This window comes from Thioalkalivibrio thiocyanodenitrificans ARhD 1, assembly GCF_000378965.1.
GTDB lineage: Bacteria > Pseudomonadota > Gammaproteobacteria > Ectothiorhodospirales > Ectothiorhodospiraceae > Thioalkalivibrio_A > Thioalkalivibrio_A thiocyanodenitrificans.
Genome location: NZ_KB900536.1, coordinates 2,226,367 through 2,283,339 on the forward strand (window position 1 = coordinate 2,226,367; position 56,973 = coordinate 2,283,339).

The following is a 56,973-nucleotide window of genomic DNA, read 5'->3' on the forward strand; positions in this document are numbered from 1 at the left end:
CGGCCCCGGATCCGGCGCGTTTCGGGGTGCTGCATGCCGATCCGGGCAATCCCCGCACCCCCGAACTGATCGAACAGGCGGGCGGATCCACCGGGATCTTCTGTGTGGGCGGGCTGACCTCCTCCCAGGCGGAAGATCTGCAGATCGCGGGCGAGGTGACCCGGGGCGGGGTATCCGGCGTGCTGTTCAGCGAAGCGGTGGAGGTGGTGACCGCCCACACCCAGGGATGCACGCCCATCGGTCCCGCCCACCGGATCACCCGGGCCACCCAGAACGTGCTGGTACAACTGGACGGCCGCCCGGCGCTGGACGTTTTCGAGGAGGACATCGGCGAGGTCCTCGCACGGGACCTGCAGCGTGCCGGCGGCTTCATCGTCGCCGCCTTCCCGGTGCCCGGCTCCGACACCCGGGACTACCTGGTGCGCAACCTGGTGGCCGTGGACACCGGCCAGCGGCTGGTGGCGGTGGGCGACCGGGTCACCGAGGGCGACCGGATCATGTTCTGCCGCCGGGACCCGAACGCTGCCATGGACGATCTGCGCCGCATGCTGGCGGATCTGCGCCACCGGGCCCCGGGCGGGGCCCGGGGTGCCCTGTACTTCTCATGCCTCGGCCGGGGGCGCCACCAGTTCGGGGAGGACTCCCGCGAGCTGCGCACCATCAGCGAGGAACTGGGTGACATCCCCCTGGTCGGATTCTTCGCCAACGGCGAGATCTTCCACAACCGGCTGTATGGCTACACGGGCGTGCTGACGCTGTTCCTGTAGAGGCGATCAGCCACAGAGATCACAGAGGTCACAGAGGTCACAGAGGTCACAGAGCAGAAAGACCTGCGGATGGGGTGCGGTCTCGCCGCGCCCATGCTGCTAAAGACCGATGATTCAGTACTCTTCAGGTTTTCTCTGTGTCCTCTGTGACCTCTGTGGCCTGAACCAGTCTTTTGCCTTTCATGCAGGGGGCGGCATAGGAATATAACACTATGGAAAAACGCAAGCTCGGCAACACCGGCATCGATGTGAGCGTCATCTGTCTCGGCACCATGACCTGGGGCGAGCAGAACACCGAGGCCGAGGCCCACAGCCAGCTCGACCATGCGCTGGAGCGGGGCGTGAACTTCATCGACACCGCGGAGCTCTATCCCGTACCGCCCATGGAGGAGACCCGGGGGCGCACCGAGTCCATCATCGGCACCTGGCTCAAGCGCACCGGCCGGCGCGACCGGGTGGTGCTCGCCTCGAAGGTCTCCGGCCCCGGTGAATGGGTCAATTACATCCGCGGCGGCCCGCGTCTGGACCGGACCCAAATGACCGATGCACTCGACGACAGTCTGCGCCGCCTCAACACCGATTACCTGGACCTCTACCAGGTGCACTGGCCCGCACGCCCCACCAACTTCTTCGGCAACCTGGGCTACACCCACGAGGAAGACCCGGACGCCACGCCCATCGAAGAGACGCTGGAGGCACTTGATGAATTCGTACGTCAGGGAAAGGTGCGTCACGTGGGTGTCTCCAACGAGACGCCCTGGGGCGTGATGGAGTATCTGCGCCTTGCGCGCGAGCGCGACTGGCCGCGCATGGTCTCCATACAGAACCCCTACAACCTGCTCAACCGCAGCTTCGAGGTAGGTCTGGCCGAGATGGCCATTCGTGAACACGTGGGCCTGATGGCCTATTCGCCCATGGGCTTCGGCGTGCTGAGCGGCAAGTACCTGGACAGCACGCCGGCGAACGCGCGCATCACCCTGTTCCCGCGCTTCGCCCGCTACAGCAACGCGCACGGCGTGGAAGCCACCCGCGCCTACGTGGAGCTGGCGCGTGCCCACGGACTGTCACCCGCACAGATGGCACTGGCCTTCGTCAACTCCCGTCCCTTCCTGACCAGCACCATCATCGGCGCCACCAGCATGGCGCAGCTCGAGGAGGACATCGAAAGCGCCGAACTGGTACTCGGCGACGAGGTGCTGGAAGCAATCGAGACCATCCACACCCGCCACCCCAATCCATGCCCTTAAGAACAGTGGCAAGTCTCAAGTCTCAAGTGGCAAGGGAAAGCCCTCACCCCGACCCGGCCCCCGAAGAACCTGGAGTATGTTTTGATTTCCCTTGCCACTTGAGACTTGAGACTTGCCACTGTTGTTAACAGATACACACTGCCATTTCGATGACCCGGCCTTCGACGGGGATCGCGACGACTGTCTCGGACGGGCGCGCTCGGCGGGCGTCGGGGCGCTGGTGTTGCCCGCGGTGAGCCGGTCCGGCTGGCCGAGGCTCAAGGCCGTGGCGGCAAGTCATGAGGGGCTCCATCCCGCCTACGGGCTTCACCCCGTGCTGCTTGCCGAACACGCGCCCGCGGATCTGGACGAACTGGCGCGCTGGATCGAACGTGAACGACCGGTGGCCGTGGGCGAGTGCGGCCTGGACTATTTCGTGGCAGGCCTGGATCCGGACACCCAGTGGGGCTACTTCACGGCACAACTGGCCCTGGCACGGGAACACGACATCCCGGCGATCATCCATGCCCGCCGCTCCGTGGACCAGGTGACCCGGGGGCTGCGCCAGTGTCCGGGGGTCCGTGCCGTGGTGCACAGCTTCAGCGGCAGCGAGCAGCAGGCCCGCAAACTGATCGACCTGGGTTGCCTGCTGGGCTTCGGCGGGCCGGTGACCTATCCTCGCGCCCGGCGGCTGCGCACGCTCGCGGCTACGCTCCCGCTGGAAGCCATCCTGCTGGAGACGGACGCGCCGGACCAGCCGGGCGCCATGCATCGGGGCCGGCGCAATGAACCCGCCTTTCTGCCGGAGATCGCCGCGGAGATCGCGGCGCTGCGCGGTATGGCGCCGGACGAACTTGCCGAGGCCACGACGGAGAACGCGCGTCAACTCTTCGGTTTGAGCTAGGTCAACATGCGGCCGGATAGGGCGGATGTCTGCCGGCCCCGTTGCGCTAGAATGCCCCGGCCATGAATCCCATCCATGAACGCACGGAACTGCTCATCGGCCCCGAGAGGCTGGAGCGGCTGTCCCGCCGACATGTACTCATCGCCGGCCTGGGCGGCGTGGGCAGCTATGCGGCCGAGGCCATTGCCCGCGCCGGCGTGGGCCGCATGACGCTGCTGGATCACGACGTGGTGGGACTGTCCAACATGAACCGGCAACTGGTGGCGCTGCATTCCACCGTCGGGAGGAAGAAATCCGAGGTGATGGCCGAGCGCATCCGGGACATCAACCCCGACATCCGGGTGGACGCGATCGGTGATTTCCTCTCGCCGGCCAATGTGGCGGACAGGGTGCCCGGCGACCTCGACTACGCCCTGGACTGCATCGATTCCATAGCCTGCAAGGCGGCACTGGTGCTGCACTGCCAGGAACGGCGCATCCCGGTGGCCTCCAGCATGGGCGCCGGCGGCCGCCTGGACCCCACGGCCCTGCGGGTGGGGCCCCTCGGGCGCACCATCCTCTGCCCGCTCGCCCGTGAACTGCGCAAGCGGCTTCGGCGCATGGGCGGACACCTGGATTACCCCGTGGTCTACTCCACCGAACAGCCGGTCAAGGGCACGGCACACCGCCCCCTGGATGGACCGAGGCCTGGTCGCGCACGGGCAGTCAACGGCACCATCTCCTATCTCCCCCCGCTGTTCGGCTATACCCTGGCGGGGCTGGTGATCCGCGCCCTGTTGAACGATTAGCCCGGATATTTCATCAGGGCGGCCGCCCGCGCCCCGCGCTTGTTGCCGCTTGCCAACCCCTACTCCCTCCTCAGCACCCGATCCACCAGCGCGTCCACCCAGGGCACCGAGCGAAACTCGGCCTTGAGCGCCTCCGGATCGTACACCGTATCCGCCCATTCCAGGAGCCCCATGGGCCGGGTCGCGCTGTCGTGCAGATAGCGTTCGAGAAAGAAATCGAGAAGGCCCGTCCTGGCATAACGGTAGTGGAAGTACGGCCACAGCCGAAGCTGGCGCGTCTCCCCGACAGGCACGCCCTCGACCCAGTGAAGATAGAGGGCGGCCATCAGGCCGGCCCGATCAGCGCCGGACTTGCAGTGAAACAGCACGGGGTACTCGATGCGATGCAGGAGGTCATGGGCGCGGTGAAGCAGTTCGCGGGTGGGCAGGGCCCGGGAATACATGCGCAGGTGTTCCAGGCGCACATCCAGGCGTTCGCACACCTGCGCTTCCAGGGCGAGCATCGGATTCTCCGGCTCGCGGCCGCGCAGGTTGACCACGGTGCGGATGCCGTGGCGCGGGATGCGTTTTGCCAGATGCCGGGGCGAAGGCTGGCCGGAGCGGTATGCCCGGGGGGAGACGCGGTGGAAGTTGTTGAGCGCGAACTCCCGAACCCAGCCGTCGTCCTGCCACAGGGCCCGCGCGTAGACGCGCCGGCGCGCGGCGGCCGAACTCAGATCGAAATCCGTCACGGCCGCTCCACCGCATCGAGCTCCCGCTGCCGGGACTCGATCCAGTCCTGCGCATCCTTGAGGATGGCCTCGGGCTCACGGCCGCGGGTCTCGATGGGCGGGCCGATCTCCACGCGCACGGTGCCCGGGTACTTGATGTAACTGTGGCGGGGCCAGTAGATACCCGCGTTGTGGGCCACGGGCACGACGGGCCGGCCGGTGCGTGCCGCCAGCACTGCGCCGCCCTGCTTGTAGCGGCCCTTCTGACCCGGCGCCACTCTTGTACCCTCGGGGAACGTCACCACCCACAGGCCGCGCTCCAGGCGATCCCTGCCCTGCTCGATCAGTTGCTCGAGTGCCCTGCGGCCGGCACTTCGGTCAATGGCAATGGGCTCCATGACAGCCATTCCCCAGCCGAAGAACGGGATGCGCATGAGTTCCCGCTTGAGCACATACACCTCGGGCGGGATGAAACGCTGCAGGGCAAGCGTCTCCCACGTGGATTGGTGCTTGCAGAGCAGGATGCCGGCCTCGCCGGTGAGGTGCTCTCGCCCCTTGACGGCGTACTTCAGCCCACAGGTGACACCCAGCCACCAGACATTGAAGCGCGTCCACTGGGACATGATCCGGTAGCGCCCGTGCCAGGACAGCGGCAGGGTGAGCGGCCCGAACACCGCGAACAGGATCGTCGACGGCGCGAACCCCAGCCAGAACAGCGTGGCACGCAGGTAGAGGAGCGGCTTGAAGTGTTTGCGCTGGGTCATCAGTGAAGTGCCTTGCCGCAGATGCCGGATTCGCCTTCAGCCCTCGCCGCCTGACTGCAGCTTTGACATGTCCGCCACCTCCAGAAACAGCCCGCTAAGGCTGTTGAGCAGGGCCAGGCGATTGTCGCGCACCGCGGCGTCATCGGCCATGACCATCACGGTATCGAAGAAATGGTCCACCGGGTCACGCAGGGCCGCCAGGGCCGCCAGCCCCTCCGTGTAACGGCCCTCGCCGAACAGCGGCAGCGCGGTGGCCCGCAGGTCCTCCAGCCGCTCGTAGACGGCACGCTCGGCGTCCTCGCTGAAACGCGTCGCGTCGATGCGCTCGGGCAGGGCGCCTTCCACTTTCCGGAGAATGTTGTGGATACGCTTGTGGGCGGCGGCGAGGCTCTCGGCCTCGGGGAGGCTGCGGAAATGCTCGACGCCGCGCACCCGCCGGTCGAAGTCCAGGGGGCGCGTCGGCCGGCAGGCGAGCACCGCCTCGAACACATCCCCGCCGATGCCCCGGTCGGCATAATAGGCGCGCAGGCGCTCCATCATGTAATCAAACACCGGCTCCGCGGCCCCGGAGGCATCCACGTCAACCTCCCCGTATCCGTCGGTGGCCGCCTCGATGAGTCCCCCGAGGTCCAGATCCAGCGAGCGCTCGACGAGGATGCGCAGCACGCCCAGGGCGGCGCGGCGCAGGCCGTAGGGATCCTTGGCACCCGTGGGTTTCTCGCCGATGGCGAAGATGCCCACCAGGGTGTCCAGCCGATCCGCCAGCGCCAGGACCTGGCCGACACCCGTCTCCGGAAGCGCGTCTCCCGCATGCCTGGGCCAGTACTGTTCCTCCAGGGCCCTGGCCACCTGCTCCGGCTCGCCGCCGTGCTGAGCGTAGTAACGACCCATGGTGCCCTGCAGTTCGGTGAACTCGAACACCATCTGGGTCTGCAGGTCGCACTTGGAGAGCATGGCGGCCCGGGCGGCCTCGCCGTGGTCCACGCCGAGCAGGTCCGCCAGCCGCGTGGCCAGGCGGGCCACGCGTTCGGTCTTGTCATGGAGACTGCCCAGACGGCGCTGAAAGACCACGTGGCGCAGCGCGTCCAGATGCGACTCCAGCGGCTGCCTGCGGTCCTGGTTCCAGAAGAACTCCGCATCGGCGAAGCGCGGGCGGATGACCCGCTCGTTGCCCTCCCGGACCCGGTCCGGCTCGCGGGATTCGATGTTGCTGACGGTGATGAAGTGGGGCATGAGCCGCCCCGCTCCGTCCACGACGGGGAAGTACTTCTGGTTGTCCTGCATGGTGGAGATGAGCGCCTCCTGGGGCACATCCAGGAAGCGCGTCTCGAAGTGGCCGGCGATGGCGCACGGCCACTCCACCAGCGCGGTGACCTCGTCCAGCAGGTCCGGCTCGATCAGCGCGCGGCCGCCGAGCCTGATCGCGGCCTCCTCCACCTGCCCCAGGATCGCCTCGCGCCGCGCCTCGAAGTCGGGCATCACCCGACCCTCGGTTTCCAACAGCGGGGCGTAGGCGGCGGGTTCGGCGAGGTACAGGGATCCGGGATGATGGAACCGGTGGCCACGGGTTTCGCGCCCGGCCCGCACCCCCATGAGATCGGCCTCCACCACGGCATCCCCCAGCAGCAGAACCACCCAGTGCACCGGGCGCACGAACTCCGCATCCGACGCGCCCCAGCGCATGCGCTTGGGGATGGGCAGGGCCGCCAGCGCCGCATCCACCACGGCCGGGATCAGCGCGGCGGCATCCTTGCCCGGCTCCACGTGACGATGCACCAGCCAGGCGCCCTTGTCGGTTTCGAGACGCTGCAGATCCTCCACCGCAACGCCGCAGGAGCCCGCAAAACCCAGTGCCGCCCTGGTGGGATTGCCGTCGTCATCGAACGCCGCGGCCAACGCCGGCCCGCGCCGCTCCAGGGCCTGGTCGGCCTGTCGCCCCGGCACACCCCGGCACAGCAGCGCCAGGCGACGGGGCGCGGCAAAGGCCTGCAGCTTCTCGGCCCCGATCCCTGCTTCCGCAAGCCCCGCCGCCACCGCCTCGGCAAAGGCATCGCGCAGGCCCTTGAGCACCTTGGGCGGCAGCTCTTCGGTGCCGATTTCGATCAGGAGGTCTGTTTTGGTACTCATCAACGAAAACCCTTTTCAGCCACAGAGGGCACAGAGGTCACAGAGGTCACAGAGGTCACAGAGGTCACAGAGAAAGGCGTTTGATCCCCTTCGTGAGACGCGACTCGCCGAAGTTAAGCAACAGGGCTCGCCGCATTCCGGTGGCCCGCAGGTAGGAGAGCGTCTGGGCGGTAGCGACCTCCGGGAGTTTTCTGACCGCCTTCAACTCCACAACCACTTCATTTTCGACCAACAGGTCCAAAACCTGTCCGGCAATCGTCCAGCCCTTGTAGGTCACATGCACTGGAACCTGACGTTCAAAGGCTATGCCACGCAGTTCAAGCTCATGGCAGAGGGCCTCTTCATAAATTGTCTCGAGCAATCCCGGCCCCAGCAGTGAATGCACTTCCAGTGCTGCAGAAACAATGCGTCGTGTCAGCGGGTCGTCTTCCATGTCGAGCCCCATCGGGTTTTAACTCTGTGACCTCTGTGACCTCTGTGCCCTCTGTGGCAAAACGCTCTTGATTACTTCTCCCCCAGCATCGGGAAGCCCAATGCCTCGCGGGCGTTGTAATAGGCCTCGGCCACGGCGCGGGCCAGGTCGCGCACGCGCAGGATGTAGCGCTGGCGCTCGGTGACCGAGATGGCGCGGCGGGCATCGAGCAGGTTGAAGGTGTGCGAGGCCTTGAGCATCTGCTCGTACGCGGGCAGGGGCAGGCCCGCCTCGATGAGCTTCCTGCTCTCGCTCTCGCAGGTCTCGAACCACGCGAACAGCGCCTCCACGTTGGCGTGCTCGAAATTGTACGCGGACTGTTCCACCTCGTTCTGGTGGTAGACGTCGCGGTAGGTCACACGGCCCTGGGGGCCCTCGGTCCAGGTGAGGTCGAACAGGCTCTCCACGCCCTGCAGATACATGGCCAGACGCTCCAGACCGTAAGTGATCTCGCCGGATACCGGCCGGCAGTCCAGGCCGCCCACCTGCTGGAAATAGGTGAACTGGGTGACCTCCATGCCGTTGAGCCACACCTCCCAGCCCAGCCCCCAGGCGCCCAGCGTGGGGGACTCCCAGTTGTCCTCCACGAAACGGATATCGTGCACCAGCGGGTCGATGCCCATGGCCTCCAGCGAACCCAGGTAGAGATCCTGGATCTCCGCGGGCGAGGGCTTGAGAATCACCTGGAACTGGTAATAGTGCTGCAGGCGGTTGGGATTCTCCCCGTAACGCCCGTCGGTGGGCCGGCGCGAGGGCTGCACGTAGGCGGCCCGCCAGGGCTCCGGGCCGATGGCGCGCAGGAATGTGGCCGAGTGGAAGGTGCCCGCCCCCATCTCCATGTCGTACGGCTGCAATACCACGCAGCCCTGTTCCGCCCAGTAGCTCTGCAGGGTCAGAATCAGTTCCTGAAAGCTCAGGCCACGGGATCCGGTGGTTCTGTGTCGGGGCATGGGAACGTATCGCTGGGCGCGGCAATGCAAAGGGCGTGAGTATACCGCCCGCGCCGCACCACAGACCAGCCATCGGCCCTCCGGCTACACTTTGGCGCGGTTGGTGCTATCTAATCCGGGACACTTCGTAACACGGCCACGGAGGAACCATGCCCGAGCTGATTATGGAGCCGACCCCCGCCGCGCAGTGGCAGCGACTGGTGCAGGAAGCCGCGCGCAGTCAGAAGCTGGACCTGGACGAGACGCTGGAAAGCTATCTGGTGCTGCTCATGATCCGTTTCATGGAGAACCCCGAAACCGGCCACAGGGTCATGGCCCTGGACTACCTTCGGGGCCTGCGCGCCATGCCCCGGGCCCAGGCGGTGGCCCTGCGGGACGTGGGCGACCACTGCCTGCTCTTCTCCGGGCTGTTCAGCCAGCGCGCCCGCCGGCGGCGGGTCAGCGTGGGCTATTTCGTGGACCTGGGCCGTTCCGCGTACCAGCAGGTGGCGGAGCGCCAGACTGGCTCTACCCTGGGCGAACTGTTCGATTCCCTGGCCCACGGCTTCGTACGCCTGTCCGACGTGCTGCGCGCCATGCGCGAACTGGATGGAACCCCGAACCTTACTGCCCTGGAGGCCATGGAACTCCTGCAGTCCCACCACAGCGCCCAGGCACGCCGGTCGCTGGAAGCGCTTACCAACGCCACTCCCATCAGCGGACCCGACACCCGCCAGTAGGATATCTCACCACCCTTCTGCGCGGCCCCGAGACGATCATGCAGAAGGCCCGGGTTCCGGCCTTCGCAAGGAGCCATACTTTCCTTGCCACTCGAGACTTGCCACTTGCCACTGGCCTCCAGCCCAGCCCTCCCCCACACTTCAGCCATGAACGACGCATCCGAGCTGATCCCCGGCAAGGCCCGCAAGCGCAGCATGCGGCGGGTCACCCTGACGGCGGCGGCCACCAACCTGTTCCTGTCCGCGGCCCAGATCGTCGGCGGCGTGTTCACGCAGTCCCAGGCGCTGATCGCTGACGGGGTGCATACCCTCTCGGACCTGGTGAGCGACGGGGTGGTGCTGCTGGCCGGCAGGCACGCCAATGTGGCGCCGGACAGCGAGCACCCGTACGGCCACGCGCGCATCGAGACCCTGGCCACCGTGGCGGTGGGCCTGCTGCTGACGGGCGCGGCCGTCACCATCGGGATGGATGCCGGCCGGCGCCTGTTTGAACCGGAACGACTGCTCAGCCCTGAACCGCTGGCACTCGTCTTTGCCGTGCTGGCGATTGTGCTGAAGGAGGGCCTGTACCGCTACACCATGCGGGTGGCCCGGCGGATCCGGTCGAACCTGCTCAAGGCCAATGCATGGCATCACCGCTCCGACGTGATCTCTTCCCTGGTGGTGCTGGCCGGCGTGGGCGGCACACTGGCCGGACTGCCCTATCTGGACGCGGTCGCCGCCGTCGTGGTGGCAGCGCTCATCGCGCACATGGGCGGGCGGCTGATCTGGGACAGCGCCCGTGAACTGATTGATACCGGACTCGGGCAGGAAAGGGTGGCGCGCATCCGGGACACCATTCTCGCCGTGGAGGGCGTCAAGGGGGTGCACATGCTGCGCACCCGTCGCATGGCGGGCACGGCGCTGGCCGATGTGCACATTCTGGTGTCCCCGCGCATCAGCATCTCCGAGGGCCATCAGGTAAGTGAGCGGGTGCGCCTGGCGGTCACCGATGCCTTTGAGGAGCTGATCGACGTAACCGTGCACATCGATCCCGAGGATGACGAGCGTCTGCCGCCGGCCCTGGATCTGCCGGGGCGCACCACGGTACTCGCGGCCCTGCACCGGGAATGGGCGGAGATTCCCGAGTCCCGACACATGGAGAACGTGGTGCTACATTATCTGGGGGGGCGTATTCATGTGGAGCTTTACCTGCCCCGGGCCGTGGCGGAGGCCCCCGAGGCGGCCGCCCGGCTGGCAGGCCGCCTCCGCGAGGCCAGCAAACGCGTCCCGGAGGTGGGCGAAGTGGTGGTCTACTTCAGGGAGGATGCCCAACAACACCCCATGTGAGGCACCGAAATAGTGCGATCTCGGCGACATGCGCACCAAAACGGTGCGGCGCTGGGCTTGCAAGGCCCCGTTATGCGCACCATGTGTGCCCCACGGGCATGGCACGAATCGTGCTGTAACTGAAGGCACACGATTCGAACACGAGGCCGAATGAACGGACCTCATCGAGGATCGGCATCAGCGTTTCGATTCACATCAAATACTCCCCGGAGGAGCAGGCATGTCCCCAGCAGAAGTCATCAAGACCATCAAGGAGAACGGCGTCAAGTTCGTCGACTTCCGTTTCACCGACAGCCGCGGCAAGGAGCAGCATGTCTCCGTACCGGCCCACAGCATTGAGGAGGACACCTTCGAAAGCGGCAAGATGTTCGACGGCTCCTCCATCGCCGGCTGGAAGGGCATCAACGAGTCCGACATGATCCTCATGCCCGATCCCGCCAGCGCCGTGATGGACCCGTTCTTCGACGAGCCCACCCTGAACCTGCGGTGCGACGTCGTGGAGCCCGCCACCATGCAGGGCTACGACCGCTGTCCCCGTTCCCTGGCCCGACGCGCCGAGGCCTACCTTGCCAGCACGGGCATCGCCGACACCGCGCTGTTCGGCCCCGAGAACGAGTTCTTCGTGTTCGACGATGTGAAGTGGGGCAACGAGATCTCCGGTTGCTTCTTCCGCGTCGATTCCGACGAGGCCTCCTGGAATTCGGAGAAGGTGTTCGAGGGCGGCAACATCGGCCACCGTCCCACCGTGAAGGGCGGCTATTTCCCCGTGCCGCCGGTGGACAGCCTGCAGGATCTGCGCTCGGCCATGTGCCTGGGCCTCGAGGAGATGGGGCTGACCACCGAGGTGCACCACCACGAGGTGGCAACCGCCGGCCAGTGCGAGATCGGCGTGGGCGCCGCCACCCTGACCCGCAAGGCCGATGAGGTGCAGATCCTCAAGTACGTGGTGCAGAACGTGGCCCACAACTACGGCAAGACCGCCACCTTCATGCCCAAGCCCCTGGTGGGTGACAACGGCAGCGGCATGCACGTGCACATGTCCCTGTCCAGGGACGGCGTGAACCTGTTCAGCGGCGACCAGTACGGCGGTCTCTCCGAGATGGCGCTCTACTACATCGGGGGCGTCATCAAGCACGCCCGGGCGCTCAACGCCTTCACCAATGCCTCCACCAACAGCTACAAGCGTCTGGTGCCCGGTTTCGAGGCCCCGGTGATGCTGGCCTACTCCGCGCGCAACCGCTCCGCCTCCATCCGCATCCCGTTCGTCATGAACCCCAAGGGCCGTCGTATCGAGGTGCGCTTCCCCGACTCCACCGCCAACCCCTACCTCGCCTTTGCCGCCATGATGATGGCGGGCCTGGACGGCATCCAGAACAAGATCCACCCGGGCGAGGCCATGGACAAGAACCTGTACGACCTGCCCCCGGAAGAGGAGAAGCAGATCCCGCAGGTCTGTCATGCCCTGGACCAGGCGCTCGACGCCCTGGACAAGGACCGGACATTCCTCAAGGCAGGTGGCGTGTTCACCGACGACATGATCGATGCCTATATCAGCCTGAAGATGGAAGACGTCACGCGGATGCGCATGACCACCCATCCGGTGGAGTACGACCTGTACTACAGCCTCTGAACCGGCAAGGCCCCGCTTCCGCGGGGCCTTGTTCTTCAGGACCGATACAGGAGGCAAGCGGCAAGAGAACCCCTGCTTTCTCTTGCCGCTTGCCTCTTGTATCTTGTATCGGGTGAACCACGGACCGGGTTTCCCCTTATGCGCCTCATCCTCGTCCTGCTGCTCTTCCTCACCCTCGCGGCTGCCGCGATCGTCTCCGCCGACATCTACCGGTGGACGGACGCCGACGGCAACACGGTGTTCGGCGACAACCCGCCCGAGGGGGTGGAGGCCGAGCGCATCCACGTGCGGGAACCCATGACGACCCCTGCATTGCGCGATGCGCGGGAGATCCTGCGCAGGCATCTCACCGACAACGACGAGCCGCAAGCCCCCTATGAGGACCTTCGCATCGCGAGCCCCGGGGACGACGAGCCGGTGCGGGCCAATGACGGCAATTTCTCCGTGCACGTGGAAATGAGCCCCGAACTGAACGCCGAGCGGGGCCACCGCTTGCGTCTGGTCATGGACGGGGAGGCCGTGCAGACACGCGACATGCCCCGGTTCGACCTGGTGAACGTGGACCGTGGCACGCACCGGATCCACGTACAGGTGCTGGACCGCAACGACCAGGTGATCCAGGAATCCGACAGCGTGGAGTTCCACCTGTTGCGCCACCACATCAACTGACGGGCCCGCGCGAGTTTCCGCACGACCGAGCCATAGGGCGCCGCTGCGCATCACCCGTCCCCACCGTCCATACACCCCCTGTCCTCCGTGGCTGACCGTGCTTCCAGCAATTGCACCAGTTTGGTGCAATAATCCCCCAAGGCCCTTCTCAGGCACCATCCTGACGCCGGGCGATGCGCGCAATCCCCGCGAAACAGGGCCATGGACGCCCGAAACCCGGCGCCATGCCCCAGTGCTGTGCACCCATGGAGACCGCCCGCACCAGACTGGTTTGCTTCTTGCATGGTGGAAATCACATGTCACAGCCACTGATCCCGTATCCCTATCTGCTGGAGAACCTGACCACCGCCGTGCTGGTCCTGGATGAGCAGCTGCGTCTGAGCTACATGAATCCCGCCGCCGAGATGCTCTTCGAGATCAGCCTTGGACGGGTCACCGGGCAGCCTGTGGACGCCCTGGTACGAAACGACTCCCGGCTGCACGCCAGCCTGGCGCATTCGCTGCGCACGGGGCACCCGTTCACGGAGCGCGAACATAATCTGCACCCGGTCCACGGGCACGAGGCCACCGTGGACATGACGGTCACCCCGGTGATCGAGACGCACCAGCCCCGGCGTCTGCTCGTGGAACTGATCCAGGTGGACCGGCAGTTGCGCATCTCCCGGGAGGAGAGCCTGCTCAGCCAGCACGCGGCCACCCGGGCCCTGGTGCGGGGACTGGCCCACGAGATCAAGAACCCCCTGGGGGGCCTGCGCGGTGCTGCGCAACTGCTGGAGCGGGAGCTACCCGACCCGGCCCTGCATGAATACACGCGCATCATCATCGGCGAGGCCGATCGCCTGCAGGCATTGGTGGATCGCATGCTCGGGCCCAGCAGCCTGCCCCGGAAACGGCCCATCAACCTCCACGAGGTACTGGAGCATGTGCGCGGCCTGGTGAGCGCGGAAGCACCCGGAGGCGTGCGCCTGGAGAGCGACTACGACCCCAGCATTCCCGACCTCATGGCGGACCGGGACCTGATCATCCAGGCAATACTCAACATCGTGCGCAACGCCCTCCAGGCGGTGGGCCAATCCGGGACCATCACGCTGCGCACCCGGGTGCTTCGCCAGTACACCGTGGGGCAGGTGCGCCACAAGCTGGTGGCCCGGATCCAGGTCATCGACGACGGCCCGGGCATCCCCGCGGAGATGCAGGAACAGATCTTCTACCCCATGGTGTCCCGGCGCGACGGGGGCTCGGGGCTGGGCCTCTCCATCGCCCAGTCCCTGATCAACCAGCACGGGGGCCTGATCGAATGCACCTCGCGCCCGGGCAGAACCGTCTTTTCACTGCTGATCCCGCTGGAGACCACGGATGAGTAATCACGAACACGTCTGGGTCATCGATGACGACCGTTCCATACGCTGGGTCCTGGAACGCGCCCTGGCGAAGGCAGACATCGAGGTCACCTCCTTCGAAACCGCCGGCGCCGCCATCAAGGCCCTCGAACACGACACCCCGGACACCGTCATCACCGACATCCGCATGCCCGGCATGGGCGGACTGGAGCTGCTGGAGCGCCTGCACCGGGATCATCCCGAACTGCCGGTCATCATCATGACCGCACATTCGGACCTGGAGAGCGCCGTGTCCGCCTACCAGGGGGGCGCCTTCGAGTACCTGCCAAAGCCCTTCGACGTGGACGACGCCGTTGCCCTGGTGCGCAGGGCGTTCCAGTTGCGCCGGGAGCGGGTCCAGCCCGAGGCCGGACCGAACGGCGGCACGCCCGAGATCATCGGCGAGGCCCCGGCCATGCAGGAGGTGTTCCGGGCCATCGGGCGCCTGTCGCACTCCAACATCACGGTGCTGATCAACGGCGAATCGGGCACCGGCAAGGAGCTGGTGGCCCACGCCCTGCACCGGCACAGCCCCCGGGCCGGCCAGCTCTTCATCGCATTGAACACCGCCGCCATTCCGGGCGACCTCCTGGAATCCGAGCTCTTCGGCCACGAGAAGGGCGCCTTTACCGGCGCCCAGGCCTCGCGGCGGGGGCGCTTCGAGCAGGCCGACGGCGGCACCCTCTTCCTGGACGAGATCGGCGACATGCCCGCGGAACTGCAGACCCGGCTGTTGCGGGTGCTGTCCGACGGAGAGTTCTACCGGGTGGGCGGGCACACCCCCATCCGGGTGGACGTGCGCATCATCGCCGCCACCCACCAGAACCTGGAACAGCGCGTGCGCGAGGGCCTGTTCCGGGAAGACCTGTTTCATCGCCTCAACGTGATCCGCATTCATGTCCCGGCGCTGCGCGAGCGCCGTGAGGACATCCCGCTGCTGCTCGATCACTTCCTCGGCCAGGCGGCCCGGGAACTCAATGTGGAACGCAAGGTGCTGCTGCCCCGGGTGCGCGATTATCTCTCGAGTCTCGACTGGCCCGGCAACGTGCGCCAGCTGGAGAACACCTGCCGATGGCTCACGGTCATGGCCTCGGGGCGCGAAGTGCACCTGGACGACCTGCCGCCCGAACTCCGGGAACAGCCGGAAACCGCCGCCCCCGACTGGGAACAGGCGCTTGCCCGATGGGCCGGCCAGGCGCTCGCCCGGGGCGAGCGCGGCCTGCTGGACCGGGCCACCCCGGCGTTCGAGCGGGTCATGATCCGCGCCGCCCTCAAGCGCACCGGCGGACGCCGCCAGGATGCCGCCCAACTGCTGGGCTGGGGGCGCAACACCCTGACTCGGAAGATCAACGAACTGGGGATGGAGGACGGCAAGGGCGAAGTGTGAATTTGGAATCGGGAAGTGGGAAGCGTTCCATTCGCACTTCCCGATTCACACTTCTTACTTCTTAGGGCAACTCTCTGATGTAGATATGCCGCTCGTTGCCGCCGAACACGCCAAAGGTGGCGCGCGCCTCCGGACCCCGCGGATTGCCGTCGCCGTCCCAGTCAAAGGTGAGCCAGGGCAGGTCGGCGCCGGTGGTCACTGACAGGTCCGGGGTGACGTCCACGTAGCCGGTGTTCCCCGCGCCGGGCGCGCTGAGCGAGACGTTCAGATGCCCGGCCGAGGCCGGGGTGTTGAGCACGTCGGCGCTGGTGGTGCCGCCGGAGAGCTGGATGTCCAGATCAATCTCGCCGGCACTGATCGCCGTGCAATTGTCGTCGGTGTTGAGCCGGAAGGCGCCGTCCAGGAAATACGTACTGTACATGGGCACCACCAGCGGCAGCAGTTCCGGTCCGTGGGCATTCTGCATTTCCAGACGCCCCCAGCGCTGTTCGTCGTTGCCGGCCTCGAAGTCCACCGTGAACCCGAAGGGATTGCCCGCATAGGCAATGCCGTCGTCGTCTTGCACGGCGAAGCTGACGCGCACCGCGCCATTGACCGGGTTCACGGGATCACCGTCTCGGTCGTAAGTGAACTGTCCGCCGAATCCTACGGTCACCTCGCCTTCGCAACCACCGGCACTGCAATCGATGGCATCGTGAGTTCCGTCCGCGGTGAAGACAACATCATCGGGCAGAGGATCCGGGTCACCGGCATGTTCGTACACGGGAACGAGGTCGGGCAGCCGCCACCAGTCGCCGTCATAGTTGCGAGTGATCTGGCCGTCGGTATTGCGCGCCGCAATATGCACCTCGGGTGCCGTATGGTACTCGAACCACTGGGACATGTAGGTGAACGCGCCATCACAGGCAGGCGCAAAGGCAGGCGTGTTATCCAGCGTCACGTCAAAGTGGTCGGGCGTGAATCGCCCGACATTCGATGAGCAGACGTCCACGCCTGCACCGAGAAAACCGTTACTGGTTTCAAAACGGATGATGCCGACCTCCCCGAAGGAAGCTGTCGTTGTCGCTTGCGACGCCCCCGCCGCGAATTCAACGGCGGCCTCATAGTCGAGGCCGGGATTGACACCGCCGGAAGGTTGCACCAATGCGGGAGCGGGCTCGTTGATCTCCCAGGCAGGCACGCGTGCATACACGCCCGGATCAGCAAGGCCCGGGGCGGGACTCACACACGCATCCCATCGCCCGTCCCCGCTTCCATCCAGTGCCGGCTGCCAGCGCAGACTCCTGAAGGCAAGCCCGAACGGCTCTCCGGCCCGCTTAAAGACGGGGCCATCATGATCCTCGGCTCCGGGGTTGCCGTCTGCTTCCACATATACCGCAAGGGGCCGCACCACGAAGGCGTTGCTCGTGTCGTGGCTCTGAATGACATCGCCGGTTGGCTCGTCCGATTCATCGAACACCGGTATATCCATATCGACGCGCAAGGCATAGCGACCCGCATCCATGGATTGAAAGCTGAAGGGCGCGGAGCCGTCACTTCCGAATTCCAGGTCCACTGACTCGGCTGCGCCCGCGGATGTCACAGTAGCCGTACTTGCCGCCAGGATGTTCAGGGTGTTGTCCGACAGCCCTTCCGCTGTGTCCGGCACGACGTAACTGAATTGCGCCGCAAGAACCGTATCCTGCAAGGCGGCAACACAGGCGCCTGTCTCGTCGTCCGTGCGCACCACACGCACCCGCTGGGTCGCCGCATTGTACCCAACGCTGGAGGGTTTACCCGCGATCTGCTCGGGCACGTCGCTCTTGGGAATGCCATCGTTACCGTCGCCGTCAAGGAGGACGCCCACATGGGCAAACACCATCTCGCAGGGGGTTCCGCCACCGATGTTCTCACACTGCGTGGGATTCGTCGCGGCAGGCGCGGTGGCTTCCGCGAGCAGCGTGACGGCACCCCCGTCCGTGAAGCGCAGAAGCACGGTGGTTTCGCCGCTGAAGGTGACAGGGTTTGGCGTCCAGATTCCTCCCGGTGGAGCGGTCCCCAGACTCACCTCCACCGGCCCGGCGAACAATGCCGAACAAGCCGCATCGGCGCAGGCCTTTACGTGCACGGCTTCCGAGGCGCAGGTGAGCCCGGCACCGTCGTGCACCAGACGGATATGGTCTAGGCCGGGAGGCGGGTCGTCGTCATTGGTTTCCCCTTCCGTACTGCCGTATGAGTTGCCGGGCGCGAACGACCAGGCTCCGGTCCCGTCCGGGCTGCGATGAACATTGAAGGTATTGCCCACATTGCCCGCAGTCGTGGGATAGGGGAACGTCGAGCAGTTCAGCCCGGACAACTGGGTCGAATAATTACCGATGGACACGTAGTCGATCGCAGCACCAGAGGCATCGCGCAACACCATATCCATGCCCCCAAAGTCGTAGTAGGTCGAGTTCAGTGTCTTCGCAAAGACCAGGTAGAATCCATTGGCGCTCAGGGTTGCTGCGGAAAGACTGACGGTCGCGCAGTTCGGTCCACCACCAACACAGACACGCACACTCCACTGGTTCCAGACGGAGGCCGGAACGCTCTGCAGGAGGCGCACCTCCATGAAACGCTCCTGAGTGGCTCCGAATCCTCGGAAGATCTCGTTGAGCGTTGCCTGGCCCTGCTGCGCCGAGCAGGCGGCCTGTGCGTGGGCACTCCATAGCTGCACGCTGAAGGCAACAATCAAGACCAACAACGCGGCACGGCAACGGGCGGCGGGCAAGGTAAACCTCATGGCTGATCCGCCACGCTGATGCGGATGGTGCGGCTCACCAGCGTGCCCGCCTCGATGCTGCCCCGCGCCGCCGTGGCGGCCACGCGGTAAACGGAATAATCCGTTCCCGCCTCGTCCACCGTCCAGGCCTCGCAGGTGAGTGCCACGGTGAAGCCCTCAACGCTCATGTTTCCGCCCACGGCAGCGCAGCCGCCGCCGATGGCCAGAGGCGCTGCCGCGTCCACCGCGCTGCGGGCCGCGTAGTGCGCGCGAAGCGCCTCCAGCCCCTGCGCGGTGGCGACGCTGCGCCCGGAGAGCAACAGGGCGGAGGTCACGGCCACGGTGAGTATCGCGGTGATCAGCAGCACCGCGGTGATGAGGGCGAAGCCGCATTGTGAATGTCGACGCTGCATCAGGGCGTATTCAGGACATGGACCTGCTGGAGGAGTGAAACGGTCTCGCCCGCATCGCTCAGGGTGAGGCGGGCGGAGACGAGACCGTTGCGGGTGCCGGCGCCGGGGTCGTAATCGAACTGGCAGCCGGCGACGTAGCGGGCGGCCAACGCGCCGGATGCGGTGAAGGGGTTGCCCAGAAAACCGTAACCCTCCACCCGTTGCAACTCGCCGCCCGCCGGATCACATACGTAAGCCACCGGTGCGGTCACGACCTGGAATCGCTGGTCCGGGGAGGCAAACGGGAAGTGATGCGGCGCGACCAGACTTACGTAAGTCGCGTTGCTGGCCGCCGCATCCAGCGACGCGCGGTTATCACCCAGATAGGCGTTGCCGTCGGACCCGGAGGCGGTGAGGTTGTAGACCACCACCTCCGGTCCACCCGCAGCGGGCAGATCGAACTCGCCCATGACATCGAAACCGTCATCGGATTGCGAGAAGTCAAGTATGTCGCCGTTTCCGCTCCCATCCACGTAGGCCCGGTACCGCCCCCCGGCCACCGTGGGGATGAACTCCAGCGCCACGCGCCCGCCATCAACGCGCACGCGCACGCTGTTGGGCAGCGCGGCGCGTACCTCACGGGTCATGAGCATGAGCGCCGAGTCCGCCGCCTCCACCAGTTCGGCGCGCCGCTTCATGTCATCGAAAGCCCTGAACGGCTGCACGATGAACACCGACGCCACCGCCACCATCGCACCGATCAGTACGATGACGATGATCATCTCGATGAGCGTAAAACCCTTCTGAAGTGAGAAGGGGGAATTGGGAAGTGGGAAAGGCGAACCGGCCGCCCTCTTGCCTCTTGGATCCTGACTCTTGTATCTGCCCATACATAGGGCGGCCCATGGCCGCCGTCCCGGAGTTCGGGTGTCAGCATGGCTGGCATGGCCCGCCCCTTGGATCGGTATAGGGTGGCCCATGGCCGCCGTGCCGATATCCGGGCTTCCGAGATGGCGGGCGCGGCCCGCCCTATGGTCGCGGACGCCCATCAATAGGCCGCCCTGTATCCCGCCAGCCGCAGATCGACGGGCTGCGCGGTGTGGGTTACCTGCACCTCCACCCTCCGTGCGGCCGCGCCGCCGAGGGCGGAGTCCGACACACTGACCGTCACGCGGTAGGCGGACAGCCCGGGAAGTCCGTTGCCCTGCTGGTCAGTGGGCGACTCCGCATTGATGCAGTCATAGGCCAGCACGCCCTGCCACTGGTCCCGGGAACCGCCGCAATCCGCAGGACCGTCGTAGGGTCGAAGCAGCGCTTCTTCCAGATAGGACTGCGCGACGTAGACCGCCTGGGTCTGGATCATGGGATCCACGCTGCGGGCCGCCACATTGGCCACCAGCAGCATCACCCCGCCCACCGCCGCGCCGATCACCACGATGGAGATGATCAGCTCGATGAGCGTAAACCCCCTTTGAAGGGGGAAGTGTGAATTGGGAAGTGGGAAGGAAAAGCGTCCTTGAAGCGGCCCTTCCCTGCCACTTGCCACTAGACACGTGCCACTGCCTTTAACCGACATAACCGGCACTCGACATCGTGATGGTCCGACTGCCCACGTTCACGCTGCCGCCACTGGAGCGGCCCAGCGCGTCGAAGGTCACGGTCAGGCTGCCCACGGCCACACCGCCGGGCACCAGGCCCTCGTAGGCGCCCCCCTGCACCGGCCGGGCGACGGGCTGGGTAAATCCGCTGCTGCCACAGGAAGTGCCCGCGGCATCTCCGTGCACGTACACGCCATAGGTGCCGCTGCCCACCCGCACCTGCACGTCGCAGCCCGAGGCCGAGGCCACCGAGCGTGCATGACGCAGCGCCGCCCTGAGCTCCTGCTCGAAGGCGGCCGCGTCCACGCCGGTGCGGTCCATCATGCGCGGCAGGGCAAACACGCTCAGCGCCCCGAGCAGCAGGATGACGGTGACCAGTTCCACCAGGGTGAAGCCCCCTTGAAGTGGGAAGGGGCAATTGGGAAGTGGGAATGAACGACGTCCGCCCGCAGGTCGGGCCTCAGCCCGACCTGCGGCATGCGCGCCATGCCGACTCTTGCGGCTCATGACCGATACACCCGCCATCCTGCCCCGGCCCCTGTATCGCCACCGACGTGGCGACGATACAAAGGTTGGCCTGTCACCAGTCCTTACTGAGCTCGGCGGGGGCTGTTGCGGTCTCGCCCGTAGCCACGGTGATGGTATAGGTGTTGTTGGTGATCGTAGCGGCGGCAGCACTCCAGCCATCGGGCGCCGGGCTCATGGCACCCAGCAGCGTCGCACCGTCAGTAATCGCCGTGCCGCCCACACCCAACAGATTCCCGGCAAAGTTGATGGCCGTAGCCGCCTGTGCCGCACCGTACACACCATCCGCCGAGGCCACTTCGGCCTGGGTCTGCAGATCGATGTAGCGCGGCAGCGCAATCACCGCCAGGGCGCCCAGAATGACGATCACCATAATGAGTTCGATCAGGGTAAAACCGCTTTGTCTTGCCTGCATGCTCTTTCTCCTTTTGCATGTTGTATCGATGCTGATAAAACCTTCGAGGCACGTTGCGGGCCCTGCCCGACCAACGTGCGTCTCTCCGGGTACTGCCCCGGCGGCTCTTGCCACCGGAATGCTCAAAACCTTTTGCTCATGGGGCGGGGCGCGCCCGCCGCACCGGCACCATAACCGGCATGGTCGTGGCGGCCATGGGCCGCCTTATGCGCTCTTGTCCGCTGTTCGGCGGGCACGGCCCGCCCTATTCCTCGTGCTATTTCCACTCAAATGCATCCACCGCCACCATGCGGACCCCCTGCGGAGTCCCGTCGCGTTCGCTGGCAACGACTTCGACCCGGAAGCGCGCCCGGGGCGGGCCCTCCAGCGGAGACTCGAAACGATCACCGTGGGAGACCCGGTATACCAGCAGTCCGTCGGCCGCGTCGTAGTACCAGTGCCCCACCCGGATCTCCGCCGGTATCGGGTCGGCCAGTGGACCCAGGTAGTTGTGCGGCACCTGCGCGAGCCGGTCCATGGGGTTGCCACTCGCCAGTTCCGGCGCCGTATCCAGCCGACCGGTGACCACCCGCTCCGCAAACTCCATGGCCAGCGCACTGTTGAGCGCCGCCACGGTACGCTGCACGTTCACCCGTTCCACATCCCCCTCCAGGCGCAGGATCTTCGTCATGGCCAGCCACATGAGCAGGCCGATGAACAACACCACCAGGGTGAACTCCAGCAGCGTCAGCCCCTGTTCCCGGCGGATCATCGTCCCGCGATCTGGGTCAGATCCCACATGGGCAGGAACACGCCCAATGCCAGGATAAATACGATCACGCCCACTGCCACGACCAGTACCGGCTGTATGGTCTCGCCGAGACGGCGAACGTCGTAGTCCACCTCGCTCTCGTAGAACTCCGCGACTTCGTCGAGCATGTCATCCACCTGGCCGGTCTCCTCGCCCACGGTGATCATCTGCACCACCAGCGGCGTGAATACCCGGGAGGCCGCTGCGGTGCGCGCGATGGTCTCGCCGCGCTCGATGCCCTCGCGCATGCCGAGGATCCTGCCGGCGATAAAGGCGTTATCGGCAGTGCGCGAGACGACGTTCAAGGCCTGCAGCAGGGGCACGCCGGAGCGCGACGCCATGGCGAAGGCACGGGCGAACCGGCTCAGGGAGGCGCGCAGCACGATGTCGCCGATGACCGGGAAACGCAGCCGCTGGCGGTCCCACCACAGGCGGCCGTCGTCGCGGCCGGTCCAGTGCCGGAAGCCGAACCAGGCCCCGGCAACAAGCCCCAGCAGCAACCACCACCAGGCGGCCACGACATTCGACACCCCGATAATGATCCGGGTGGCCAATGGCAGATCCAGATCGAAGCGTTCGAACACCTGGGCGAACACCGGGATCACGTAGGCCATCAGGATGAAGATGGCGACGGCGATGGCCACCACCACGAACGCGGGATAGCGCAGCGCGGTGCGGATCAGGTTGACGGTCTGGCGTTCGCGCTCCAGGTAGCGGAACACCCGAAGCAGCGCCTCCTCGAGGCGGCCCGAGGTCTCGCCCACCTGCACCATGCTGACGAACAGGGGGCTGAAGATGTCCGGGTGGCGCGCCATGGCCCCGGCCAGGTCGCGCCCGGACTCCAGGTCGTCCACCACCTCCCTCAGGGTCGACGCAAGCCGCGCGTTGCGGGTGGAATCCGCCAGCTGGTTCAGGCCGCGAATGATGGGCACACCGGCCCTGGTGAGCGCGTAGAGCTGGCGCGCCAACAGGGTGATCTCGGCAGAAGACGGCCGGCGGGCGGGCAGCCGCAGGGGGGCGTTCAGGGACAACACCCCGCCGCCAGCCGGACGAATCTCCACGGGGATCAATCCGTCGCCGGCCAGCTGTTCGGCCACGGCGGCATCATTGGGGCCTTCCACCACCCCTTCCATGGACTGGCCCCGGGCGTTGCGCGCTCGATAGGCGTAGCGGGGCACGTCAGTGTCCTCCCCGCCCGCCGGCATCCCGCCCGTCAGGCTGCCTGTGCGGGCGTGGAACCGGGGACGACTGAGACAGGGGCGACATCACTGGCGATCCTCCACTTCACTGGCGAGCCGCTGAGCCTCGTCCAGCGTGGTGAGACCTTCCAGGGCATAGTCGAGCGCCACACTCATGAGCGGCCGGTACAGGCGGTTGGCGCGGGCGGCACGGACGAACTCGTCCATCTGCGAACGGCGCAGGGCAGTCAGCATGGTTTCGTCGGGTTCCAGATACTCGTAGGCACCGATGCGGCCCCGGTAGCCGGTGTTGTTGCAATGCGTGCAGCCCCGCCCGCGCCGCAGGCCGCCGATGTCCGCCGCGTCGCCGCACATGGACGCCAGCCAGTTTTGCTGCTGCGCATCCGGTACATGGGGTTCGGCGCAGGATTCACAGACCCGGCGCACCAGCCGTTGGGCGATGACGGCGCGCAGCGAGGAAGCCAGCAGAAAGCCCTGGGCGCCCATGTCCAGGAGCCGCTCGGCGGCACTCGGTGCGTTATTGGTATGCAGCGTGGCGAACACAAGGTGGCCGGTCATGGCGGCACGCAACGCGATCTCGGCGGTTTCCCGGTCGCGTATCTCGCCCACCAGCATGACGTCCGGATCCTGGCGCAGGGCGGCACGCAGCACCGTGGCGAAGTCCAACCCGATGCGCGTGTTGACCTGCACCTGGTTGATGCGCGGGAGGCGGTATTCCACCGGATCCTCCACGGTAATGATGTTGCGTTCCGCGATGTTGAGTTCCTGGAGTGCCGCGTACAGGGTCGTGGTCTTGCCGCTGCCGGTGGGACCCGTGACCAGCACCATCCCGCTGGGGTGGCCCAGCACCCGGCGCAGGCGAGCCACGTGCTGCTCCGACATGCCCAGGTGGCCGAGTTCCAGCATGCCGCTGGACTGATCCAGCAGGCGCATGACCACCGACTCGCCGTGCTGGATGGGCATGGTGGACAGGCGCACGTCGATGTTGCGGCCCTTGACCTTGATGTTGAAGCGCCCGTCCTGGGGCAGGCGCTTCTCGGAGATGTTCAAACCGGCCATGAGTTTCAGACGCAGCACCACCGCGTTGGCGATGCGTTTCTCGTTCATCACCTGCTCCTGCAGCACCCCGTCGATACGCTGGCGGATGCGCAGGGCGTTCTCGTCCGGCTCGATGTGAATGTCCGATGCGTTGATCTGCACCGCGTCCTCGAACAGACTCTGCAACAGCTTGACCACCGGCGCATCGGTCACCTGATCGCCGGCGGTCAATTGCGCCACGTCGAATTCGCTCTCCGCCAGTTCCTGGCCCAGTTCCTCCGCCAGGCCGCTGATTTCCCCGGTGCGCCGATAGACCGAGTCGAAGATGCGCAGAAGATCGCCTTCGCGCACGATGGCGGCCTGCACCGGCCGGCCCAGCAGGCGCGCCACCTCGTCGAAGGCAAAGATGTCCGTGGGATCGGCCATGCCCACAAGGTATCCGTCGCCCTGCGGGCTGAGCGGGATACAGCGGAAGCGACGCGCCGCAGTTTCCGGCAGGCGCTGAACCAGTTCCGGGTCGAGGCGGTAGTGGCGCAGATCCACCAGGGGAATGGACAGCTGCCGGGACAGCAGTTCCAGCAGGGATTCCTCGTCGATAAACCCCATCTCGATAAGTGTGCGGCCCAGCTTGTTGCCGGTCTGCTTCTGGGTCCTCAGGGCCTCTTCCAACTGCCCGGCGGAGATGATGGCGTTCTCCACCAGCAGGTCGCCCAGGCGAACCTTGCGCCGGGTTTCGGGGAGGGCAGGGGTATTCACGGATGGGCCTCCAGGGCCGCGAGACGCTCACGGGCATAGCGGTCCAGACGCGGATCCAGGCCACCGAAGCGAAGCGCCCGCCGGTAGGCCTCGGGCACGCCCGCCGGCTGTCCCGAACTCTCCAGGGCAATGGCCAGGCCCGCCCACCAGGCGCCCACGGATGGATTCGTTTCGAGCGCCCGGCGGTAGGCGGCGGCCGATTCGGCGGCGCGCCCCTGACCCTGATACAGGGCCCCCAGCGTTGCCAGAAGCTGCGGATCCCCGGTGCCCGCCTCGAGCAGGCGGATGGCGCCCGCGCGGTCTCCCTGCTGAGCCATGATCCGGGCCAGCAGGGCGGTCAGTTCCGGGTGTCCGGGCGCCTGTTCGAGCCCGTCAATCAGGAGGGCCGCCGCTTCCTCGTGACGCCCGTCGCCGGCCAGCAGGGTCGCCAGCGCGTGACGCGCCTCGTGCAGGTCTTCCCGGGCGGCGAGCGCCCGGCGCATGCCCTGTTCCCCGGCCGCGACATCACCGGCACGAATGGCGGCCAGGGCCTGACTGTAGTGATCCCCGGGGCTTCTGCGCGCCACCACCCGGGGCTTCGCGGCATCGGATCGCGGTGCCGCCGCGGAGGTCCCGGCGGCGACAGGCGCCCCCGGCGTCCCTGGCTCGGCCGGCTCCGGTGCCGCCGCCCGGGCCGGGGCTTCAGGGTTGTGAAACTGCAACGTCACTCGGCGTCCATCGTCCCCCTGCTCCAGGGTGGTGCGCACACCCGGCGCCACACGGAATCGCAGCTGCGCCTGCCGGTCCACGGACAGGCCCAGCGCCAGCAGGGGGCCGGCGTCCGGAGCCGACGGCAGCGGGGGCACATCCACCGGATCGACACCCGCCAGGGTGAGCCGCCCCTGACCCTCTTCCAGCACCAGGACAGGTTGCGGATCCGGCGCGGCGGAGAAACGCAGGGTTATGCGCATGACGTCCTGATGCCGTTCGGTATCCACACCCACCCAGCGCACCGCAGACACCGCCCCGGGTGATGAGCCGGCCACCGGCAGCGGCTCGGCCACGACCACGGCCACGGGCAGCGGTTTGGCGGGATCGGGTTCGGGCGGGGGCGAGGCGACGGGCCCGGCGGCCAGCGGCGCTGGCGCAGGCTGCGCTTCGCCGGACCCGGCCCCGGCCCCGGCCAGCGCCCCGGATACCACTCCGTAGCCAACACCCGCAGCCAGCAGCAGCAGGGCCAGCGCGCCCCATGGCAGACGGCGGTCCGCGCGGACCGCCGGCGCCCCGTGGACCCCGGTCAGCACTTCACCGCCGCCCGCCCGGTGGCGGCGTTCCAGATCCCGGAGTACATCGTTGATCAGGCTCATTGCAGTAATACCCCCAGGGCCATGAGGGCCCCGGCACCCAGACCCAGCGTCCCCATGGCCCCGTATGCCCAGGCGGAGGTCCAGGCGGGCGCCCGGGCACCCTCGGTGTCACGGGTGGCGCGGCGCACATGACCCGCCCCGGCCCGCGAGGCGCCCTCGCCATAGGCTGCCAGCAGGGACTTGTGGGCGAGTATGTTCACCAGCCGCGGAATCCCGCCCGAGGCGCGGTGCAGGGCCCGCAGGGCCCGCGGGGAGAGGAGATCCGCCCGCGGGGCACCGGCCACCTCCAGCCGATGATGCACATATCGGGCCACGCCGGGGCCGTCCAGGGGCTCCAGCCGGTGGCTGAAGGTGATGCGCTGGCACAACTGACGCAGGCGGGGCCGCGCGAGCCGCTGATCGAGTTCCGGTTGTCCGAACAAAACCACCTGGAGCAGCTTGCGACACTCGGTCTCCAGGTTGGTCAGCAGGCGGATCGCTTCCAGCACCTCGTCGCTCAGGGCCTGGGCCTCGTCCACGCAGACCACCACGAAACGGCCGTCGGCGGCCAGCGCAAGCAGGCGGTCCTGGATGCGCCGGAGCAGATGGTGCTGACCCAGATTGCGGGGGCAGTCGAGGCCCAGTTCCGCGGCCAGCGCCGAGCGCAGGCCGTTGCCGTTGAGGCAGGGATTGGGGAGGTAGGCGGTCTCGCGCTCGCCTTCCAGGGCGTTGAGCAGCATGCGGCAAAGCAGCGTCTTGCCAGTGCCCACCTCGCCGGTGACCTTGACGAAACCCTCGCCGGAACGCAGCGCCACCAGGAGCATGTTGAGCGCTTCCCGGTGGCCCCGGTAGTCGTAATAGAACGACGTATCCGGCGTCAGCCGGAAGGGCGGTGTGTGCAAGCCGAAGTGGGTCGCGTACATAATGCCTTTCACCATTCGAGCCATAGGGCGGCCCGTGGCCGTCGTGTCCCGGCCCCGCCGACGGGCACGGGCCGCCCTATGGTCATCGTCATCATCTAGTGAAACCCCTGACCGCGAATCAGCTCACGCATGCGCTCGGAGCCCACGTCCCGGGCGCCATCCCATACGCCGTCGTGATCCACCACCACGGGACGCAGCAGGATCACCAGTTCGGTCTTGCGGGTCATGCGCCGCTGCTGGCGAAAGAGGCGCCCCAGTACGGGAACGTCACCCAGCCACGGCACCTGGCCGCGCATGTTCTCTCTGGACTCCTGCATCATGCCGCCGATCACCACGATCTGGCCGCTGCGGGCACGCACGATGCTGTCGGATTCACGCACCGTGGACAGCGCCAGCGGTACCGACTGCGTCTCCCCGCCCAGAGTCAGGTCCTTGCGCTGGTCCACGACTTCGCTGACCGCGGGATGGATATGCAGGATCACATCGCCTTCGGGGCTGATCTGCGGGGTGACGTCCAGGGCGATACCCGAGAAGAACGGTGTGAGGGTCACGTTGGGGGAAGTGGTGGCGGCTGTTCCCACCACCGTGGTGGCCGAGATGTCGGTGACGAAGAATTCGTCGGTGCCCACCTTGATCACCGCCTTCTGGTTGTTCACCGTGGAGACCCTGGGGCTGGACAGTACATGCACGTCGCCCTGGGATTCCAGCAGTTCGATGAAGGCGGAGAAATCGCGGTAGTAAAGCGCCGCCGAGAAGATGCCCCCGAACGGATTGGCCGCGATGCCCGTATCGCGGTCGAACGGTCTGAACGCCCCGGATTCCGGATCGATCAGGTCAATGATGCGGGTGCTGTTCGGGTTCTCCGGAAAGTCTCCCCCACCGCCCTGGCCGGCCAACAGCCCGCTTCGGCTGCCGGTGGTCAGGCCCGCCCAGTTGATGCCTGCCTGGAAACCGTCGGAGAGCTCCACCTCGATCACCTTGGCCTCCAGGATCACCTGCCGGTTCATGCTGTTCTGCACGTCGGACAGGTAGGCCTCGGCCTCTCGCAGTTCCGAGGGCAGGCCGCGCACCAGCACCAGGCTGGACTGAGGGGTCACCACCACGCTGCGACCCTCTCCGTCACCGACGATGGCGACCAGCGCATCACTCAGCTCACGCCAGAAATCCGACTGCGTGGACGTACGCACCCGGCTGCCATAAGCCTCGGCCGTGGTGCGCGGACCGCTGATCACGCCCGGATCACTCCGATGGCCGTCCGGTTCGCGCAGGGCCTCGCCGGAACTGACCCGGGTCTGGGATTCGCCGTCCCTTCGCAGGTTCAGGTAGTTCACGTGAAAAATACGCGACTGCAGCCGCGCCGGCATGACCAGGAAGCCGTTGCGGGTGAGTTCGTACTCGTAGCCGTAGACCTGACGCACCACCTCCATCACCTCGGGGATGGTCACGTCGGACAGCGTCAGACTGATGGTGCCGGTCACCGACGGGTGGACCACCATGTTGTAGTCGCTGTCCCGCACCAGGCCCATGAAGAACGCGCGCGCCTCCACCTCGGCGACGTCGATGTCGAACAACGGCTCGTCGTGCCGGGGCGCCGGCAGGCGCATGGGCGGCAGCAGGGCGTCGGTCACCCCCGGGGGCGGCTGCGGCGGCGTACTCGCGGGCCCGGGGGCCGGCTCGGGCGGCGCAGGTGCCGTGGCGGGCGTGGTGGCACAGGCGGCCAGCACGAGCAGCACCAGACCCAGCAATGGAATACGGACCAATAATGGAACTCTCACGGATTTGCCTCCCTGGGGGCTCTCGTGTTTCGGGCGGGGCGGGCGACCTCCGGCAGGGAAAGCCGGAGGGTGAACTCGCCAAGCCCATCCCGCAAACGGGCTTCGGCAATGTCCAGCCTCAGGACCAGCGCCCCGTCGACGCGCTCGCCCCGGGTGACCACCTGGCCGTTGATCACGGCACTGCGCAGGTCGCCGGACACGCGCGTGGATTGCAGTACGTAGTCGCCGCGCACCTGTGCGGGCGTCTGCGCCGCGGGCGGTGTCAGCCGGGGCGGCACGGTGGGATCGCGCACCATATCGGCCCCGACACCCGCCGACACAACCAGCAGCCACAGGGCAGGAGCCACCAGGGGGGTCGCCTGAATCACCCCCTTGCCACTTGCCACTCGCCACTTGCCACTGCCTTTAAACACCGAGCGAGTCCTCCTCCAGACCGAGGGTGAATACACGGATGACGAAACGTCTCGGGCCGCTGTCCTCCACATGCACCTCCAGGGCCTCCCAGAACAGGCCCCAGGGCATGGCCTCCACGATGTGCAGGTAATCCACCAGGGCCAGATAATCGCCGCGAAGCTCCACGGCCAGTCCGTGGCGGTAGATCACCGGGAGCCCTTCTTGCCGCGGCGGCACGGACACCGGGCGGGCCGGTTCACTGCGCATGGACACCAGGGTCAGGGCTTCGCCGCCGAGAATGAGATCCTCGAGCACGCCGGCCATCTGCGTCGGCTGCACGAAACGCAGGGTGCTGTCGTGCAGCCGCTCGTCCAGTTGGCCCAATTCCTCCCGAAGCGTCCGAAGACGCGCCTGCATCGCGGCTTCCGGATCCTCGGCCGCCCGGCGCGTCAGGTCCTCCAGATGGCCCTGAACGGTGGTGCGCTGATCCTGCAACTGCTGGAGGCGCGCCTGCTCGGCCCTCAGGGTCTGCTGGGCCGGCCCCAGCCAGAGTGCGTCGAAGGCCAGCAGCAGCACCACCACGGCAACGGTCAGCAGCAGGATGCGTTCGCGCAGGGCCATGGCGTTCACCCGGGTCGCCAGTTGCCGCCAGAGCCGCATCATGGTTGACCCTCGACCCGGATTCCGGCCGGGCAGTCAGCGCCTTCGAGACGCCGGCCTGTTTCGTCGTAGCAGGGCGTGGTGAGCGTGAAGCGCAGATATCCGTCCGGTGTCTCGGACCGATGCAGGCTGAAGCTGTCGAAGTGGGTACCGGCAAAGGCCGGCTCGCGGGAAAGTGCGTGCAGATAGCGTGGCAGCAGTTCCGCCTCGGTGACCCCGCCCTCCAGGCCCAGGCGGCGCCCGCCGGCACTCAGGTGCACCTGCCGCAGCCACAGACCGTCCGGGTGCTGGCGGCCGAGGCCTTCCAGATGCGCGGAAAAACCCCGGGTGTTGCCCATGGCTTCCCCTTCCAGTCGGTCGAGCAGGGCATGCCTGGCTGCACGTTCCCGCTCCAGCCGCTCCACCTGCAGCAACAGGGCCTCTCCCGGCTCGCGGGCCGCCAGCGCCGCTGCGCGGCGCTCCAGTTCGGCATTGAGCGCGGTCAGCTCGGTCTGCATCGTTCCGGCGGCCGCGCGGGCCTCGGTGATACGCCATTGCTGCCATGTCGCGGCTGCCACGAGCAGGGCTGCGGCAACCACCAGCACCAGACCCATCCGATTGGCGGAGAAACGGGCCGTGGGCCCCAGCAGAGACGGCCCGTATAGATTGACCTGCTGCTTCATGCGTGCCCTCCCGGAGGATTCAGGGCACCGCCCAGGGCGAGCAGGGCATCGCTGGTCAACTCAGGTGAGCGGGCGCCCTCCGGCATGTGCGGGCCGGCCTCCCAGACCCGGGCCGCAAGCCCCAGGCTGCCACCCACGGACTCGGCCAGCCCCAAGGCGACCCCGCCCCCGGGCATCACCAGCAGGTGTTTGACCGGTGCAGCGCCGAAGTGGCTGTCGTAGTAGTCCATGGTGCGCTGCAGCTCCAGCGCGACCCGTTCATGGAGGTCGGCGCGGGCCAGTGCCTCAAGTCCGTACTCAAGATTTCGCGACAGGTACAGGACGTCGCCCCGGGTGATCTGGATGATCCCCCGGTCGGGCATAAGGTAGACGGCGGCCACCGTCTCGGCACCGGCTTCATCCAGTTCCACCAGGTTGCGCAGGGCCAGTTCGGCCACGTCGATCTTCCAGGGGCGCAGCCCTGCCGCTCGGGCAACCGCCACCATCTCGCGCAGGGGCGCCGCCCGGGCCGCCACCACGTACACCAGCGGCGGGCGGGCAGCGCCCCCCTGGGCAGGCACCTCGAAAACGTCGGTGACGGCCTCCTCCAGGGGATAATCCAGCGCCTCGCGCACACGCCAGCGGACCGCGGCGGCCAACTCATCGGGAGGCACCGCCGGGCGCTCCATCTTGGTGAGATGGTAGGTGCCCGGCGCCAGGGTGAGTACTGCCGGACAGCGCCGCAGGCGCTCCCTGGAAACCCAGCGCGAGAGCGCTCGCGTGCGGATATCGGGGTCGTCCGCCAGGGCTTCGCTGTGGCTTGCGCGCAAGCGCCACCGGCCCTCGCGGATATCCACCACACTGAACCCCAGTTGCGCCCCCCAGCACAGGCCCACGGCCGGCCTCGCGCGGCCGATTCGCACCTCTCCCCCGGACTCCTGCATGTCAGCGTCACGCCCCCCGAACACCCAATTAACGTGAACCGCATCGCACTTCACATGAGACGCGGTTCACATATTACGACGAGGGCAGACATTGACACAATCGTTGTGTGCCTTTGGACGCGCGACACAACATGTTGTTTATAAAAAATAATTTTTATGGGTCGCGCCTGAGCGGTAGCGACACGCCGACGCGCGGTCATCCGGCCGCCCCTCCACCACCCGAAGCGCGCGCGCCGGATACCGGCACTGGAGGCTCGGTGCCCCTGGGACACCCTATGACCGGAGAGAATCCGCACAGGGCGGGCCCCGGCGGACCCGGACCCCGAACCGAACGCCCGGCCCGGGATCAGAACGTGTTCAATTCAGGCTTCTGCCTTCGTCCTTCATCCCCCGGTGCCCGCGTCCCTGCATACCTTCGCCGAACCGTTCAGGGCCAGCGTCCCCACCAATTGATCCACGTGCTCCAGCCCGTGGCGCTGGAGATAGCCGCGAATGCCGTTGTTGATGGACTTGCAGACCAGCGGGTCGTAGAACAGCGCCGTGCCCACGCCCACGGCCGAGGCGCCGGCGATAAGGAATTCCAGCGCATCCGTCGCCGAGACCACGCCGCCCTGGCCGATGATGGGCACGCCGTGGGGGCGCGCCACCTGGAAGACCTGGTGCACCTTGAGCAGCGCGATGGGCTTGATGGCCGGGCCCGACAGGCCGCCCTGGTTGTTGCCGATCACCGCCTCCCGGGATTCCGCGTCGATGGCCATGCCCATGAGGGTGTTGATCACCGCGAACGCGTCGGTGCCGGCCTCGATGCAGCGCCTTGCGTTCTCGGCGATGTCGGTCTGATTGGGGGAGAGCTTGGTGATCAGCGGCTTGTCCGTCACCTGGCGGCAGGCGGCCACCACCCGGGCGGACATGTCCGGGTCGTTGCCGAAGGCCACGCCGCCCTCCTTCACGTTAGGGCAGGAGATGTTGATCTCGATGGCATCGACGGGCGAGGCGTCGAAGCGGCGCGTGACCTGGATGTACTCCTCGATGGTGGAGCCGGACACGTTGGCGATGAAACGGGTTTCGTCAAAATCCAGCGTGGGGAGAATCTCCTCCACCACCCGGTCCACCCCGGGATTCTGCAGGCCGATGGCGTTGAGCATCCCCTGTGGCGTCTCGAACACCCGGTGCGGCTGGTTGCCCAGGCGCGGCTGCCCGGTGGTGCCCTTCAGGCACACGGCGCCCGCGTCACGGTTGGAGAACCCGGCCACCCGCGTATACTCCTCGCCGAAGCCTACACACCCGGAGAGCAGCACCAGCGGAGTGGCGAACTGCAGACCGCAGAAGTCGATGGCCAGCGGGTCGCGTTTGGGAGCCTTTGCCGACATGTTTGACGTGGTCCTCTTTCAACCGGAGATCGCGCCCAATACGGGCAACATCATGCGCCTGTGTGCCAACACGGGCTGCCGCCTGCACCTGATCCGGCCGCTGGGCTTCTCGCTGGACGAGTCCAGGCTCAGGCGCGCCGGGCTGGATTACCGCGACAGCGCTCAGGTGTCAGAGTATGACAGCCTGGAGGCCTTCGCGGCAGCCATCCAACCGGTGCGACTCTTCGCGCTGACGACCCGTGCCGAACGCCCCCACTCGGCACCGGCATTCCACCGGGGCGACGCGTTCCTCTTCGGCCCGGAGACCCGCGGCCTGCCGCAGGACGTGCTGGACACGCTCCCCGCGGAGCAGCGGCTGCGCATCCCCATGGTGCCCGGAAGCCGCAGCCTGAACCTGTCCAATGCGGTGGCGGTGGTGGTGTACGAGGCGTGGCGACAAGCCGGCTTCGCCGGCTTGTCGAAGTAAGAAGTAAGAAGTAAGAAGTGTGAATTTGGAAGTAGGAAGTAAAGGCCTTTCAACTTCGCACTTCCCAATTCCCACTTCGTACTTATCTTCTCCCTTCCCAATTCCCACTTCTCACTTCAACTAAAACTCCGGCTTCTGATCCCGCCCCAGCAGCTCCCCCACCGCCTCGATGGTGGACACGCCGGTGTAGAGCACCCGGTGTACCTGGTGGCAGATGGGCATGTCCACGCCGAACTCGGCGGCCTTGGAGACCGCCATGCGCGCCGTGCGGGCGCCTTCGACCGCCTGCCCGATCTGCGTCAGCGCCGTGTCCAGATCCTCGCCCCGGCCCAGGGCAAGGCCCAGACGGCGGTTGCGCGACTGGTCGTCCGTGCAGGTGAGCACCAGATCGCCCAGACCCGAAAGGCCCATCACCGTCTCCGGCCGCGCGCCCGCCGCTTCGCCGAGGCGCATGAGTTCGGCCAGCCCGCGGGTGATCAGCGCTGCGCGGGCATTGGCACCGAACCCGAGTCCGTCGGAGATGCCCGCGGCAATGGCCAGCACATTCTTGAAGGCCCCGCCGAGCTGCACCCCCAGCACATCGTCGCTCAGGTAGACCCGCATGCACTCGCCGTGAAACCACTCCGCCACCCGCTCCGCCACCCCGGGGGTAACCGAAGCCACCGTGAGCGCCGTGGGCAGGCCGCGGGCCACTTCCTTCGCGAAGCTCGGCCCGGAGAGCACGGCGCACGGGTAGTTCACCCCCAGTTCGTCGGCCACCACCTGGTGCAGCCACTGTCCGCTGTGTTCTTCCAGGCCCTTTGTGGCCCAGATCAGGGGTCGGCCGTCCGAGCGATAGGGGGCCAGCGCCACGAGCACCTCCCGGAAGGCGTGGCTCGGCACGGCCACCAGGCAGGCATCCGCCCGGCGCAGCGCCGCGTCCAGATCAGCCGTGGTCTCGAGGCCCGGGGGGAAAAGCGCATCCGGTAGATAGCGGTGGTTGCAGCCGGCCTCGGCCATGGCGGCCATGGCGGCGGCATCCCGCCCCCAGAGGCACACGGCCCGGCCCTGTCGGGCAAGGTGAATGGCCAGCGCGGTGCCCCAGGAGCCGGCGCCCAGCACCGCCACCGAAGCCTGACCGGGCACGGCGCTCACGGGACTCAGTGCGCGGCATCCGGCGCGGCTTCGGCCGCGTCGTTTTCCTGATTGCGCTGCTGCAGCTGCTGGGCGTAGAGCAGATCGAAGTTCACCGGAGCAAGCAGCATCTGCGGAAAGCCTGCCTTGATCACCAGATCCGAGATCACCTCCCGGGCAAAAGGAAACAGGGTATTGGGACAATACGCCGCCAGCAGGTGATTGAGCTGATCGTCCGGGAAACCGCGGATCAGGAACACGCCGGCCTGCTTCACCTCCACCAGGTAGGCGGTCTCCTCCTGAGACTGGCTGGTGACCGTCAGGGTGAGCTCCACCTCGTAGAGGCCCTGCTCGTCCAGCTTGCGCGCCTGGCTGTTGAGTTGCACGTTGGTGTCGGGTTTCCACTCCCGGGTGAACACCTGGGGCGAACGGGGCGCCTCCAGAGAGACGTCCTTGAGATAGAACTTCTGCAGGACGAACTCCTGCTGGGGCTGGGCGTCGCCTGCGGCGGCCCCCGGTGTGGCGGGCTGCTGACTGTCGGTCATGATGGCTCCGGAATCGAGGGAAAATCGGGTATCAGGCCGCACATGATAGGCGCAGGCGGGCGGGGCGGCAAACGCTCCGGGCGGCGCCCCGGCGGGTCAGCCCCGGAGTGCCTCCTGCACCCAGGCGACGATGGCCGGGGCATCCATGGCACCGCTGGTGCGCGCCTGCTCCAGGCCGTCCCGGAACAGGATCATGGTGGGGATGCCGCGGATGCCGTAGCGCGCGGCGGGTTCCGGATGCGCCTGCGTGTCCAGCTTGGCGACTCGCACCCGCGGTTCCAGTTCCCGGCAGGCCTGGGCATAGGCGGGCGCCATGACCTGGCATGGCTGACACCAGGGGGCCCAGAAATCCACCAGCACCGGCAGGTGACCGCGGGTGATCTGGCGCTCCAGGCCGGCTTCATCGAGGTTGGCGGGAGATCCCGCAAACAGGGGTTCATGACAGTGGCCGCAACGGGCCTCGCCGGCCGGGCGTCCCGGCGGCAGCCGGTTGACGCCGCCGCACCGGGTGCAGACCACGTGGGGTGTGGCGTTCACGCCCCGGTCAGTCCGAGCAGCGGATCCAGCCGGCCCTCCCGGTCCATGGCCGCCAGGTCGTCGTAGCCGCCCACGTGGAAGTCGCCGATGAAGATCTGCGGCACCGAGGTCCGGCCGCTGCGGGTTTCCATGATCCCGCGCTCGCCGGGACTTTTGTCCACGCGGATCTCATGGAATTCCACGCCCTTGGCGGAGAGCATCTGGCGGGCCCAGGCACAATAGGGGCAGAAGGCGGACGTGTAGATCACCACCGGTGAAGACATGTTCGGAGCAGTCCTTATTTCTTGCTGAGGGGGAGATTGGCGTTCTGCCAGGCGACCACGCCGCCGTGCAGGTTAATGACGTTGGCGAAGCCGTTGCTGCACAGGATCTCGCTGGCCTGGGCGGAACGGTTGCCGGTCCGGCAGTAGACCACCACGGACTTGTCGCGGTACTTCTGCAGCTCGCCCATGCGGTTCTTGAGTTCCTTGAGCGGAATGTGGCGTGCGCCCTTGATGCGGCCCTGGCGCACTTCCGCCTCATCGCGCACGTCCAGGACGAGCCCGTCCTCCTGGTTCAGAACACGCACCACTTCGTTGGGCCCAAGGGCCGCGTACTTGCGGGTAAGGCGCTTGAACTCGACGAAGGTGATGGTCGCCAGCAGCACGGCCAGGGCGACGAAGAGAACGGGATTATTGGCAACGAACTCCTGATACTGTTCCATGACGTACGAATACTCCGGGGGCGATGGTGATGTTCAGACCGAGCGGCAGAATACCTCCTGCATCATGCCGATCAGGCGCAGTGTACGCGCATCACCCACCCGGTAGTAAACTCGGTTGGCATCCTTTCGGGAAGCGAGGATACCCTTGTCCCGCAGAATCGCCAGATGCTGCGAGATGTTGCTCTGGGAGGTACCCACGTTGTCAACAATCTCCTGAACGCTGACCTCGCGATCGCCCAGAATGCACAGGATCTTCAATCGCAGGGGATGGGACATGGCCTTGAGCGAACGGGACGCCCGCTCGATATCCTCTTGCTGGGTCATCAACTCAGGGTGCATGGAGGCGATATTCATATGCGACATAGACCTCGTTTCGGGCCCGTAGGCGGTGCGCCGGGCGGACAACCCTGTGTAATATAATTATTAACTGATTAAGTTATATGCCTGCCCCGAAAAATTCAACTTTTCCCTTGCGGCTATTGGTTTCGGCCCGGACGCTGGGCGTGACCCTGCTGATGGCGGCCCTGTTCACGATCGGCGACGCACCCGGCGCCGAGGACAGGGCCCGCGTCGCGGAACGGCTGGAGGAGGTCCGCAGGGAAATCGCCGCGATGCGGGACCGGCTGGAGGCCGCCGAGGGTGAAAGGGGCCGGATCGAGGCCGCCCTGCGGGAGACCGAGACCCGCATCGGGCAAACGGACCGGCAGCTGGCCGAGGTCACCCGCGCCACGGAGGAGGCCGATGCCCGGCTGAAAGCGCTCGAGACGGAGCAGCAGCAGGAGCGCGAGCGGCTCACCGGTCAGCGGGAAAAGCTGTCGCGCCAGTTGCGCGCCGCCTACCTGGCGGGCCGCCAGGACCGATTGGCCCTGCTGCTCAACCAGGAGGATCCGGCCGCGGTGGGTCGCCTGCTGGTGTATTACCGGCGCTACAGCGACGCCCATGGGGCGCAGATCCACGAAGCCCGGGAAGCCCTGGAACGGCTGGCATCCATCCGCCGAGAGGTGGGCGAGGCGCGGGAAAGGCTGGCGGCGGAACGCCGGCGCCAGCAGGCCCTGCGGGACCGGATGACGGAGGGACGGGAAGAGCGCCGGCGCCTGCTGGCACGCCTGGAGCAGGAGATCCAGGCCACGGGCTCCGGTCTGAAGCGGCTGGAAGAGGACGAGCAGGGGATGGCCGAACTGCTGCGCTCCCTGGACCGGGCGCTGGAGGACATCCCGGCCCACAGCCAGCTGGACGATCCCTTCGGAGAGCGGCGCGGCAAGCTGCCCTGGCCGGCCGAAGGGCCGCTCAGGGCGCGCTTCGGCGCCCCCCGCGGCAGCCAGTCCGGACTCGAATGGCGCGGCGTGGTGATCGGTGCGGATGCGGGTGACCCCGTGCACGCGATCCATCACGGCCGCGTGGTCTTTTCCGACTGGATGCGCGGCTTCGGTCTGCTCACCATCATTGATCACGGCCAGGGCTACATGACCCTCTACGGCCATAACCAGAGCCTTTATCGCGGCCCCGGGGACTGGGTCCAGGCGGGCGATCTGGTCGCCAGGGTGGGCGAGGGCCCCGACCCGGACAACCAGGGTCTGTACTTCGAGATCCGCCAGCAGGGCAAACCGGTGAACCCCGGGCGGTGGTGCGACTCTAATGTGAAGATCGCCGCTCCCGCATCCGACCGCTAGCCCGCATGTGCATCCCCGTCCGTCACGGGGTGACATAGGCGGGTCAGGCCGTCGATGTTATGATCGGCTTATATGAGGTCCGCGCGCCCCGGCCGCCGACCGCGACACTGGAGATCCGTAAGTATGAAACCGACCATTCGGATGAGCGTGGGAATCCTCACCGGCATCGTGCTTGGCCTCGCGCTCAGCATATCCTTCGGCGTGTTTGCCAATAAGCAGGATGGCCACGAGGCGATCCCTCTGGAGGATCTGCGCACCTTCACCGATGTCTACATGCGCATCAAGCGCAACTACGTCGAAGAGGTGGATGATGCCACGCTCCTGGAGAATGCCATTCGCGGCATGCTCTCCGGTCTCGATCCCCATTCCAGTTACCTCAGCAAGCGTGACTTCCACGACCTGCAGATCGGCACCAGCGGAGAGTTCGGCGGCCTTGGTATCGAGGTGGGCATGGAGGACGGCTTCGTCAAGGTGATCGCCCCCATCGACGACACCCCCGCCAGCCGGGCCGGAGTGCGCGCCGGCGACCTGATCATCCGCCTGGACGACCAACCCGTGAAGGGCATGAGCCTCAACGAGGCCGTCAACGTGATGCGCGGCCCCAAGGGCACCGACATCACCCTGACCATCATTCGTGAAGGCGCTGACAAGCCCCTGCGGATCACCCTGACCCGTGACACGATCCAGGTGCGCAGCGTGCGCAGCGAGATGCTGGAGCCCGGATTCGCCTACGTGCGCATCAGCAACTTCCAGTCCAAGACCGCGCAGAACCTGGTTGATGAGGTACAGAAACTGCAGAGGGAAGGCAACGGCCTGCGCGGCCTGATCCTGGACCTGCGCAACAACCCCGGTGGCGTTCTCAATGGCGCCGTGGGCGTTTCGGACGCCTTCCTGGAGGAGGGCCTGATCGTCTACACGGAAGGCCGCACCGCCGATGCCCAGTTCAAGTACCAGGCATCCCCCGGTGATGTCTTGCAGGGTGCCCCCATGGTGGTGCTGGTGAACGAAGGATCGGCCTCCGCCTCGGAGATCGTGGCCGGCGCGCTGCAGGATCACCAGCGCGCGGTGGTCATGGGCACGCGTACCTTCGGCAAGGGCTCCGTGCAGACCATCCTGCCGCTTCGACAGGACACCGCGCTCAAGCTGACCACGGCGCGCTACTACACGCCGGAGGGCCGGTCCATCCAGGCTGAGGGCATCGATCCCGATATCCTGCTGGAGCGCCTCAAGGTCAGCCAGGCGGACGGCGAGGAAGGCGCCTTGCGCCCAGTCACCGAGGCAGACCTCTCGCGCCACCTGCAGCGCCAGCGCGCGGCCGAGGAGGCACGCGAGGACAACGACAACGGCGAGCGCGCCTCCCTGGCCCAACGTGACTACCAGCTCTACGAGGCCCTCAACCTGCTCAAGGGCCTCACGATCCTCCAGGCCCGCAGCTGATGCGGGCCGCCGGCCGGCGGCTCGCTGTGCTGTGGCTGGCGGCCCTGGCCTTCTGGGCCGTACAGGGCCACGGCGGGGAGCCCCGTCCTTTCGTGGCCATTATCATCGACGACCTGGGCAATCAGCACGAGGCGGGGCTTCGCACGCTCGCGCTGCCCGGGGCCCTGACCCTTTCCTTCCTGCCGCACACACCCCATGCCGAGGTCCTGGCGATCCGGGGACACGAGGCGGGCAAGGAGATCATGCTGCATCTGCCCATGCAGGCTGGTGACGACCGGCCCCTCGGGCCCGGCGGCATCACCGCCGACATGGACCGCGAGACCCTGGGTGACACCCTGCGGACCGCGCTGGCCTCGGTGCCCCATGCGCGCGGCGTGAACAACCACATGGGCAGTCTGCTCACCCGACAGCAGGAACACATGGACTGGTTCATGGCCGAACTGGCCAGCCACGACGGCCTGTATTTCGTCGACAGCCGCACCACGGCGCTGACCGTGGCCCAGCGCACCGCGCTGAGCCACCGGCTGCCCGCCACCCGGCGGCATGTGTTCCTCGACTGGATCCCGGACGACGAATCCATCGTGGAGGCGGAGATGGACCGCCTTCTGGCACTGGCCCGGCAGCAGGGCCATGCCCTGGCCATCGGCCACCCCCATGGGTCCACCCTGGCGGTACTGGAACGACGGCTGGCGCAGATGCACGAAACCGGCGTCGAACTGGTCACCGTCAGCGACTACCTGCAGAGAAAGAAGATGGAGGCAAACCGGTTATGGCACGCATCCTCATCCCTCTCGCCAACGGCTCCGAAGAACTCGAAGCCGTCACGCTGATCGACCTGCTGCGCAGGGCCGGGTTCGACGTGGTCACCGCCGGTCTCGTGCCGGGCCCGGTGCGATGCTCCCGGGGCACCATGCTGCTGCCGGATCAGACCCTGGACGAGGCCGAAGGCGGCGACTACGACCTCATGGTCCTGCCCGGCGGCCTGCCCGGCGCCGACCACCTGAACGCCGACCCGCGCATTCACCGGCTGCTGAAGAAACTGAGCGAACAGGGCCGCTTCGTGGGTGCCATCTGCGCGGCGCCCAAGGTGCTGGCCGATGCCGGTCTGCTCAAGGGCCGCAAGGCCACTTCGTTCCCGGGTGTGCTGGAGGGCATGGAACTGGGCGACGACACCACCCTGACCGCGGAGACCGTCCAGCGCGACGGCAACGTCATCACCTCCCGCGGCCCCGGCACCGCCATGGACTTCGCCCTGGCCCTGATCGAACTCCTCGCCGGCCCCGAGAAGCGCCGGGAGGTGGAAGTGCCGCTGCAGCGCCCTGGCGGGCGTCAGGCATAAGGCGTTGTGCCTCCCCGCATGGGTCCGCTGCGCTTGACCCATCCTACTGACGCCATCCCGCCGTCACTGGTCCCGGACCGTAGGATGGGCAAAGCGAAGCGTGCCCATCCTACTGACTGATCGACCTGCTGGCCGGTCCCGAGAAGCGCCGGGAGGTGGAAGTGCCGCTGCAGCGCCCTGGCGGGCGTCAGGCGTAAGGCGTTGTGCCTCCCCGCATGGGTCCGCTGCGCTTGACCCATCCTACTGACGCCATCCCGCCGTCACTGGTCCCGGACCGTAGGATGGGCAAAGCGAAGCGTGCCCATGCGGACAGCGGAGCCAGGGAGCCAGCAGCCAGGCCCCGGGGTCGGGTGGCCGCCATCGCACCGTCACCTGTCGTTGGCGTCGTAGCCTTTCCGCATGGGTCCGCTGCGCTTGACCCATCCTACTGACTGATCGAACTGCTGGCCGGTCCCGAGAAACGCCAGGAGGTGGAAGTGCCGCTGCAGCGCCCTGGCGGGTGTTAGGCGTTAGGCGTTAGGCGTTAGGCGTGGAGCGTAATGACCGTGCCCAGGGATGCACGTGCCTACCGGTTATTCCCTCCCCCTCATGGGGAAGGACCGGGGTAGGGGCGGGTGGCTTCACGCCTACCTCCTCACGCCTCACCCCTCACGCCTCACCCCCGAACCACCCGCACCCGTCCCGCCGCCTCGCGGGCGCGGGCGCGGCAGTCGTCGATGTCGTCGCCGTGGGCGACCGCGACACCCATGCGGCGGCGCTCGAAGGCCTCGGGCTTGGCGAACAGGCGCAGGTCGGTGCCGGGCACAGCCAGCGCCGCATCCACGCCCTCGTAGGCGACACCCTTCGCCTCCAGGCCGCCATAGATCACCGCGCTCGCGCCGGGGTTGCGCAGGCGCGTATCAACGGGCAGACCGAGGATGGCCCGGGCGTGCAGCTCGAATTCGCTCTGCCACTGGGTGGCGAGCGTCACCAGCCCCGTGTCGTGGGGCCTCGGGCTCACCTCGCTGAACCAGACGTCGTCGCCGCGCACGAAGAACTCCACGCCGAAGAGCCCCTGGCCACCCAGGGCCCCGGTGACGACGTCGGCCATCTCCCGGGCGCGCGCAAGCGCCGCTGCGCTCATGGGCTGGGGCTGCCAGCTTTCCACGTAATCGCCCTTCACCTGCCGGTGGCCGACCGGCGCGCAGAAATCGGTTCGGACGACACCATCCTCACCCCGGGAGCGGACCGTCAGCAGGGTGATCTCGTAGTCGAACGCCACCACCGCCTCGACGATCACACGCCCCCGGGATACCCGCCCGCCGCTGCCCGCATACTCCCACGCCGCACTCAGTTCCCCGGCATCTGCCACCAGCGACTGCCCCTTTCCCGACGAGGACATCACCGGTTTCACAATGCAGGGATAGCCGATGCCGTCGCCGACGGCGGCCGCCAGCGCCTCCAGGGAATCGGCGAAGGCATAGCGGGAGGTGGCGAGCCCCAGCTCCTCCGCGGCCAGACGCCGGATTCCTTCCCGGTTCATGGTGAGTTGCGTCGCGCGCGCCGTCGGGATCACCCGTGCCAGCCCGTCGGCCTCAATGCGCCCCAGTTCATCCGTGGCAATGGCCTCGATCTCCGGCACGATCAGGTCGGGGTGCTCGCGCTCCACCAGTGCGCGAAGCGCGGCGGCATCGGTCATGTCGATCACGTAGGCCCGGTGGGCAACCTGGTGCCCGGGGGCGTTTTCGTAGCGGTCCACCGCAACCACCTCCACCCCCAGGCGCTGCAGGGCGATGATCACCTCCTTGCCCAGTTCACCCGCGCCCAGCAGCATCACGCGGGTGGCCGAGGGGGAGAGGGGTGTGCCGATACGGGTCATGACATGCCTCTGGTGGATGGGTCGCAATGGCTTGGCAGTATAGGCGAAGTGGGCCGGGCCCGGCGCGATGCCGACGCTATGGAGCGCCCACACGCCATGCACACCCGGAACCACCCTGAGCCGGGAGGCGCAAGGCAGCGCCGTGTGCAAGACCTGAAGGCGTTTGGCCACAGAGGTCACAGAGGTCACAGAGCAAGGAAGCAAGTCCGAACGCCATTGTTCAGGCCTGATCTGAAATCCGCTCCAGTTCGGTTTTACCTCTGTGCCCTCTGTGCCCTCTGTGGCTGAAACGCCGTCGGCTTTCAGTGCATCCGCCATCCCGCCGGCGGCGGCCCGAACGTCATGAACGGTAGCTTGTCGGCGATGGACGAGGGCCTCATCGGGCTCTAATCCATGGAAAATGTGTGGGAAAATTCTGTTGGGGAGGACCGGTCCAGCCACGTTGGAAGCGGTTTCCAGTCTCAGGAAGGACCAACGCCATGATCAGATGCATCATCCTCACCGCGCTCATACTGGGCGCATTCTCAGTGCAAGCCGAGCACGGCCCTCACGCATTGCCCGGGGAACTCCTCAGTGCCTACGAGGCCCTGCGGGCGGAGGTGGAAAATGACCCCGATGCGCTCGAGCGGGTCATTGCGGAAGGGCGCGGGCGCGCGGTCTTTTGCAATGCCTGTCACGGCCCGGACGGCAATGCCCGCCGGCCGAACTATCCCTCCCTGGCCGGCCAGAACCCCGTCTACCTGCTCGACCAGATCGAGCAGTTCGCCTCCCACACCCGCGAGAAGCGGATCATGAACGATCTGGCGGAGACCTTCAGCACGGAGGAAAAGGTCGTCCTCGCGCTGTACTACGCGAACATGGAACTGGAGCCGATCGCGGACCTCGACACCGAGCTGGCGCGCGCGGGGGCGGGGGTCTATGAGGCGCGTTGCGCCCAGTGTCACGGTGACCAGGGGCTGGGGGAGCAGGGTTACGCGCGCATCGCCGGCCAGAGCCCGTCGTATGTTGCCAATGTGCTCAAGGCGTATCGCAGCGGTGAAAGCCCGCGCCGGCCCAGCGCCATGTTCGGTGTCGCAAGAGGCCTTTCGGAAACCGATGTCGATGCCGTCGCGCATTACGTGGCCGCTTTGCGTTGAGGCAGGACCAACAGGAAAAGGAACGGGACATCCATGATTTCGTCCCTTCGGCCCATGGCAGATCCCCCTGCACTGCGGCCAGGCGCCGGCAGTCGAGGATTCTGACCCCCGACTCCCCCCCTACAACCGCACCCAGCCCATCAGCAGGGCGCATCCCAGCAGCACAAGGAAGCCCCCCGCCAGGCGCTCCAGGAGCACCCGCTGGCCGGCCAGGTGCAGGCGCAGGCGCCAGGCCACCGAAGACACGCCCAGTCCGAACAACAGGGCCGGGATGACAGTCGCTCCCGCGCCGAAGGCCATGCCGAGCATGGCGCCGCCCGCCATGCTGCCCAGGGCGGCGGCGGCAAGCACCACCGTGCCCAGTGGCGCACAGGGACTGAACGCCATGCCCAACCCCATGGCAAAGCTGCCCGAGGCCACGGCGCGCCGCTGGCGTGCGGTATCCGCCATCGGGCGCATGATGCGAACCGTCGAGCTGCCCTTGTCGCCGCAGCCGGCGCTGCGGCGACCGGCACGCACCAGGATGACCAGGCCGACCAGCATGCAGCCCAGCCCCGTGAACAAGCGCATCAGCCAGGGGCTCTCTACCGCCATGGCCTGTCCGGCCAGACCGGCCGCGGCGGCGATGCCGGTGTAGCCGAGCAGACGCCCCAGGGAAAACGCGCCGACCGTCAGCCAGGCTGCGGCGCGCCCCCCGCCCCGACCCACCAGGGCCGGCCCCAGCAGGGGCAGGCAGACGATGGAACAGGTCCCCGCTCCGAACGCCAGTCCGAGCATCAGGGCCGCCCCGGTCGACAGCACCAGGCCGTCCATCACGACCTGCCTCCATCGCTCCGGGAGCGCGATGCCCCACGCGTGGCCTCACCGGGCTCACCCGCCCTGCCCGGCGCCCCGAACGAGGCGAACCGCATCTTCTCCCACCGGACCTGCGCCTTCTTGCGTTCCTTGAAATAGGCCGGCGAGGAGGAAAACAGCGGCATGCCCGCATAGCGGATCTGCAGCACGTCCTTGTCCGGACAGAACTCGACACACCGGGCGCACAGGGTGCAATCCGGGAAGGTCACGTCCCGCTTGTGCATCTCGGTGTGGATCTCGCGGATGTCCATGGGGCAGGCCTTCGCGCACAGGCCGCACTTTTCGCAGCGGGGAGTGCCCTTCTTCACCAGCCTCACCAGGCCGAGTCTGCGGAAGGCCGCATGCAACGCCAGCATGGGGCAGATCCGGCAGAACGGCTGGCGCAGGGTCATCCCCAGCGTGACGATCAGGCCGAAGAGAAAGACACCCACACCCGTCCAGAACATGGTCCCGGGGCTGGAAAGATTGATTCTGAACTGGCTCAGATCTCCGGTGGCCAGGGTGGTCAGGAAGCGGCTCGGGCAGACGCTGCAGAAGGTGGCGCTGTTGGCAAAGCCGGCCGTGGCGAGGCCCATCCCGCCGACGATGGGCAGCCCGAACACCAGAATGGCCAGCATGAACCACTTGGCCGGCCGGATCCGCCTGACGGCCTTGTCCGGCAGGCCGTCGGGCTGCCGGATGCCCAGCTTCTGCCCCAGACTGGCGAGCAATTCCTGGAAAAACCCCAGGGGGCAGGCCCACCCGCAGAAGGCCTTGTTGAACAACACGAACAGGATCAGAAAGGTCGTCAGGGTCAGGCCGACGGTCAGCAGGCCCGTCCAGAGCGACGCCTCGCCGAGAATGGCGCTGCCGATGTAGCGCCCGGATTGTCGCTGCACCGGCACCAGCACGCAGTAGTCGGCGCTCTGCCCGTCGTAGGCACAGGTCAGCGCGGGGAACGCAGTGGTGATCTTGTCGGCGGTGTACACGCCGACCACCGAGGCCCCGAACACCAGGAACACTACGATCACCGTCTGCGCCAGCTTGCGGATCACCGAGACATTGCGCCAGAACCTCATGCCTCGCCCCCCCGGCTCGGTCTCTTCCTGCCGTGAGTGCGGGGCGGCGGCGCCAGGGCGCTCACCCTGCGACCGATCAGTCCGCCCCCCACCATGCCGGCCGCCAGCAGACCCACCGCCCAGCCCGCCGACTCCCAGTTCGACGGATGGGGGCTGTAGGGCATGGTCAGGGTGGTGGCAAGGCGCTCACCGTCCGCACGATGCATGCTCCGCAGCACCAGTTCGGCGGGCGGGGTGGCGCGGCGGCCGGGCAGTACCTGCTCGAAGTCCGTCGGTATGCGGAATGCGACCCGCCCGGTCTGATCGGCGCGCTCCATCAGCCGCGTGCCATTGGATGTGCGCAGCTCAACCGTCGCCCCCTCCAGGGGCTCCCCCTCCAGGCGAACCACGAAGGCGGCGCGCATCCCCTCGTGCAAACGCCGGTGTTCCCTCGGCAGCGGGGCCGGGACGATCTCGAGGCGCGTCTTGCGGGCCCCGGTCAGATCCGCGGGGCTGATGCGGCTCGCGGCACGCAGCGCGAACCGGCCGCGCAGGTCCGGCTCCTCCGGGCTGCGCAACTGAAGATAATGGATCGCGCTCTCCTCTCCGCCTTCGTGGCGGCGCACGGCGACCAGTGCCTGATAATAGCCGTGCGCGGTGCGCGGCAGACGGGGGCGGGTGCCGTCAAGGGCGATCTCCCGCCGGTCAGGCGACCACAACGTGACCTCCACATCGCCGGTGTCACTGAGCCATGGCACCGAGCCATGGCGCATCGCGCCCGCCGGCGGGCGGCGGGACCCCGCGCCCTGCCCGGAGTGATCTCCATGCCCATGGGCATGTTCGCCGCCATGCGCCGCCGCTTCCTCCGGACCGGCCACCAGTCGCCACTGCATCGCATGGGCGGGCTGGGCCAGCCACAACAGCATGGCCGCAAAGAGCAGCGCGGCGCCGGTGAGGCGCATCAGAAGCTCACCGAAAGGCCCGCCGTCCAGACGCGGCCGGGATCGACTACGATGGACAGATCCTCGCCGTCATAGACGCCGTCGCGATTGGTGTCGTAGAAGCCCCTGGCGATCAGGAAGTACTGGTCATCCAGGACGTTGTCCACCTTGAGGTAGGCCCTGACCGTGGAGGCCTTCCCGCCGAACAGCCTGACGCGGCTGTTGTAGGCCAGCATCATGTTGAGCAACGTGCGCGAAGGCAGCTTCTCCTGGTTGATCTCGTCGGCATAGCTTTCACCGCGATAGTCGATCTCGGTGGTGAACCGCCACGCGGGGGCGGGATGCCAGTGGGTGCGGAAATTGATCGTGTGGGAGGGCGTGCGCGGCACCTTATTGCCCTTGTTGTCGTAGGGTTGGAAATAGACCTGGGTATTGGGGTCCGTCAGCTCCTCAAGGGAATCGACCGGTGTTCCCCCGATCATGTTGCCCAGCGCCATGTAGTACTCGTCGTAGCGCTTGAAGTAGCTGTCCAGGTAGGTGTAGGCGAGATCGAAGGCAAGCTGGTGCCGGACGTCCGTTCGCAGCGCGAGCTCGAGGCCCTGGCTGGCCACATCGCCGATATTGTCGAAGTACACCTCGTCGGCAGCCTTGGCATTCACGTACTGGCCGATGTTGCTGACGATGTAGTCCTTGCGGCGGATATGGAAGATCGAGCTGTTGAGCTGCGTCGGCCAGCCGAGCAGATCCACATCGGTGCGCAGGCCGATCTCGTAGTTGCGGGTGTGCTCGGGATCGAGATCGGGATTGGTGGACAACTCCTCCAGTGTCGGGGCCCGGAATCCGGTGGAGATGCCGCCATAAAGCGATGTCACCGGACTGAGCTGGTGGTCGCCGCCGATGCGCCATGAATGCACGGTCAGTGTCTTGTCACGCTCGATGCCTGCGAGGCGGTCCTCGTCCTCCAGCCTGATCCGGTCCAGCCGGTAATTGGCGGTCGCCGTAGTAGCCTCGCCCAGCCCGACCCGGGTTTCCGCATACAGGGCGTGGGTAGTCTCCTCGCGGTAGCCGTCACTCATCACAGTGCCCGCCTCGATGACGGGTCCGACCGGCGAGTTCCGGTAGTCCTCGCGGACTACCGAGATTTCGTCAAAGGTGTTGCGCTTCAGTTCCGCGCCGCCCATCAGGCCCCATCGGCCGAAGGATTCGCGTGCCTCGAGCTTCATGCCCCGCTGTTGCTGCTCGTAATCGGTGCTTCGCTGATAGGCATCGACCTGGCTGTCATCGACAAAGTTGCCGTCCGCGTCAAAGCGGATCGGCGCCACCCAGAAATCGGTCTGATCGTCATACTGATAGGCAATGGCCAGCAGGTTGCCGGTGGGGGAGAAGTGGTTGGCGTAGGTGAGATTGAGGCGCTGCAGGTCGATCTCGAAGTGGCGCGTGCGCCCGCGCCCTTGCTCCTCCCCCTTGGGGTCCAGCCGGGCGTTGGTCACGCCGGTGACCGATCCTTCCCGGTCGCGGTAGCGATCGGAGCGCTCGAAACCAAATGTCAGGTCGCTGCGATCATCGATGAACCACTGGAAGTTGCCGGCCAGAGTCTTGGCGTAGCGTTCGGAAAGGGCGTAATAACCGTCGGTCTGCCGATCCGAGTACTGAAGGTGACCGCCAAAGTTGTCGCTGAGCCACCCGCCCTTGACATGCCAGCGCTGGTAACCGAACGAGCCCCGGTCGTGCTCGGCGGTCACGCCTTCATGGCGGGCGCCGCGCTTGGTGGTGATCACCACCGCCCCGGACAGGGCATCCTCGCCATACAGATAGGAGGCGCCGCCCTTGATGACGCGGATGGATTCGATGTTATCGAGATCGATATTCACCCGTCCCGTACGCTCGAACACCGGCACGCCGTCGATGATGATGGCCACGCCGGGCTTTTCGCTCATGAAGCGCTGATTGTCGATTCCGCGAAGTCGGATCTTGGTGCCGTCCTCGCCTCCTCGCAGGTCCGCGGTCAGGCCGGGGACGGCACGAAGCACATCGATGATGTTGGTGGCTCGCTGTTCGTCGATCTGCTCGCCGCTGATGACGGTCGAGCTGGACGGGTCATGAAGGCCCGCCTCGAAGCGGTCCTCGATGGCCGAGCCGGAGACGACGATGGTCTGCAGCGCGTTTGTTTCACTCCAGGCACAGCCCGCATAGGCCAGCAGCAGAACGCCTGCTGCCGAGGCGCAAAGCCGGGATGCCGGATACGGAGAGATATCCTTCAGAGTCGCATGCATCGTTGGTGTGAGTCGCAGTGGGCGGATGCCTTGCGGTCAGCAACGTGCATGCCAACCCGTAACCGACTGATCTCACGACAAAACAGACGATGATGCGCGGCGTCATACCACACACCTCCGGGTCACATGGCCCAGTCCGCCGACATCCTGCCCGGGACCGATGGAGGAGGAGAGGAGAAGCCCCCGCCCCGGGACGCACACCGGTTCGCGCGACGGGGACGCTCAGGGTCCCCGATCGGCGCAGTGACACCGGACGGGTTCCGGGGGACGCATGGGTTCAACCGGGGGACGCGGTTCGCGGTGCGCCTCCGGGCCGGATCAGAAGCAGATCATTGAGGGTCGGACGTGCCCGGCGGCATCACGCGGGGTGCCGAAGCGGGTCATGGCGTGGGCCTGAGCGGGGGTGCCCCCCGACCGCGGACAAAGGGCAGGGCACCACCGGGTGGAGGAATCCCGGCGACGCCCCGCGACGTGCGCAAGGCACCGTTTCGTTTAGCCACAGAGGGCACAGAAGAGAATCGAGAGCTGGCTTCGGTCAGGTTACCGGGAAGGAGGCGCAAGGCGCCGTGACCCGGTTCGATTCGCTCGTTTTGCTCTGCGCCCTCTGTACCCCCTGTGGCTAAACGCCTCCCGCCTCACCCCCGGCATCCCGGACACATCCGCTGTGCGCGGGGGCCGGGTACGGTGCTACCTGCGATCGTAGATGCGCGTCCGCCCGTCGGTGCCGATGGCGACCACGTCGTAGCGTTCCGTGTACGGGCCGCCTTCCATGCCGGGGGACCCCATCGGCATCCCCGGAACGGCGATGCCCCGGATATCCGGCTGCTCATCGAGCATGCGCCGAACCAGATCGGCCGGCACATGCCCCTCCACCACGTAGCCGCCGATGGTGGCGGTATGGCAGGACTGGAGATTGCCCGCGACACCCAGCTCGGCCTTGATGGGGCTCAGGTTCTGCCGGTTCTTCGGCTCGATCTTGAAACCCGCCTCCTTCATGTGGTCGATCCAGTCATTGCAGCACCCGCAGGTCGGGCTCTTGTAGACCACCATGTCGGCCGCCTGTGTGGACTTGATCGCCATGACGCCGAGGGCGCCGGCCACGATGGCCGTGATGCCGATCGCCTGGATAACGCGGAGGGACTGCTTCGGCCTGTTCACCCTGGCCGCGGCCTTGCGTTTTCTGCTCATCTTCAGGTACCTCTTGCCCCGTCATGCGGCGCATCGCTCAATGTCCGGTTTGCGCGCTGCCCCTGCCGGTGGCGGAGGGGGCCGTCCCGCGTGCCGATGAGGTCATTCTGTCCGCTCCGGCGCCTCCACCGATTGATCTTGATCAACATCGTGGCCTGATGTCCCACCCGCGTTCACACGGGCGGGACGCAATTCCGTTGAAACCGGGGATCATGCCGTCCTGGCCCTGGCAGAGGGTAGCGCCGGCAAGGAGCATCGGTTGGGGACGGAGGAGCTTGAGAACAGCGCACGATGCCCCGCAGTCAGAACCACTCACGCGGCCCGGGACGGTCCATCGACGGTGTTCCGGGGCCATTCACCCGACCGCAGAAAGACGAAAGGCACGCCAATGGCGTGCCTTTCGCACCGGAAGAAAACCGGTCGGGACTTACTGGAAGATGCTTTCGTGCCGGGTACCCACCATCTCCGGAACCTCCGGCGGGCAGACATTCTCCGGATCGATGCGGTAATCGGGCCCGAGACCCAGTTCCTCCGCAGTGGGCATGTTCTCGCGCGCGATATTCAGTGCATCGAGCAACCTGCCCATGCCGCCCAGGGCCCGGGCGTTCGCGATCTCCAGGTCGTAACTCGCGTTCACGAAGGCGCGGCTGGCCTCGAAGTACTCGTTCTCGGTATCGAGCAGATCGAGCAGGCTCCGCTGGCCGATACCGAATTGCTGACGGTACGCGGTGCGCACGCGATCCGAGGAGTTGCGGTGCTGGCGCAGAAAACGCAGCTGCGTGGTCAGGGAGCGGATGTCGTTATAGGCCACGGAAACCGTCTGGCGGACGTTGCGGCAGACCTCTTCCTGGCGGTAACGGGCCGCGTCGAACTCTTCGGTGTACTGCTGCACGCGGGCCTTGTCGGTGCCGCCCCGGAACAGGTTCCAGGTGAGCACCACCTGCGCCAATGTATCGATGGTTCGCACGTCCTCGCGCGGCAGCATGTCATTCGACCATCCATGACGCACCTGGAAGTCCACGCGCGGGTGGTATGCGGCGCGGGCCACATTATGCTGCTGCTGCGCCGCCTCCATGTTGGACAGCGACGCGAACATCCCCGGGTTCATAGTGATGCCTGCGGTCAGGGCCTCGGCAGGCGTGGCGGGCATCAGTTCCTCCGGGAAGACACCCTGGAGATCGACGCGCCCGGGCGGAGGTGCCATGCCCACCACCCGGTAGTAGCGCGCGTTCACGTCATGCAGATTCTGGCGCTCGGTCAGCAGGTTCGATTCGGCCAGCGCCAGACGGCCGGCCGCCTGCTCCAGATCCACGGCACGGGCGACACCGCTCTCGGTCTGTTCGACGACCTGATCATAGACGCCCTTGTGCGCGTCGTAGTTCTCCTGCGCCAGGTCCACCAGTTGCCGCTGGCGCTGCACATCGGCAAACGCCCGCACCGCCTCCAGCGCGGCCTGATGTGAAGCTTCCTGCAGCTCGAAGTAGCGCACCCGCTGGATCTCGCTCAGGCGGACCACCTCGCTGCGCACGCCGAAGCCGTCATAGAGCATCTGGGTCAGGGTGACATCGACCGCGCGGGGGTTGCGGGAGAAATCCTCGAAATCATCCCGCGGATAGCGCTGGCGATGATACCCGCCGCGTGCGTTGAGATCGACTTTCGGGAGAAAGAGACCCCGCGCGCCATCCCGTTCATTGCCTGCCGCCAAAAACGCGTGCCAACGCTGCTGCACATCGGGATGCGAGGCCACCGCCTCGATCGCCGCCTGGCGGAGCGGTTCCGGGGCTTCGGCCTGCGCCGTGCCTCCCACACACAGTGCAACGGCCGCCGCCAACGCGCACAGGCGTCCCCTGCCGGACATGGACCCACTTCTGGTCATCGTCATTCTCCCCTAACGAAAAAGGTCACTGTCCCCGGCGGCCCGGATTGCCCAAGCCACCCTTCCATGCAGGACAGTATTCGCTCCCTGCAAGAATAGGACGTTCCGCGTGACCTTGCAATAATTGTGAAGAGATTCTCAACACTTGCACGGCATACATGATCCACAAACCGATTACACCTGGATGACGTCCCGGGCAGGCGCCCTGTTCTGGCATTCCACCCGCCCTTCGCCCATCATCAACCGGTAACCCCTCATCCCACGGCGCCCCGGCCCTTGTTACCGAGACGACTGCCCAGCCCCGCCTTTCGGTGTCCGCGCCATCTGCTGTTGCTGGCACTGCTGATCCTTGGCCTGGCGGCCAGCACTCAGTTGGCGGGGCTGGACGACTTTGAGCGCCTGGAACGCATCGCGGCGCAACGCCACGGGCCGGAGACCGCCGAGCGCGTGCGCCACTGGCGTGACCTGTTGGAACGGGTGGCCGACGACGATGAGCGGACCCAGATCCGCGAGGTGAACGAGTTCTTCAACCGCATGCTCCTCTACCAGGACGACCGGGTGACCTGGGGCCAGGAGGACTTCTGGGCCACGCCGCTGGAGGCGCTGGACAAAGGCGCGGGGGATTGCGAGGACTTCACCATCGCCAAGTACGTGAGCCTGCGCAAGCTCGGGGTGCCGGATGAGCGCCTTCGGCTGTTCTATGTGGTCGCGCGCATGGGCGGACCCGGCAGCAACATCACGCAGGCGCACATGGTGCTTGGCTACTTCACGGATCCCGGTGCCGAGCCGTTGGTGCTGGACAATCTGGTCACCTTTATCGAGCCCGCCTCCCGCCGCGACGACCTGACGCCGATCTTCAGTTTCAACAGCGAGGGGCTCTGGCCCGACGGAGCCGAACGCTCCGCCGCCGATCCCACCGCCCGCCTGTCGCGCTGGCGCCGGGTGCTCGAACAGATGGACGCGGACGGCATCGACCTGAACCGTCCGATCACGGATACTCAAGGCACCGAGTGAGGGCTACACCATGTCGTTGAGAAAACAGCTCTGGATCGCCGTCGCCATCCTCCTGCTGCTGGCACTCATGGTCAGCATCGTGGTGAGCACCCTGTCGGCCCGCAATTATCTGATTCAGCAACTGCACACCAAGAACATCGACAACGCCGCATCGCTGGCCCTGTCGCTGTCGCAGCTCCCCAAGGACGAAACCACCGTGGAGCTGCAGGTCGCGGCGCAGTTCGACACCGGCCACTACCGCCGCATCCGGCTGGTTGCGCCCGACGGCGAGGTGATTCAGGAGCGCCACAACCCGGCGGCGCCGCAGGGGGTGCCCGACTGGTTCGTGTCCATGGTGGCATTCGACATCCGTCCCGGCGTCGCGCATATCTCCGACGGCTGGCGATCCTTCGGCACCCTCTATGTGGAGAGCCAGACCACCTACGCCTACGAGTCGCTGTGGAGCGGCACGCTTCGCCTGATCGGCATCTTCGCTGCCGGGCTGCTGCTGATCGGCCTGCTGGGCAGCTTCCTGCTTGGGCGTCTGGTGCGCCCGCTCAACGACGTAGTCGAACAGGCCCGCGCCATCGGCGCCCGTCGCTTCGTCACCATCCGGGAGCCGCGTACCCTGGAGTTCCGCACCCTGGTGCGGGCGATGAACCGGTTGTCCGAGCATGTCCGCCTGATGCTGATGGAGGAATCCGCACGGCTGGAGATCCTGGAGAACCGCCTGCTTCACGATCCGGTCACCGGCCTTCTGCGACGCGAGCCGTTCCTGGCCCGCCTTCAGGCCGCCCTTGACAGCCGGCACGCCCGAACCGCGGGCATTCTGGTCGTGCTGCGGGTGCAGGACCTGGCGGCGCTCAACCGGCAGGTGGGACACGCCGGGGCGGACACCCTGCTGCAGCGGATCGCGGAGGTCCTGGACCACGAGGCCGCAACCACGGATTACGGCGCGGCGGGACGCCTGAACGGTTCGGACCTCACCCTGTTCGCGGAGAACGTCACCGACCCGCAGCTCTACGCGGATTCGGTGCTCGCGGCCGTGCGCGGCGCCCTGGGCGGGCAGGCGCCCGAGGGCCTTCGCCTGACCGTCGGCGCCACCCCGTTCGAGGCCGGGGATGACACCGGTCAGATCCTGGCCCGCGTGGACAATGCCCTGGCGCGCGCCGAGATGGACGGCGGTGACCGGGCCGAACATGAACCCCACGCCGCCCACCCGTATACCGGTCAGGAGGCCTGGCGCGAGGCGATCACCCGCGCCCTGGATGAGCGCGGCATCATCCTGGGCAGCTTTCCGGTGGTGGATCCCGGCGGCAAGCTGCTGCACACCGAGGCCCCGATGCGCCTCACCCTGGAGGGCGAACAATGTGCGGCCGGGTACTTCATGCCGTGGGCCGAGCGCCTGGATCTGATTCAGAGTCTGGATCAGGCGGTACTTGAGGCGGCCATGGCACGCATCCGGCGCGAGCAGCAGCCCCTGGCCATCAATCTGTCGGTGCGCACCCTGTGCGACACCGGGTTCCGCCATCGTCTGGAGACCGCACTGGGCAGTTCCCCCGAGGTGGCCGGCCACCTGTGGCTGGAGTTTCCGGCCCGCAGCGCCCTGCAGCACCCGGGCGAACTGCGCGACATCTGCCGCATCGCCCAGGGTACCGGCTGCCGGATCGGTCTGGAGCACGCCGGCCCCGAGACCTTCCGCCAGCACGATCTGAGCAGCCTTGGCGTGAATTACGTGAAACTCAACGGGGCGCTGATTGCCGCCACCCGCGGATCGGCGGAGGCGCGGGCCCTGGTGCGAGGCCTGTGCACCCTGGCCCATTCCATCGGCATCCTGGCGATCGCCGAAGGCTGTGACACGCCCGAGGACCTGGAGAAACTGCCGGAACTGGGCCTGGACGCCATGACCGGGCGCGCCGTGTAGCGGTTACGGCGCCTGCCGCGCCAGGGATCTCAGCCGCCCGCCGCCCGGGTGAGGCTTTCAGGCTGCACCTCGATCAGTTCGGCACTCGCATCCCCGGCACCCAGGATGGTTTTCAGGACCGCCGCCCAGAACGGCACATTGACCCTTTCCATGACTTCCTTGCCGCGTACCTGACGGTGAATGAAGTTGGGCATCGTGTTGATCTCCAGCAGCTTCACAGACCCGTCATCCAGGCGCAGGAAATCCATGCCCAGCACGGTGTAGGCATCGACTCCGGACGCACTTCTCGTGCGCTCCAGTATCGGCCCCAGGTCCCTGACGCAGGCCTGGACCCGCGCAAGAACGGCATCGCGGTGCTCGAAATCCGCAAGCGGCATCAGCTCCACGGGGCTGTGATCGCGATCGTAGCCCCGATGGTCGATCTGTACCGCGTAGTCGGTGCTGCCTTTTTCGTAGGGGAATCCGTGTGTCAGGAGAAAGCCGCCGTCATACAGATACACCGCGCCGTTCCACACCACGCAGTACATCCGGATCGTGAACTTGCGCCCGTCAATGAGATCGAGGTTCTCGACCCCCGCCTGCAGGATCTGGTTCTCCTTCAGCGAGAGGGAATCCAGGCCATCACCGCGCAGGCAGTACATGTCCCTTCCTGCCGTCCCGAACACGGACTTGACGAACCAGACCATCTCCCGATGGTCGGAATACGCTTGCGCCTCCTGTACCGTTTCAAACGTCGGCGGCGCCAGATGCGCAAGCCGATTGGTTTTCAGCAGCCGTGCCAGGTTGCGCTTGTCGCCGAGGCTGTTGGTGATGCGGCGGTCGATCAGTCGGACGATGCGCCGTCCGGGTGTGGGGGGGATATCGAGCGACTTCCCGCCATAGGTATCCCAGTACACAAAAGTGACCGGCGGTGCCGCGTCCGGATACCCTGACCGGGCGGTTGCCAGCGCCGACTCGAAGATCGGTTTCGCCCGGTTGACGTGCAGCCGGATACTCCCCGCAGCGCCACCGCGCGCCGCTCCTGACCGCGTGGCGGCCGCCCGGGCGGACCGGCGCCGGGCCGCCGGTGCCCAGATGTCCCACGTGTCGAAGTTCTGCACCTCGCTCATGGGACGCGCGTGGAACCACAGGTTGGCGGCCCACTTCTCGCCCCTGAGCACCGGCAGGCCCGCATGCAGGCTGCCGGGGTGCGCCTTCAGCTCGCCGGGACGGGTGTTGTTGAAGATCACCAGCCGCCCCCGCCGGGGGCTCACCTCCACGTCCAGCTTCGGGAACGCGGTGCCGCCGCCCTCCTCGACATCGTTGAGGTACAGCAGCGCGGTCACCATGCGCTGGCCGCCACGCCGGCAGCACCGCTGCCCCCTCGGCGAGGTCAGGTCGTAGGCATCGTAGTGGGGCCGGTACTCCTCGGCCGTCGCGTAGCGGAGCACCTGCAGGGATTCGGCATGCGCAAGGGGGATGCCGACAACGGCGGCCACCCGTTCGCCAATGTCGCGCACCTGCGGGTCATCGGCATACCGCAGCCAGCAGTTCTCGCCCGAACGCCCGGGAACGATGGTGCTCCGGTCATCCAGGGACACCTTCGCCCGCTTCATCCCGGCCGCCGCCCTGCGCACGATGGCCGCGCATTCCTCAGGCGAGAGGAAGTCATCGATGATCGCGACGGGTGGGTCGTCCGACAGCGCGATGCTCCCCTCGTAGGCCTGCCGGGGCGCGACCGGGGCTGTGTCGGCAGCCCGCTTCTTCAACCTCGTGACCTTCACATCAGTTTCTCCAC

General features: G+C 66.8%; 54 protein-coding genes (1 of these 54 only partly in view). 18 read left to right on the forward strand and 36 right to left on the reverse strand.

Translation table 11 applies throughout. The features are described from left to right. The 4 genes from THITHI_RS0110525 to THITHI_RS0110540 all read left to right on the forward strand — a co-directional run. Positions 1-767, forward strand: the 3' portion of a protein-coding gene (locus THITHI_RS0110525; protein ID WP_018233054.1) for an FIST signal transduction protein. It extends 358 nt beyond the left edge of the window; the window shows 767 of its 1,125 coding nt (coding positions 359-1,125); its start codon lies beyond the left edge, outside the window; the stop codon is at positions 765-767. A gap of 212 nt (positions 768-979) precedes the next feature. Continuing rightward, a complete protein-coding gene (locus tag THITHI_RS0110530; protein ID WP_018233055.1) occupies positions 980-2,014 on the forward strand; it encodes an NADP(H)-dependent aldo-keto reductase in 1,035 nt (344 codons plus the stop codon). 118 nt (positions 2,015-2,132) lie between these two features. Further along, complete coding sequence (locus THITHI_RS0110535) at positions 2,133-2,897, forward strand: TatD family hydrolase (protein WP_198005641.1); 765 nt, start codon at positions 2,133-2,135, stop codon at positions 2,895-2,897. A gap of 62 nt (positions 2,898-2,959) precedes the next feature. Next, positions 2,960-3,685 carry a tRNA threonylcarbamoyladenosine dehydratase gene (locus THITHI_RS0110540; protein WP_018233057.1) on the forward strand — a complete coding sequence of 242 codons (726 nt, stop codon included), beginning with the start codon at positions 2,960-2,962 and terminating at the stop codon, positions 3,683-3,685. 59 nt (positions 3,686-3,744) lie between these two features. Here THITHI_RS0110540 and THITHI_RS0110545 read toward each other — a convergent pair whose 3' ends face one another. From THITHI_RS0110545 to glyQ, 5 genes are all read right to left on the reverse strand, one after another. Further along, positions 3,745-4,416 (reverse strand): tyrosine-protein phosphatase, encoded by a 672-nt coding sequence (locus tag THITHI_RS0110545; protein WP_018233058.1) that lies wholly within the window; start codon positions 4,414-4,416, stop codon positions 3,745-3,747. After that, on the reverse strand, positions 4,413-5,159 hold the full coding sequence (locus tag THITHI_RS0110550; RefSeq protein WP_018233059.1) for a lysophospholipid acyltransferase family protein: 747 nt from the start codon (positions 5,157-5,159) through the stop codon (positions 4,413-4,415). Before THITHI_RS0110550 ends, THITHI_RS0110545 begins: the two co-directional genes overlap by 4 nt. A 36-nt stretch (positions 5,160-5,195) precedes the next feature. Further along, entirely contained in the window at positions 5,196-7,286 is a 2,091-nt protein-coding gene (gene glyS / locus THITHI_RS0110555) for a glycine--tRNA ligase subunit beta (protein WP_018233060.1), read from the reverse strand. Between the two features lie 64 nt (positions 7,287-7,350). Further along, positions 7,351-7,719, reverse strand: coding sequence for a GxxExxY protein (locus tag THITHI_RS0110560; protein WP_026186261.1), 369 nt, complete (start codon positions 7,717-7,719; stop codon positions 7,351-7,353). A 71-nt stretch (positions 7,720-7,790) separates the two neighbouring features. Further along, complete coding sequence (gene glyQ / locus THITHI_RS0110565) at positions 7,791-8,708, reverse strand: glycine--tRNA ligase subunit alpha (protein WP_018233062.1); 918 nt, start codon at positions 8,706-8,708, stop codon at positions 7,791-7,793. A gap of 149 nt (positions 8,709-8,857) precedes the next feature. On the opposite strand from glyQ, the gene THITHI_RS0110570 reads away from it, so the two are divergent. The 6 genes from THITHI_RS0110570 to ntrC all read left to right on the forward strand — a co-directional run bounded on the left by THITHI_RS0110570 (position 8,858) and on the right by ntrC (position 15,821). Beyond that, on the forward strand, positions 8,858-9,427 hold the full coding sequence (locus THITHI_RS0110570) for a hypothetical protein (protein WP_018233063.1): 570 nt from the start codon (positions 8,858-8,860) through the stop codon (positions 9,425-9,427). A gap of 147 nt (positions 9,428-9,574) precedes the next feature. Further along, positions 9,575-10,756, forward strand: coding sequence for a cation diffusion facilitator family transporter (locus tag THITHI_RS0110575; RefSeq protein ID WP_018233064.1), 1,182 nt, complete (start codon positions 9,575-9,577; stop codon positions 10,754-10,756). Between the two features lie 220 nt (positions 10,757-10,976). Beyond that, on the forward strand, positions 10,977-12,386 hold the full coding sequence (gene glnA, locus THITHI_RS0110580; RefSeq protein WP_018233065.1) for a glutamate--ammonia ligase: 1,410 nt from the start codon (positions 10,977-10,979) through the stop codon (positions 12,384-12,386). 138 nt (positions 12,387-12,524) lie between these two features. Next, positions 12,525-13,055, forward strand: a complete 531-nt coding sequence (locus tag THITHI_RS18890; RefSeq protein WP_018233066.1) for a DUF4124 domain-containing protein — start codon at positions 12,525-12,527, stop codon at positions 13,053-13,055. Positions 13,056-13,351: 296 nt separating this feature from the next. Next, the gene (gene glnL / locus THITHI_RS0110590; RefSeq protein WP_018233067.1) at positions 13,352-14,419 is read left to right on the forward strand and encodes a nitrogen regulation protein NR(II); all 1,068 of its coding nucleotides are present in this window, start codon (positions 13,352-13,354) and stop codon (positions 14,417-14,419) included. Beyond that, positions 14,412-15,821 carry a nitrogen regulation protein NR(I) gene (gene ntrC, locus THITHI_RS0110595; protein ID WP_018233068.1) on the forward strand — a complete coding sequence of 470 codons (1,410 nt, stop codon included), beginning with the start codon at positions 14,412-14,414 and terminating at the stop codon, positions 15,819-15,821. Before glnL ends, ntrC begins: the two co-directional genes overlap by 8 nt. A gap of 61 nt (positions 15,822-15,882) precedes the next feature. Here the strand turns inward: ntrC and THITHI_RS0110600 are convergent, their stop codons facing one another. The 17 genes from THITHI_RS0110600 to THITHI_RS0110680 form a co-directional block, all read right to left on the reverse strand. After that, positions 15,883-18,570, reverse strand: coding sequence for a DUF6701 domain-containing protein (locus THITHI_RS0110600; RefSeq protein WP_198005601.1), 2,688 nt, complete (start codon positions 18,568-18,570; stop codon positions 15,883-15,885). An 8-nt stretch (positions 18,571-18,578) separates the two neighbouring features. After that, on the reverse strand, positions 18,579-18,974 hold the full coding sequence (locus THITHI_RS0110605; RefSeq protein ID WP_018233070.1) for a hypothetical protein: 396 nt from the start codon (positions 18,972-18,974) through the stop codon (positions 18,579-18,581). Continuing rightward, positions 18,974-19,735, reverse strand: coding sequence for a type II secretion system protein (locus THITHI_RS0110610; RefSeq protein WP_232199411.1), 762 nt, complete (start codon positions 19,733-19,735; stop codon positions 18,974-18,976). The genes THITHI_RS0110605 and THITHI_RS0110610 overlap by 1 nt, the downstream gene beginning before the upstream one ends. A gap of 266 nt (positions 19,736-20,001) precedes the next feature. Continuing rightward, a complete protein-coding gene (locus THITHI_RS0110615) occupies positions 20,002-20,409 on the reverse strand; it encodes an MSHA biogenesis protein MshD (RefSeq protein WP_232199457.1) in 408 nt (135 codons plus the stop codon). A 109-nt stretch (positions 20,410-20,518) separates the two neighbouring features. Next, entirely contained in the window at positions 20,519-21,058 is a 540-nt protein-coding gene (locus THITHI_RS0110620) for a GspH/FimT family pseudopilin (RefSeq protein WP_083908709.1), read from the reverse strand. A 73-nt stretch (positions 21,059-21,131) separates the two neighbouring features. Further along, complete coding sequence (locus THITHI_RS21100; protein WP_018233074.1) at positions 21,132-21,491, reverse strand: pilin; 360 nt, start codon at positions 21,489-21,491, stop codon at positions 21,132-21,134. A 256-nt stretch (positions 21,492-21,747) separates the two neighbouring features. Continuing rightward, on the reverse strand, positions 21,748-22,242 hold the full coding sequence (locus tag THITHI_RS0110630; RefSeq protein WP_018233075.1) for a hypothetical protein: 495 nt from the start codon (positions 22,240-22,242) through the stop codon (positions 21,748-21,750). Continuing rightward, a complete protein-coding gene (locus tag THITHI_RS0110635) occupies positions 22,239-23,459 on the reverse strand; it encodes a type II secretion system F family protein (protein WP_026186262.1) in 1,221 nt (406 codons plus the stop codon). The genes THITHI_RS0110630 and THITHI_RS0110635 overlap by 4 nt, the downstream gene beginning before the upstream one ends. Positions 23,460-23,546: 87 nt before the next feature. Then, a complete protein-coding gene (locus tag THITHI_RS0110640) occupies positions 23,547-25,274 on the reverse strand; it encodes a GspE/PulE family protein (RefSeq protein WP_018233077.1) in 1,728 nt (575 codons plus the stop codon). Then, positions 25,271-26,620, reverse strand: a complete 1,350-nt coding sequence (locus tag THITHI_RS0110645; RefSeq protein WP_018233078.1) for a tetratricopeptide repeat protein — start codon at positions 26,618-26,620, stop codon at positions 25,271-25,273. Before THITHI_RS0110645 ends, THITHI_RS0110640 begins: the two co-directional genes overlap by 4 nt. Continuing rightward, entirely contained in the window at positions 26,617-27,522 is a 906-nt protein-coding gene (locus THITHI_RS0110650; protein WP_018233079.1) for an ExeA family protein, read from the reverse strand. Before THITHI_RS0110650 ends, THITHI_RS0110645 begins: the two co-directional genes overlap by 4 nt. A gap of 95 nt (positions 27,523-27,617) precedes the next feature. Beyond that, positions 27,618-29,297 (reverse strand): pilus (MSHA type) biogenesis protein MshL, encoded by a 1,680-nt coding sequence (gene mshL / locus THITHI_RS0110655; RefSeq protein ID WP_156820523.1) that lies wholly within the window; start codon positions 29,295-29,297, stop codon positions 27,618-27,620. Next, positions 29,294-29,683, reverse strand: a complete 390-nt coding sequence (locus THITHI_RS0110660) for a hypothetical protein (protein WP_026186263.1) — start codon at positions 29,681-29,683, stop codon at positions 29,294-29,296. Before THITHI_RS0110660 ends, mshL begins: the two co-directional genes overlap by 4 nt. A 19-nt stretch (positions 29,684-29,702) precedes the next feature. Beyond that, positions 29,703-30,353 carry a hypothetical protein gene (locus THITHI_RS0110665; RefSeq protein ID WP_018233082.1) on the reverse strand — a complete coding sequence of 217 codons (651 nt, stop codon included), beginning with the start codon at positions 30,351-30,353 and terminating at the stop codon, positions 29,703-29,705. Continuing rightward, positions 30,350-31,012, reverse strand: coding sequence for a hypothetical protein (locus THITHI_RS0110670; protein WP_018233083.1), 663 nt, complete (start codon positions 31,010-31,012; stop codon positions 30,350-30,352). The genes THITHI_RS0110665 and THITHI_RS0110670 overlap by 4 nt, the downstream gene beginning before the upstream one ends. Then, positions 31,009-31,935 (reverse strand): type IV pilus biogenesis protein PilM, encoded by a 927-nt coding sequence (gene pilM, locus THITHI_RS18895; protein ID WP_018233084.1) that lies wholly within the window; start codon positions 31,933-31,935, stop codon positions 31,009-31,011. The genes THITHI_RS0110670 and pilM overlap by 4 nt, the downstream gene beginning before the upstream one ends. A gap of 383 nt (positions 31,936-32,318) precedes the next feature. After that, positions 32,319-33,305 (reverse strand): dihydroorotate dehydrogenase, encoded by a 987-nt coding sequence (locus THITHI_RS0110680; protein ID WP_018233085.1) that lies wholly within the window; start codon positions 33,303-33,305, stop codon positions 32,319-32,321. Here THITHI_RS0110680 and trmL point away from each other — a divergent pair. Then, on the forward strand, positions 33,304-33,771 hold the full coding sequence (trmL, locus tag THITHI_RS0110685; RefSeq protein WP_018233086.1) for a tRNA (uridine(34)/cytosine(34)/5-carboxymethylaminomethyluridine(34)-2'-O)-methyltransferase TrmL: 468 nt from the start codon (positions 33,304-33,306) through the stop codon (positions 33,769-33,771). The genes THITHI_RS0110680 and trmL overlap by 2 nt on opposite strands. A 120-nt stretch (positions 33,772-33,891) precedes the next feature. On the opposite strand, the gene THITHI_RS0110690 is transcribed toward trmL, so the two are convergent. From THITHI_RS0110690 to THITHI_RS0110715, 6 genes are all read right to left on the reverse strand, one after another. Next, entirely contained in the window at positions 33,892-34,905 is a 1,014-nt protein-coding gene (locus tag THITHI_RS0110690) for an NAD(P)H-dependent glycerol-3-phosphate dehydrogenase (protein WP_018233087.1), read from the reverse strand. A gap of 5 nt (positions 34,906-34,910) precedes the next feature. Continuing rightward, complete coding sequence (secB, locus tag THITHI_RS0110695; RefSeq protein ID WP_018233088.1) at positions 34,911-35,429, reverse strand: protein-export chaperone SecB; 519 nt, start codon at positions 35,427-35,429, stop codon at positions 34,911-34,913. Positions 35,430-35,525: 96 nt separating this feature from the next. Then, on the reverse strand, positions 35,526-35,966 hold the full coding sequence (gene trxC / locus THITHI_RS0110700; RefSeq protein WP_018233089.1) for a thioredoxin TrxC: 441 nt from the start codon (positions 35,964-35,966) through the stop codon (positions 35,526-35,528). Next, positions 35,963-36,229: a glutaredoxin 3 gene (gene grxC / locus THITHI_RS0110705; protein ID WP_018233090.1), complete on the reverse strand. Its 267-nt coding sequence runs from the start codon at positions 36,227-36,229 to the stop codon at positions 35,963-35,965. Before grxC ends, trxC begins: the two co-directional genes overlap by 4 nt. A 14-nt stretch (positions 36,230-36,243) precedes the next feature. Next, positions 36,244-36,669, reverse strand: coding sequence for a rhodanese-like domain-containing protein (locus THITHI_RS0110710; protein WP_018233091.1), 426 nt, complete (start codon positions 36,667-36,669; stop codon positions 36,244-36,246). 33 nt (positions 36,670-36,702) lie between these two features. Continuing rightward, complete coding sequence (locus THITHI_RS0110715; protein WP_156820630.1) at positions 36,703-37,023, reverse strand: ArsR/SmtB family transcription factor; 321 nt, start codon at positions 37,021-37,023, stop codon at positions 36,703-36,705. A 149-nt stretch (positions 37,024-37,172) separates the two neighbouring features. Here THITHI_RS0110715 and THITHI_RS0110720 point away from each other — a divergent pair, with 149 nt between their 5' ends. The 4 genes from THITHI_RS0110720 to THITHI_RS0110735 all read left to right on the forward strand — a co-directional run bounded on the left by THITHI_RS0110720 (position 37,173) and on the right by THITHI_RS0110735 (position 41,115). Next, entirely contained in the window at positions 37,173-38,339 is a 1,167-nt protein-coding gene (locus tag THITHI_RS0110720; protein ID WP_018233093.1) for a murein hydrolase activator EnvC family protein, read from the forward strand. A 123-nt stretch (positions 38,340-38,462) separates the two neighbouring features. Next, positions 38,463-39,776 (forward strand): S41 family peptidase, encoded by a 1,314-nt coding sequence (locus THITHI_RS0110725; RefSeq protein WP_026186266.1) that lies wholly within the window; start codon positions 38,463-38,465, stop codon positions 39,774-39,776. Then, positions 39,776-40,606: a divergent polysaccharide deacetylase family protein gene (locus THITHI_RS0110730; protein WP_018233095.1), complete on the forward strand. Its 831-nt coding sequence runs from the start codon at positions 39,776-39,778 to the stop codon at positions 40,604-40,606. Before THITHI_RS0110725 ends, THITHI_RS0110730 begins: the two co-directional genes overlap by 1 nt. After that, positions 40,546-41,115: a DJ-1 family glyoxalase III gene (locus THITHI_RS0110735; protein ID WP_018233096.1), complete on the forward strand. Its 570-nt coding sequence runs from the start codon at positions 40,546-40,548 to the stop codon at positions 41,113-41,115. Before THITHI_RS0110730 ends, THITHI_RS0110735 begins: the two co-directional genes overlap by 61 nt. Before the next feature lie 655 nt (positions 41,116-41,770). On the opposite strand, the gene purT is transcribed toward THITHI_RS0110735, so the two are convergent. Continuing rightward, positions 41,771-42,973 (reverse strand): formate-dependent phosphoribosylglycinamide formyltransferase, encoded by a 1,203-nt coding sequence (gene purT / locus THITHI_RS0110740; protein ID WP_018233097.1) that lies wholly within the window; start codon positions 42,971-42,973, stop codon positions 41,771-41,773. Positions 42,974-43,452: 479 nt separating this feature from the next. On the opposite strand from purT, the gene THITHI_RS18900 reads away from it, so the two are divergent. Then, complete coding sequence (locus THITHI_RS18900; protein WP_018233098.1) at positions 43,453-44,109, forward strand: c-type cytochrome; 657 nt, start codon at positions 43,453-43,455, stop codon at positions 44,107-44,109. A gap of 120 nt (positions 44,110-44,229) precedes the next feature. Here THITHI_RS18900 and THITHI_RS0110750 read toward each other — a convergent pair whose 3' ends face one another. The 6 genes from THITHI_RS0110750 to THITHI_RS0110775 form a co-directional block, all read right to left on the reverse strand. Beyond that, positions 44,230-44,922 carry an urease accessory protein UreH domain-containing protein gene (locus THITHI_RS0110750; RefSeq protein WP_018233099.1) on the reverse strand — a complete coding sequence of 231 codons (693 nt, stop codon included), beginning with the start codon at positions 44,920-44,922 and terminating at the stop codon, positions 44,230-44,232. Next, positions 44,922-46,022: a 4Fe-4S binding protein gene (locus THITHI_RS0110755; RefSeq protein WP_018233100.1), complete on the reverse strand. Its 1,101-nt coding sequence runs from the start codon at positions 46,020-46,022 to the stop codon at positions 44,922-44,924. Before THITHI_RS0110755 ends, THITHI_RS0110750 begins: the two co-directional genes overlap by 1 nt. Continuing rightward, the gene (locus tag THITHI_RS0110760; protein ID WP_018233101.1) at positions 46,019-46,963 is read right to left on the reverse strand and encodes a hypothetical protein; all 945 of its coding nucleotides are present in this window, start codon (positions 46,961-46,963) and stop codon (positions 46,019-46,021) included. The genes THITHI_RS0110755 and THITHI_RS0110760 overlap by 4 nt, the downstream gene beginning before the upstream one ends. Continuing rightward, positions 46,963-49,215 (reverse strand): TonB-dependent receptor, encoded by a 2,253-nt coding sequence (locus tag THITHI_RS0110765; RefSeq protein ID WP_018233102.1) that lies wholly within the window; start codon positions 49,213-49,215, stop codon positions 46,963-46,965. Before THITHI_RS0110765 ends, THITHI_RS0110760 begins: the two co-directional genes overlap by 1 nt. Positions 49,216-49,902: 687 nt before the next feature. Continuing rightward, positions 49,903-50,403: a DUF411 domain-containing protein gene (locus THITHI_RS0110770; protein WP_018233103.1), complete on the reverse strand. Its 501-nt coding sequence runs from the start codon at positions 50,401-50,403 to the stop codon at positions 49,903-49,905. Positions 50,404-50,830: 427 nt separating this feature from the next. Further along, positions 50,831-52,261 (reverse strand): TolC family outer membrane protein, encoded by a 1,431-nt coding sequence (locus tag THITHI_RS0110775; protein WP_018233104.1) that lies wholly within the window; start codon positions 52,259-52,261, stop codon positions 50,831-50,833. Positions 52,262-52,609: 348 nt separating this feature from the next. On the opposite strand from THITHI_RS0110775, the gene THITHI_RS0110780 reads away from it, so the two are divergent. Then, complete coding sequence (locus THITHI_RS0110780; RefSeq protein ID WP_018233105.1) at positions 52,610-53,293, forward strand: transglutaminase-like cysteine peptidase; 684 nt, start codon at positions 52,610-52,612, stop codon at positions 53,291-53,293. A 10-nt stretch (positions 53,294-53,303) separates the two neighbouring features. Further along, complete coding sequence (locus tag THITHI_RS0110785; protein WP_018233106.1) at positions 53,304-55,196, forward strand: bifunctional diguanylate cyclase/phosphodiesterase; 1,893 nt, start codon at positions 53,304-53,306, stop codon at positions 55,194-55,196. A gap of 29 nt (positions 55,197-55,225) precedes the next feature. Here THITHI_RS0110785 and THITHI_RS19805 read toward each other — a convergent pair whose 3' ends face one another. Further along, positions 55,226-56,959, reverse strand: coding sequence for a 2OG-Fe(II) oxygenase (locus THITHI_RS19805; RefSeq protein ID WP_051079932.1), 1,734 nt, complete (start codon positions 56,957-56,959; stop codon positions 55,226-55,228). Positions 56,960-56,973: the final 14 nt, after the last annotated feature.

Bases quoted from the DNA above. Each gene is read 5' to 3' on its own strand.
- THITHI_RS0110530 (WP_018233055.1), top strand. From the start codon at position 980: ATGGAAAAACGCAAGCTCGGCAACACCGGCATCGATGTGAGCGTCATC.
- THITHI_RS0110540 (WP_018233057.1), top strand. From the start codon at position 2,960: ATGAATCCCATCCATGAACGCACGGAACTGCTCATCGGCCCCGAGAGG.
- THITHI_RS0110550 (WP_018233059.1), bottom strand. From the start codon at position 5,159: ATGACCCAGCGCAAACACTTCAAGCCGCTCCTCTACCTGCGTGCCACG.
- glyS (WP_018233060.1), bottom strand. From the start codon at position 7,286: ATGAGTACCAAAACAGACCTCCTGATCGAAATCGGCACCGAAGAGCTG.
- THITHI_RS0110560 (WP_026186261.1), bottom strand. From the start codon at position 7,719: ATGGAAGACGACCCGCTGACACGACGCATTGTTTCTGCAGCACTGGAA.
- glyQ (WP_018233062.1), bottom strand. From the start codon at position 8,708: ATGCCCCGACACAGAACCACCGGATCCCGTGGCCTGAGCTTTCAGGAA.
- THITHI_RS0110570 (WP_018233063.1), top strand. From the start codon at position 8,858: ATGCCCGAGCTGATTATGGAGCCGACCCCCGCCGCGCAGTGGCAGCGA.
- THITHI_RS0110575 (WP_018233064.1), top strand. From the start codon at position 9,575: ATGAACGACGCATCCGAGCTGATCCCCGGCAAGGCCCGCAAGCGCAGC.
- glnA (WP_018233065.1), top strand. From the start codon at position 10,977: ATGTCCCCAGCAGAAGTCATCAAGACCATCAAGGAGAACGGCGTCAAG.
- THITHI_RS18890 (WP_018233066.1), top strand. From the start codon at position 12,525: ATGCGCCTCATCCTCGTCCTGCTGCTCTTCCTCACCCTCGCGGCTGCC.
- glnL (WP_018233067.1), top strand. From the start codon at position 13,352: ATGTCACAGCCACTGATCCCGTATCCCTATCTGCTGGAGAACCTGACC.
- ntrC (WP_018233068.1), top strand. From the start codon at position 14,412: ATGAGTAATCACGAACACGTCTGGGTCATCGATGACGACCGTTCCATA.
- THITHI_RS0110605 (WP_018233070.1), bottom strand. From the start codon at position 18,974: ATGCAGCGTCGACATTCACAATGCGGCTTCGCCCTCATCACCGCGGTG.
- THITHI_RS0110610 (WP_232199411.1), bottom strand. From the start codon at position 19,735: ATGATCATCGTCATCGTACTGATCGGTGCGATGGTGGCGGTGGCGTCG.
- THITHI_RS0110620 (WP_083908709.1), bottom strand. From the start codon at position 21,058: ATGAGCCGCAAGAGTCGGCATGGCGCGCATGCCGCAGGTCGGGCTGAG.
- THITHI_RS21100 (WP_018233074.1), bottom strand. From the start codon at position 21,491: ATGCAGGCAAGACAAAGCGGTTTTACCCTGATCGAACTCATTATGGTG.
- THITHI_RS0110630 (WP_018233075.1), bottom strand. From the start codon at position 22,242: ATGATCCGCCGGGAACAGGGGCTGACGCTGCTGGAGTTCACCCTGGTG.
- THITHI_RS0110645 (WP_018233078.1), bottom strand. From the start codon at position 26,620: ATGAGCCTGATCAACGATGTACTCCGGGATCTGGAACGCCGCCACCGG.
- THITHI_RS0110650 (WP_018233079.1), bottom strand. From the start codon at position 27,522: ATGTACGCGACCCACTTCGGCTTGCACACACCGCCCTTCCGGCTGACG.
- THITHI_RS0110665 (WP_018233082.1), bottom strand. From the start codon at position 30,353: ATGATGCGGCTCTGGCGGCAACTGGCGACCCGGGTGAACGCCATGGCC.
- THITHI_RS0110670 (WP_018233083.1), bottom strand. From the start codon at position 31,012: ATGAAGCAGCAGGTCAATCTATACGGGCCGTCTCTGCTGGGGCCCACG.
- pilM (WP_018233084.1), bottom strand. From the start codon at position 31,935: ATGCAGGAGTCCGGGGGAGAGGTGCGAATCGGCCGCGCGAGGCCGGCC.
- trmL (WP_018233086.1), top strand. From the start codon at position 33,304: ATGTTTGACGTGGTCCTCTTTCAACCGGAGATCGCGCCCAATACGGGC.
- THITHI_RS0110680 (WP_018233085.1), bottom strand. From the start codon at position 33,305: ATGTCGGCAAAGGCTCCCAAACGCGACCCGCTGGCCATCGACTTCTGC.
- secB (WP_018233088.1), bottom strand. From the start codon at position 35,429: ATGACCGACAGTCAGCAGCCCGCCACACCGGGGGCCGCCGCAGGCGAC.
- grxC (WP_018233090.1), bottom strand. From the start codon at position 36,229: ATGTCTTCACCGGTGGTGATCTACACGTCCGCCTTCTGCCCCTATTGT.
- THITHI_RS0110710 (WP_018233091.1), bottom strand. From the start codon at position 36,669: ATGGAACAGTATCAGGAGTTCGTTGCCAATAATCCCGTTCTCTTCGTC.
- THITHI_RS0110715 (WP_156820630.1), bottom strand. From the start codon at position 37,023: ATGAATATCGCCTCCATGCACCCTGAGTTGATGACCCAGCAAGAGGAT.
- THITHI_RS0110725 (WP_026186266.1), top strand. From the start codon at position 38,463: ATGAAACCGACCATTCGGATGAGCGTGGGAATCCTCACCGGCATCGTG.
- THITHI_RS0110730 (WP_018233095.1), top strand. From the start codon at position 39,776: ATGCGGGCCGCCGGCCGGCGGCTCGCTGTGCTGTGGCTGGCGGCCCTG.
- THITHI_RS0110735 (WP_018233096.1), top strand. From the start codon at position 40,546: ATGGCACGCATCCTCATCCCTCTCGCCAACGGCTCCGAAGAACTCGAA.
- purT (WP_018233097.1), bottom strand. From the start codon at position 42,973: ATGACCCGTATCGGCACACCCCTCTCCCCCTCGGCCACCCGCGTGATG.
- THITHI_RS18900 (WP_018233098.1), top strand. From the start codon at position 43,453: ATGATCAGATGCATCATCCTCACCGCGCTCATACTGGGCGCATTCTCA.
- THITHI_RS0110750 (WP_018233099.1), bottom strand. From the start codon at position 44,922: ATGGACGGCCTGGTGCTGTCGACCGGGGCGGCCCTGATGCTCGGACTG.
- THITHI_RS0110755 (WP_018233100.1), bottom strand. From the start codon at position 46,022: ATGAGGTTCTGGCGCAATGTCTCGGTGATCCGCAAGCTGGCGCAGACG.
- THITHI_RS0110760 (WP_018233101.1), bottom strand. From the start codon at position 46,963: ATGCGCCTCACCGGCGCCGCGCTGCTCTTTGCGGCCATGCTGTTGTGG.
- THITHI_RS0110765 (WP_018233102.1), bottom strand. From the start codon at position 49,215: ATGCATGCGACTCTGAAGGATATCTCTCCGTATCCGGCATCCCGGCTT.
- THITHI_RS0110770 (WP_018233103.1), bottom strand. From the start codon at position 50,403: ATGAGCAGAAAACGCAAGGCCGCGGCCAGGGTGAACAGGCCGAAGCAG.
- THITHI_RS0110775 (WP_018233104.1), bottom strand. From the start codon at position 52,261: ATGTCCGGCAGGGGACGCCTGTGCGCGTTGGCGGCGGCCGTTGCACTG.
- THITHI_RS0110785 (WP_018233106.1), top strand. From the start codon at position 53,304: ATGTCGTTGAGAAAACAGCTCTGGATCGCCGTCGCCATCCTCCTGCTG.